The following is a 57,671-nucleotide window of genomic DNA, read 5'->3' on the forward strand; positions in this document are numbered from 1 at the left end:
TACGGAACGAATACCTCATCACGCGATGAACGATGTGCGGTGTCGGCTTGATAACGGGTGGTCGGGATCGGTCGAACAGCCGTTGACACGCCCATTGGTCTAGGCCAAGCTCCAGGCATCTGGTCTACACCACTAGGCCGGTCACTACGAATCCCCCCACCCGTTCGACGGGGCCCGCGGCGCCATTTCCCCCGCTTTGTGTGGGTCTGCCGCTGCCACCCGACGGGGGTAACCCAGGCATCCCTCAGGAGGATGGCGTGAAGCGTCAGCTCATCGCGGCGGTCGGCGTCGCAGCAATGGTCGTCGGTCTCGCGGCTTGTGGCTCGGACGGCAAGAAGAACGACAGCAGCTCGTCGTCGTCCTCGGCCGCCGACAAGTACAAGGGCAAGACGCTCAAGGTGTGGACGATGACCGGCTCGGCCCCCAAGGGCTGGACCGACGCGGTCAAGACCGAGTTCGAGACCACCTACCCGGGCTCGAAGGTCGACTTCCAGACCCAGGAGTGGACCGACATCGGCCCGAAGGTCACCGCGGCGCTGTCCGAGGGCTCGGTCGACGTTCTGGAGATCGGCAACACCCAGACCGCCGGCTACGCCTCCACCGGGGGCCTGCTCGACATCACCAAGGACAAGGCCGGGCTGGGCGGCGACGGTTGGGCCGCCAACCAGAACGAGGCCGCGATCCTGGACGGCAAGCAGTACGCCGCCCCGTGGTGGGTCTCCAACCGCGTGGTCGCCTACAACAAGGACCTGTGGACCAAGGCCGGCCTGACCGCCGCCCCGACGACCCTGGACGAGTTCTACGCCGACCTGGACAAGCTGAAGGCCACCGACGGCGTCGTCGACCCGATCTACCTGCCGGGCCAGGAGTGGTACACCTACTTCGGCCTGCTCACCGGTGAGGGCGGCAAGATCGCCAAGAAGGACGGCGACAAGTGGGTCGGCGGCCTGTCGTCCCCCGAGGCCCAGAAGGCCTTCGAGACGTACAAGAAGCTGCAGGGCTACTCGGCCACCGGTCCGAAGGACAAGGACGAGGCCACCCCGCAGCAGAAGGACGTCTTCGCCAAGGGCAACGTCGGCACCATGATCGCCCTCGGCTGGGAGCTGCCGGCCGAGAAGGACCTGCCGAAGGACAAGATCGGCTTCTTCCCGCTCCCCGGCAAGACCGCCGACAAGCCCTCCGGCGTCTTCCTCGGCGGTTCGAACCTCGCGATCGCCGCGCAGAGCAAGAACACCGACATGGCGAAGGACTTCCTGAAGATCGCCCTCAACGACAAGAACGAGGGCCTGGTCGCCGCGTCCGGCAACATCCCGAACAAGGCCGCGCTGAACAGCCAGCTCACCGGTGACTTCGCGAAGGCCGCCCAGACGGCCGCCGCGGTCGGCGGGATCACCCCGAACACCCCGAACTGGGCCAGCGTCGAGAACAAGCCGAACCCGATCAAGGACTTCCTGACCGCGGCCCTGCAGGGCGGCGACTACGCGGCCACCGCCAAGAAGTACGACGACGAGATCGCCAAGCGGCTCAACGAGAAGAACTAAGCACTTGAGCGGCGTCGCTCACCGGTCCCCGGCGGGGGGCCGGTGGGCGGCGCCTGTCCGTCGTGGCCGGGTTGTGAGGAAGTGAGAACGATGGCTGTGCATTCGGAGCGGGTGCAGACACAGTCCCCGGAGTCAGGGAAGGCTGTTGTGGCCGAGATTGACACCAGTGCCGCCGGCGGCGGGGCCAAGGGCGCCGCGCCGAAGCGCACCAGATCCGCGGGCGGCCCCGGCCTGGGCGCCCGCTTCGCCCCGTACCTGCTGCTGCTGCCGGCCATCGTGGCGACCATCGTCCTGCTGGGCTGGCCGCTGCTGAAGACCGTCCTGCTGTCGTTCCAGAACCTCAACCGGCGTCAGCTGGTGATGCACCTCACCGAGTGGACGGGGTTCGACAACTACAAGGAGCAGCTGACCGACCCGGAGTTCTGGTCGGTCACCGGGCGCACCGTCGCCTTCACCCTGGTCAACGTGGTGCTCATCATGCTCGGCGGCACCCTGATCGGCCTGCTGCTCAACAGCCTCGGCAAGAAGATGCGCCTGGCGCTGTCGATCGCGCTGCTGATGGCCTGGGCCATGCCGGTGGTCGCCGCGACCACCGTCTACACCTGGCTGTTCGACGACCAGTGGGGTGTCGTCAACTGGTTCCTGGACCAGCTGGGTTGGCACTCGATGGCCGACTACAACTGGATGAGCGACGAGTACTCGACCTTCTTCGTCGTCATCCTGCTGATCGTCTGGCAGTCGATCCCCTTCGTGGCGTTCAACATGTACGCCGGTCTGACCACCATCCCGAAGGAGCTCTACGAGGCGGCCCGGATGGACGGCGCCGGCTCCGGCAAGATCTTCAGCTCGGTGATCTTCCCCAACCTGAAGCCGTTCTTCCTGGCCACGACCTTCCTGGAGGTCATCTGGGTGTTCAAGTCCTTCACCCAGATCTACGCGATCAACGGCGGCGGCCCCGAGAAGCTCACCCGGACCCTTCCCGTGCACGCCTTCCTGGAGGGCCAGGGCAGCCAGCACTACGGCGTCGGCGCCGCGATCGCGGTGCTCACCATCCTGATGCTGGGCGTCCTGATGGCCTACTACTTCCGCATCATGATCAAGCAGGAGGACGAGCTGTGAGGCGCTCTCTCTTCGGACGTACCTGGCCGAACGTGATCGCGGTCGTCCTCATCGTCTTCTTCATCTTCCCCGTCTACTGGATGATCGCGACCGCGTTCAAGCAGGACCGCGACGTCATCAGCAAGACGCCGGTCTTCATTCCCTTCGACGGGACGTTCGACCACTTCACCACCGCGGTGAACGCGCCGGACTTCTGGACGTACGTCACCAACAGCGTCACCGTCACCGTCGGCGCGGTGCTGATCTCGCTGGTGATCGCGACCCTGGCGTCCTTCGCCATCGCCCGGATGAAGTTCCGCGGCCGCAAGACCTTCGTGCTGGTCATCATGCTCGCGCAGATGGCCCCCTGGGAGGTCATGACCATCGGCGCCTACATCATCTCCCGCGACAACGACATGCTGAACAGCCTGCTGCCGCTGACGCTCTTCTACATGATGATGATCCTGCCCTTCACCATCTGGACGCTGCGCGGATTCATCGCCGCGGTGCCGAAGGAGCTGGAGGAGTCGGCGATGGTGGACGGCTGCACCCGCACCCAGGCCTTCACGAAGGTGATCTTCCCGCTGCTGGCCCCGGGCCTGATGTCCACCTCGCTGTTCGGCTTCATCACGGCGTGGAACGAGTTCCCGCTCGTCCTGTGGCTGAACAAGGAGCAGGGCAAGACCCTCCCGCTGTGGCTGTCGTCCTTCAAGACCGCCTTCGGCAACGACTGGGGCGCCACCATGGCGGCCTCCACGATGTTCGCCGTCCCCGTGCTGATCCTGTTCGTCTTCCTGCAGCGCAAGGCGGTCGGCGGTCTGACCGACGGCGCCGTGAAGGGCTGAGCCACCGTGAGCATCCTCGTACCCACCGCCCCGGACAGCGACCAGCTGCACCGCGACGCCCTGACCGTCCTGCAGCCCGGCTTCGTCGGCGCCGAGCCGCCGCGGTGGCTGCTGCGCCACCTCGCCGCCGGGCTGGGCTCGGTCGCGCTGTTCGACCGCAACGTGGTCGACCTCGACCAGCTGTCCGCGCTCACCCGGACGCTGCGCGCCGAGAACCCCGACCTGCTGATCGCCATCGACGAGGAGAGCGGCGACGTCACCCGGCTGGAGGCGGGCTCCGGCTCGTCCTGGCCCGGCAACCTCGCGCTCGGCGCGATCGACGACCCGGCGCTGACCCGGGACGTCGCCCGCGAGCTCGGCCGGGCGCTGGCCGCGGCCGGCGTCAACTACAACTGGGCGCCCACCGCGGACGTCAACTCCAACCCGCGCAACCCGGTCATCGGCGTCCGCTCCTTCGGCGCCGACCCCGAGCTGTGCGCGCGGCACACCGCTGCCTGGGTCGAGGGCCTGCAGTCGGCCGGCGTGGCCGCCTGCTCCAAGCACTTCCCCGGCCACGGCGACACCGCGGTGGACTCGCACCACGGCCTGCCGGTCATCGACGTCGACCTGGACGTGCTGCGGGCCCGTGACCTGATCCCGTTCCAGGCGGCGATCGCGGCCGGCACCAAGGCCGTGATGACCGCCCACATCATGATCCCGGCGCTGGACCCGAAGCTGCCGGCCACCCTGAGCCCGACCGTGCTGCGCGACCTGCTGCGCGCCGCCCCGGCCGAGGGCGGCCTCGGCTACCAGGGCCTGATCGTCAGCGACGCGATCGAGATGGGCGCGATCGCCGACACCTTCGGGATGGGCGAGGGCACCGTGCTGGCCCTGGCGGCCGGTGCGGACGCGATCTGCGTCGGCGGCGGGCTGGCCGACGAGGAGACCGTGCTGATGCTGCGCGACGCCATCGTGGCGGGCGTGCGGGCCGGCAGGCTCGGTGAGGAGCGGCTGGCGGACGCCGCCGCGCGGGTCCGGGCGCTGGGCAGCTGGGGCCGGATCTCGGCCCAGGGCGAGCGGCCGGAGCCGGACCTGGCGGTCGGCCTGCGGGCCGCGCGCCGGGCGCTGAAGGTGGTCCGGGCGCCGGGCCTGGTGACGCCTCCGGTGAGCGAGCGCCCGTACGTGGCCTCGTTCTCGGACGAGCCGAACATCGCCGTCGGCGACGTCACCCCGTGGGGCGTGGCCGGCATGCTCGCCGACCGCTTCCCCGGCACCCGCACCCGCGCGGTGTCGGCCGCCGAGGCGACCCCGGAGCTGCTGGACGCCCTGGTCGACGAGCTGGTGGCCGGCGCCGAGGGGCGCCGCCTGGTGCTGGTGGTCCGGGACGCGCACCGCTACCCGTGGATGTCCGCCGTGCTGAGCCGCCTGGTGGCGGCCCGCCCGGACGCCGCCGTGGTCGAGATGGGGCTGCCGCAGTCCGAGCCGGTCGGCGCGCTCTACATCGCCACCCACGGCGCCGCCCGGGTCTGCGGGCTGGCGGCGGTGGAGGTCCTCACCGGGCAGCCGGGAGCGGTCGGCTGAACCGACCGGCAGGACGCCACCGGCCGGGTCCGGGAAGGCGTCAGCCGACGGGCCCGTCATGCGCATGTCGCATGGCGGGCCCGTTCCGTTTTCCCGGCGTCGACCTGCGGATTCGCGGGGTGACCGTGCTCCCTCAAGTGGGCCTTAAATCCACCTTAAGTCCCACCTAGGGTGATGGTGCTGCGACTGGGTGCCACAAGCTACAACGGCTCTGCAACGGCCGTGGTGACAAAGGCTTTTGGCCGTTGACACCACCAGTGGTCTAGGCCAGAGTCCAAGCATCCGGTTCGAGTTTCAACCTCGCCGGATGTGGTATCGGCCCACCCCCAAAGCACGTCGCCGCCCCCTGCCCGGACTCTCCGCTGCGGGCGCCCATCACGCTGCCGGCGGGCATCACTTGCTCTAGAACACCCTCGGAGGACGGCGTGAAGAAGCGTCAGCTCGTCTCGGCGCTCGGGACCATGGCACTGGCGGCGGGCCTGACGGCCTGTTCCTCGTCGGGCTCACCGTCGGGCGACGGCAGGAGCGCCGCCGCCGACCCGAAGGCGGCCACCGGCACCGTCACCGTCTGGCTGATGGACGACGCCCAGAAGAACTGGCCCGACCTCGTCCAGCGGGTCAACGACGAGTTCGCCGCGAAGTACCCGAAGGTCACCCTCAAGCTCGCGTACCAGGGCTGGGCGGACAAGGTCACCAAGCTGGACAAGGCCATCGCCGAGGGCAGCGCCCCCGACGTCGTCGAGCTGGGCAACACCGAGACCATGAAGTACGTGCTGTCCGGCGCACTGGCCCCGGTGGACCGGACCACCTTCGAGAACGCCGACAGCTGGATCAAGGCGCTCGCCAACACCTGCACCTACCAGGACAAGCTCTGGTGCGTGCCCTACTACGCCGGCTCCCGGGTCGCCATCTACAACTCCACGGCCTTCCAACAGGCCACCGGCAACCCCGAGTTCCCGAAGACCGAGCCCGAACTGCTGGCCGCCCTGGACAAGATCGCGGACAAGAACAAGGCGGACAGGACCTTCTCCCCGCTCTACCTGCCCGGCCCGTACTGGTACGCGGCGATGAGCTACGTGGCCGCGTCCGGCGGCAGCATCGCCAAGTTCGACAGCGCCGGCAACTGGCACGGCACCCTGCACGACCCCAAGTCCCAGGAGGGCATCGGCCACTTCGCCGACCTGGTGCGCCGGTACAACAAGGGCGACCTGACGGTGAACGAGCAGAACCAGTACGAGGCGATGGCCCGCGGACACGCCGCCTCCTTCTACGGCAACGGCTACGAGGCGGCCGGCGTCACCGCGCCGGTCACCGGCGACGCGAGCCTCAAGGACGCCGTCAAGGTGGCCACCATGCCCGGCCCGGACGGCAAGCCGCTGCCGACCTTCATCGGCGGCTCCGACCTCGCCGTCACCGCCAAGTCCCCGTCGGTGGCGCTGGCGACCGACTGGGTCCGGATGTTCACCAGCACCAAGTCCGAGCAGGCGCTGGCCGACAAGGACATCCTGCCGAACAACCTCACCCAGCTGAACCAGCTGAAGAACAAGCCGTCCACCGCCGCCGCGGCCAACGCCGTCCCGGACGCCTGGTTCACCCCGCTGGCCCCCGGCTGGGGCGCGGTCGAGAAGCAGAAGATCATCCCCGACATGCTGACCGCGATCCTCAAGGGCAAGTCGGTGGACCAGGCCACCAAGGAGGCCGACGCCGCGATCGACCAGCTGATCAACAAGGCGTCCTGACCCGCGTGCGCCGGGGCACCGGGAGGTGCCCCGGGACAGGCGCGCCCGTAGGATTGCGGGGCACGAAGAACCGCAGCGAGTGTGCGGACTCGCCGCCGTAGAGGTCCCCCGTCGGGCAGCCGCCCGGGCGGGGTCGAACCATCTCATCGGAGGCAGACCCAGATGTCCGACCCGCAGACTGTTTCCGTCCCCGGCCGGATCATGGCGGCGGAGATGGCCGAGCAGCCGGCCGTCCTCCAGCGCATCCTCGACGAGGGCGCCCCGAAGATCCGCGAGATCGCGGCCGAGATCGCCACCCGCAACCCGCGCTTCGTCCTGCTCACCGCGCGCGGCACGTCCGACAACGCCGCGCTGTACGCCAAGTACCTGGTCGAGATCCTGCTCGGCAAGCCGGCCGGCCTGACCTCGATGTCCACCACGACCGCGTACGGCGCCAAGCCCGACCTCACCGACGTTCTGGTGATCACCGTCAGCCAGTCCGGTGGTTCGCCGGACCTGGTGGCCTCCACCAAGGCCGCCCGCGAGGCCGGCGCCATCACCCTCGCGGTCACCAACAACGCCTCCTCGCCGCTGGCCGAGGTCTCCGAGTTCCACATCGACGTGCTGGCCGGCCCGGAGAAGGCACTGCCCGCCACCAAGACCTACACCGCCGAGCTGCTGTCGCTCTACCTGCTGGTCGAGGGCCTCGCGGAGGCCTGGGGACACCCCCGGCCGAACGCCGGGGGAGACTCGGCCGCCAAGGAACTGCCGGGCCTGGCCGCCGGGGTGCTGGCCCGGCGGGCCGAGGTGAAGGCGCTGGCCGAGCGCTACCGCTTCGCCCAGCGCCTGGTCATCACCTCGCGCGGCTACGGCTACCCGACCGCCCGCGAGGCCGCGCTGAAGCTGATGGAGACCACCTACATCCCGGCCAGCCCGTTCTCCGGCGCGGACCTGCTGCACGGCCCGCTGGCCATGGTGGACAACGTCTCGCCGGTCATCGCGATCGTCCCGGACGGCAAGGGCGGGGAGGCCCTCCAGCCCGTGCTGGACCGCCTGCGCGGCCGCGGCGCGGACCTGGTGGTGGTCGGCCAGCAGGCGCAGGTCGACGCCGCCTCGGCGGGCTTCGCGCTGCCGGCCGGCGTGCCCGAGGAGGTGCAGCCGATCCTGGAGATCCTGCCGCTGCAGCTGCTGGCCTACGAGGTCACCATCGCCCGCGGCCAGGACCCGGACGCCCCACGCGCCCTGGCCAAGGTCACCGAGACGCGGTAGCAGGGGGTTACTCGGCCGCTCGCCTCCGAGCCGAGGGGCTCGGGGCGGGCCCGAGCGCGACCGGCCCCCGTCCACAGGCTGTGGACGGGGGCCGGTCCGCTGAGCGGCGGAACATGGTTCGGGGGACGGCCGGCAGCCGGAAAGCACTACGGGCCACGGCGCCGACACGGGACCCTCAACCCATGCGGCACCGCAGCCCGGAGCTGTCGTCGGGCACCGGGGACGATCGAGGACTGTGCGGGGTCCTCGCTCGGCGGCGTCCGACCGAGGAAAGGCCGCGCGCGGTCAGGGCAGTTGCGCGGGGGCCTCTCCTTGGTGCTCTTTCATTGTGGACTAGACCAATCTCGGTTGTCCAGGCCGCTCAGTGAATTGGTCTAAACAACTCAGGCCGACCCGGCACGCCCCCCGACCGGGCTCCGGCGAGCCCCCGCCGGTCCGCCCCGCTGGTCCGCCCTGCCGGTCCGCCGCGCCCCGCCCGGACCGGCGGCGCTACCCTCGCCATGTGCCCTCGCTGAACGAACTCGTCCGCCGCCACACCACCCTCACCGGGGCCGACGTGGAATGGCTCCACATGCTGGTCTCGGAGTGGCAGCTGCTCTCTGACCTCTCCTTCGCCGACCTGGTGCTGTGGATCCCCACCTGGGACGGCATCCGCTACGTCTCGGTGGCGCAGATGCGGCCCAACACCGGGCCGACCTCCTACCAGGACGACATGGTCGGCCACCTCGTCCCGCGCGGCCGGCGCCCGCTGCTGGACGCGGCCTTCGACGAGGGCCGGATCGTGCGCGAGGGCGACCCGGAATGGCGCGAGGAGGTCCCGGTCCGGGTCGAGTCGATCCCGGTCCGGCGCGAGGGCAAGGTGCTCGGGGTGATCGCCCGCAACACCAACCTGCTGACCGTCCGCACCCCCAGCCGGCTGGAGCTCACCTACCTGCAGAGCGCCTCGGACCTGGCCCAGATGATCGCGGCCGGCAGCTTCCCCTTCCCGGGCATCGAGCAGGTCGACATGGACGCCGCCCCCCGTGTCGGCGACGGCCTGATCCGCCTGGACGCGGACGGCATCGTCACCTACGCCAGCCCCAACGCGCTCTCCGCCTACCACCGCCTCGGCCTCACCACCGACCTGGTCGGCAGCCACCTCGGCCGTACCACCGCCGAACTCGCCCCGCCGTCCCGGGGTGCCGTCCACGAGGCGCTGGTGAAGGTGGCCAGCGGCTGGGCGCCCCGGCAGACCGAGGTGGAGGCGCAGGGGGGAGTGGTGACGGTGCGGGCGATCCCGCTCAAGCCCAAGGGCATCCTGACCGGTTCGCTGGTGCTCTGCCGCGACGTCACCGAGCTGCGCCGCCGTGACCGCGAGCTGATGACCAAGGACGCCACCATCCGGGAGATCCACCACCGGGTGAAGAACAACCTGCAGACCGTCGCGGCCCTGTTGCGGCTGCAGTCCCGCCGGATGGAGTCGGAGTCCGGGCGGGCCGCGCTGGACGAGGCGGTGCGCCGGGTCGGTTCGATCGCGATCGTGCACGAGACGCTCTCCCAGGCGCTGGACGAGCAGGTGGCCTTCGACGAGATCGCCGACCGGGTGCTGGCGATGGCGATGGAGCTGTCCCAGGACGGCCGGGTGGCGACCCGCCGCACCGGCAGCTTCGGCATCCTGTCCGCCGAGGTGGCCACCCCGCTGTCGATGGTGCTGACCGAGTTGCTGCAGAACGCCCTGGAACACGCGTTCGGTCCGACGGCCTCCGGGAACCTGGAGATCAGCGCGCTGCGCGGCCGGGCCCCGGCGACCGGGATGGGCTGGTCGGACAGCTGGAACGGCGGCGCCCGCCCGGAGGAGTACCTGCTGATCACCGTGCAGGACGACGGTCGCGGCGTGCCGGAGGGGTTCGACCCGCAGACCGCGGGGAACCTCGGACTCCAGATCGTCCGGACGCTGGCCACCGGCGAGCTGGGCGGCACCTTCGACATGGTGGCCGGCCCGAACGGCGGTACGAAGGTGATCCTGGAGATCCCGGTCCGCTGAGGCCCCGGTCTGCCGAGGCTCTGGTCCGCTGAGATTCTGCTGAGAATCCCGTTGCGAAGGTGCGTGGCGGGGGCGCGCGTCCGGCGGGCACGCCGGGTATGTGCTCCGCGCGCCGGTGTGCAGCAACAGAGCGCCGGTGTGCAGCAACAGGGCGCCGGAGCGCAGCAACAGGGCGCCGGAGCGCGGAAGGAGTGCGGAAACAGAAACGAGGCCCTGTCGACCGGGGGGGGGGTGGGTCGACAGGGCCTCTCAACCCGTTCCGGCCGTCGGGGGGAGTCGGCCGGAACGGGGGCTCTGGGTAGTGCGACACCTCGCCGGTGCGTTGCACACGGTGAGCGCCATAGCTCCACAATATTGCTCTAAGTGAACAGTATCAAGTGCCTGGACAGGTCTGGTGTCGCCGGACCGAGTCGAGCAAGGTCCTTTGTGTGGAAGGCTTCACCAGGAGGTGCAGGGAAGCCTTTGATCATGTGTTGATCGGTACTGCGATCACTGCTGTGTCACTGCTGGTGCTACGCGGTGTGATCAGCGCGATCAGGCGGTGCGGGCGCGGTTGCGGGCGGCGCGGCGCTTCATCGCGCGACGCTCGTCCTCGCTCATGCCGCCCCAGACGCCGGCGTCCTGGCCGGTCTCGAGGGCCCACTGGAGACACTGCTCCATGACCGGACAGCGGCGGCACACGGCCTTGGCTTCCTCGATCTGCAGCAGAGCAGGACCGGTGTTCCCGATCGGGAAGAACAGCTCCGGGTCCTCTTCGCGGCAGACAGCGCGGTGGCGCCAGTCCATGGTCGTCCAACTCCTCCTGCCGACGGGGGTCACCCGACGACATAATCGATGGCTTGTGAATGTGAACGCTTTCACGAATCCCGCAACAGCAAAAGAGACCAAAGGCCTACCGGGCCCGGGTGGTCTGTGCTGGGGGGGATTCGGCGATTCGAGGGACACCCCGCGGTCGGCGCTCCGTGGTTCCGGAGTTGCCGTCGCTGCGATGTGTCCCGATCGCCATGTAGAGGTTCGCAAACCTCGGGCTCGGATACAACCCCCTTCGGGGAGGAATTTTTGATTCTTCGGTGTCGCCTAGCTCACAGCCAGTACTTCTATGGAGTGAAGGGGGCTTGTGCGTTCGAGAAGAAGGGCGAACCCCACTTCCGGTCACACAATCACACGCAGTGCCCGCCGTACGCCTGTGAAACTGACGCGACTCCTGTCCCCAAGATGGTCGCCGTCGACCTGGAACGGGGTCGGTTCCTCTGAAACCAAGGTGAAGTGTCGGACGTCGTGGTAGGAGACGACGTGCTTCCCGGACGGGCCGGCCGGCGGTGCGCCATCGCTCGAAGGGGCGTGCGACCGCAGGATCTGACGGATCGTTCGAGCTGTACCGAACGCCGTCATTCGGGTGATCCCGAAGACGTCGAGATCCGTGTCGAAGGAGGCGAGCGGTGAGGGATAGACCGGACGGTTGCCGAGGAACGTCCACGGCGAGGTGTTGCTGACTATCGACAGCACGAGCCCCGGAACGGCCTCGTGGCCCGGCAGCTCAAGGGAAACCGGGCCGGATCGGCGGTGCTCACGCTGGGTGAAGTAGTGCCGGATCGCCTGCTTGACGTAGAGGGCGTGGGTGGACCTGTGCCCGGCCCGGCGCTGCTCCTCGACCCGGCCGACCACACCGGCGTCGAAGCCGAGCCCGGCGGTGAAGGTGAACCAGCGGTCCGGCAGCCCGTCGCTCATCGCCTTGCCCAGCCCGATCGGGCGCTCCCGCTTGCCCTCCAGCGCGTGCAGCAGGGCGCCGGTGGCCTCCACCGGGTCGTTGGGCAGGCCCAGCGCGCGGGCGAACACATTGGTCGAACCGCCCGGCACCACGGCCAGTCGCGGGACCTTCTCGCCCGGGCCGTGCGCCAGCAGCCCGTTCACCACTTCGTTGACGGTGCCGTCGCCGCCCAGTGCCACCACCAGGTCGACCGTGCCGTCCTCCGCCGCCTCGCGGGCCAGGTCGCGCGCGTGCCCCCGGTACTGCGTCTCGGCCACCTCCAGCTTGAGGTCGCTGCGCAGCGCGTGGATCAGGACGTCCCTGGTCCGGCCACTGGTGGTGGTGGCCTTGTGGTTCACGACCAGGAGAGCGCGCATGGGGAAAGCCTACGGGTCGGTACGGACCAACCGGCGGCTACCCTGCTGGAGTGACCGCAGAAACCTCCGCACCCGTACCCGCGGCCGACTCCGGCCGTCCGGCGTCCCTGACCCTGGGCGCCGCCATCACCGCCCTGGAGGGCGCCGCGCTGGCCGTCGTCGGCGTCTGGGACATGGTGGCCGCACTGTCCGGCCAGTCCAAGCAGCTGGCCCTGAACGAGTTCGGCGGCGTGGTCATCGTGCTGCTCGGCGTGCTGCCGGTGCTGGCCGCCCGCGCGCTGCTGAAGGAGCGCCGCTGGGGCCGCAGCCCGGCGGTGCTGACCAACTCGATCTGCCTGCCGGTCGCCTACTACATGATCCAGAGCGGCGGCGCGATGATCGGCGTCGGCGTGCTGGTCGGCCTGCTCGGGCTGGTGGGCATCGGCTCGCTGCTGAGCCCGAAGTCGACGGCGGCCCTGTACGCCCCGTCCGAGGACTGAGCACGCAGGACCGCCGGGGGACCGGACGGCCGCGCAGCCGGAGCTGAGCGGCCGTCAGTCCTACTCCTCCACCAGGAGCTTCTCCCGCAGCTGGGCCAGCGTCCGGGCGAGCAGCCGGGAGACGTGCATCTGGGAGATCCCCACCTCGGCGGCGATCTGCGACTGGGTCATGTTCCGGAAGAACCGCAGCACCAGGATCTTCTGCTCCCGGGGCGGCAGTTGGGCCAGCAGCGGCTTGAGCGACTCGCGGTACTCGACGCCCTCCAGCGCCTCGTCGGTGGCGCCCAGGGTGTCCGCGACGGCCGGCGACTCGTCGTCGCTGTCCGGCACGTCCAGGGACAGCGTGGAGTACGCGTTGGCGGACTCCAGGCCCTCCAGGACGTCCTCCTCGGAGATCCCCAGGTGCTCGGCCAGCTCGTGCACCGTGGGGGAGCGGCCGTGCCGCTGGGAGAGCTCGCTGGTCGCCGTGGTGAGCGACAGCCGCAGCTCCTGCAGGCGGCGCGGGACGCGCACCGCCCAGCCCTTGTCGCGGAAGTGCCGCTTGATCTCCCCGACGATGGTCGGCGTCGCGTAGGTGGAGAACTCGACCCCGCGCTCGTGGTCGAAGCGGTCCACCGACTTGATCAGGCCGATGGTGGCGACCTGGGTGAGGTCGTCCAGCGGCTCGCCCCGGTTGCGGAAGCGCCGGGCCAGGTGCTCGACCAGCGGGATGTGCATCCGCACCAGCTGGTTGCGCAGCTCGACCCGCTCCGGCGAGCCTTCGGGCAGCCCGGACAGGCGGACGAACAGCGCGCGGGCGGCCTCCCGGTCCGGGGCGCCGCTGCGGTGCGCGCCCTGGGCGGGCACCGCAGGGGCGTGCGGCTCCGCCTCGGCCGTCTCCTCCGCCCGGTCCGCCGGATCCGGCGGGGGTACGGAGTCGGGCGTCGGCTCAGACGTCGGCTCGGTCGGGTGGCTCATCCGGTGGGCGTCCTTCGGGTGCGCTTCGTCGTTGGCGGCGAGGCCGGGAACGCTCGCCTGGGTCGGTACGGCAGGTCCCGCCGTCGCGAGGCCGGTACGGTCCAGATCACTCACGGCCATTCCCCCGTTCCGTTCCGGGAGCACCGGGGCCGAGGGCCCCGGAATCGTCTCGTTGGTCGTACCGCCCGGAGGCGGTACCGGGAGCCGCCCGCCGGGCCCCGGAGGGAGTGCGGTGGACGGCCCTTGCGCGGGTGCTGCTCGGTGCTGCTCGGTCTGCGCGGTGCGGTTCGGCGCCCGGTCAGTGGGCGGTGGACCCGCCGCGCTTCTTGTGCAGGCTGATGGACACGGTCTTGTCCTCGCCGACCGAGGAGTCGACCTCGCCGGCCAGCGCGGAGAGCACGGTCCAGGCGAAGGTGTCCCGCTCGGGGGCCTTGCCGTCGGTGGTCGGGGCGGCGACGGTCACCTTCAGCGAGTCGCCGACCAGTCGGAATTCGCAGGACAGTACGGAGCCGGGCACCGCCTGCTGGAGCAGGATGGCGCAGGCCTCGTCGACCGCGATCCGCAGATCCTCGATCTCGTCGAGGGTGAAGTCCAGCCGGGCCGCCAACCCGGCCGTCGCTGTTCGCAGCACGGAGAGGTAGGCCCCCGCCGCGGGGAGCCGGACCTCCACGAAATCCTGAACACCGAGATCGCTGTCGATCTTGGACACCCTTGCCTCCTGGGTGACGCACTGTGCTTGCTTGGTACCCGCTTGTTACCCCTGCCGGCCACCCCCTAAAGGGGCACCTTGCCACCCCTTGTCAGGGGGCACCGGTTCGCGGGTCCGCCATCGCTCTGTCCTACCGCACCCGGTTCGGGAGTTACTGATGGTAAGGCATTGCGACGCAGGGTGGCAGACCCTTTCCCGGACTGTTCCGGTCCGTTCAGCGGCGGCCGGCGGAGGCGAGCGCCTCGTCGGTGAGCCGGTACACGGTCCACTCGTCCATCGGTACCGCGCCGAGCGACTTGTAGAAGTCGATCGACGGCTGGTTCCAGTCCAGCACCGACCACTCCACCCGGGAGTAGCCGCGCTCCACGGCGATCCGGGCGAGCTCCAGCAGCAGGGCCTTGCCGTGGCCGCCGCCACGCGCCTCCGGGCGGACGTACAGGTCCTCCAGGTAGATCCCGTGGGTGCCGCGCCAGGTCGAGAAGTTGCGGAACCAGAGCGCGAAGCCCACCGGCTCGCCGGTGCCCTCGTCCTCCGCGACCAGGCCGAACACCGCCGGGTCGGCACCGAACAGCGCCTCGCGCAGCTGCTCCTCGGTGGCCACCGCCTCGTGCGCGGCCTTCTCGTACTCCGCGAGCTCACGGATCATGGCGTGGATGACGGGGACGTCGGTGGCGACAGCGGTGCGGATCATGCCTGCGAGCCTACTGCTCGGGCACCGTCTCGTCCCAGGCCTGGATCGAGGTCTGGTCGACGATCCGCCCGTCCCGCAGGTCGGCCATCGAGGACATCAGCACCCGGACGCCGTCCGGATAGCGGCAGGACTCCAGGAAGGCGACGTGGTCGTCCTGGACGACCACCTGCTCCAGCTTGTGGGTCATCTCGCGGCCGTAGATGTCGCCCAGCATGGCGCCGATCTCCTCCCGGCCGTGCATCACCAGGGGGTGGCTGGGCTGGGTCTTGCGGTCGACCATGCGCAGTTCGGCGTCCTCCGCGTAGAGCGCCAGGAGGGCCTCGGCGTCGCAGCGCTCGATGCCCTCGCGCAGGGCGCGGGTGTCGAAGGCGGCGGGGGCCGCCATGGTGGTCATGATCTCGCTCCTCCGGTCGGGGTCCGTCGGCTCGTATCTCGAGCGTACGCCCGGCGCCGCGGACCGGAGCGGGCCGGATCCGGGCCGGTCGGCGAACCGGTCGGCGGCCGGTCAGCGGGCCGGTACGGTGCGCAGGTAGTCGGCCAGGGTGGCGATCGCGGCGGGGTTGCGCGGGCTCTCCACCAGGTCGACGTAGTCCAGTACGAAGATCCGGCCGTTCCTGATCGCGGAGACGTCGGCCAGCGGCGGGAAGGACATGAGGAACTTCCGCTTCTCCTCGGCGCCCGGGGTCGCGTAGTCGTTGATCACGATCACCTCCGGGTCGCGCCGCACCACGCTCTCCCAGCCGGCGGTGACCCAGGTGTCGGCGAGGTCGCCCATGATGTTGGTCCCGCCGGCCTTGGCGATGATCTCGTCGGCGGCGGCGAACTTCCCGGCGGTGTACGGCTTGTCCTGCCCGCTGTCGTACAGGAAGACGGACGGGCGGTGCCCGGGCTGCGGGACGGCGGCGATCCGGGCCCTGGAGTCGGCGATCAGCCGGTCGGCGCGGTCCTTGACGTCGAAGATCTCGCCGAGGTTGGCCAGGTCGGTGTAGAGCGCCTCCAGCGGGTCCATCACGCCGCGCTCGGCGCCCTTGCCGCTGCGGCAGGACTCGCTGAGCACGTACGAGTCGATGCCGAGGGCCTTGAACGCCTGCGGGGTGACGCCGGTGCCCTCGTCGAAGCCGTAGTGCCAGCCGGCGAAGACGAGGTCGGCCCTGGCGTCCAGCGCGATCTCCTTGGTGAGCCGCTGCTTGGAGAGCCACGTGGTCTGCTGGTAGCCGTCCTTCCAGGGCACCTGGTCGATCTTGCCCTTGTCGTCGGGCATGACGTAGCCGGCCATCCGGTCGGCGAGGCCCAGGGAGAGCATCAGCTCGGTGATGTTGACGTCGTTGGTGACCACCCGGGCGGGCTTCTGCGGGAAGGTCAGCCGGTCGCCGCAGTTCTCCACGGTCACCGGGTAGTGGGCGGAGCCGACGGCGGCCTCCCTCGGGGCGATCTCCGCTCCGCAGGCGGTGAGCCCGAGGACGAGCAGGGCGGCGGTGGCAACGGCCTTGGTGCGCACGGTGGTTCCTTCGGTGGGTCAGGCTTCGGTGGTTAGGGCTTCGGGCTTCGGGGGTCCGGGCTTCGGTCGTTCAGGCGTCGGGGGAGCGGTCGAGGCGGTCGAACAGCAGCTGGAGGGCGCCGGTCTCCGGGTGCCGGACCGGGGTGGCCCGGACGCCGAACACCTCGGCCAGCAGGGCGGGCCGGAGCACCTCGCCGGGCGGTCCGGAGGCGACGATCCGGCCGGCCCGCAGGACGTACAGCAGGTCGCAGTGGCTCGCCGCCAGGTTGAGGTCGTGCAGCGCGGTGAGCACCGTCGGGCCGGCCTCCCGGGCCAGCGCCAGGACCTCCAACTGGTGGGCGATGTCGAGGTGGTTGGTGGGTTCGTCGAGCACCAGCAGCCGCGGCTCCTGGACCAGCGCGCGGGCGAACAGCACCCGCTGCTTCTCGCCCCCGGACAGGCTCAGGAAGCCCCGGTCGGCGAGGTGTCCGGCCCGGACCTTGCGCAGTGCCCCGGCGCAGCGCTCCCGGTCCCCGTCGGTCGGGCCGCCGAGGCCGCGCCGGTGCGGCAGCCGGCCCATGGCGACCACCTCGGCCACCGTGAAGTCGAACTCGGCGGAGTGCTCCTGGGTCAGCGCGGACACCCGCCGGGCCGTCTCGCGGGCGGAGAGCGCGTGCAGGTCGTCGCCGGCCAGCCGGACGGCCCCGCCGGCCGGCTTCAGCACCCGGTAGACGCAGCGCAGCAGGGTCGACTTGCCGCTGCCGTTGGGTCCGACCAGTCCGACCACCTGCCCGGCGGCGGCCGCCAGGTTCACCTCGTGGACCAGCCGGGTGCCGGCCAGCTCCACCGAGACGGTGTCGACGTCGAGGTCCTGGGCCGTCGTCAGGTCGGCCGCGTCGGCCCGGTCGGTCGTGCGGGCCGCGTCGGTCACCGTCGGCCTCCGAAGGCCTGGCCGCGGCGGCGCATCATCAGCAGGAAGGCGGGCACGCCGAGCACGGCGGTGAACACCCCGACGGGCAGTTCGGCGGGCGCCAGCAGGGTGCGGGAGGCGATGTCCACCCAGACCAGCAGCAGGGCCCCGGCGAGCGGCGCGACCAGCAGCACCCGGTGGTGCCCGGCGCCGACCAGCATCCGCGCGAGGTGCGGCACCAGCAGTCCGACGAAGCCGATCGCCCCGCTGACCGCGACCACCGTGCCGGTGACGGCGGCGGTCACCACGAACAGCTCGCGGCGCAGCCGGTCCGGGTCCACGCCGAGCGAGGCGGAGGTCTCGTCGCCCATGGCGAGCGCGTCCAGCCGGCCGGCGGTGCGGGCGAGGTAGGCCAGGCCGGCCAGCACGGTGCAGGCGGCGATCGGCACCGAGCCCCAGGTGGCGCCGCCGAGGCTGCCGAGCAGCCACATCATGGCGTCCCGGGCGGCTTCGCCGCGGTCGGCGGCGAAGACCATCAGGGTGGTGGCGGCGGAGAAGCCGTAGGACAGGGCGGTGCCGGTGAGCACCAGTCGCAGCGGGGTGAGCCCGTACGCGGTACGGGCGGCGAGGTAGACCAGCGTCATCGCGGCCAGCGCGGAGCCGAAGGCGGAGGCGGAGACCGCCCACACCCCGAGCGAGGCGAAGGCGCCGAACAGAAGGACGGCGTTGGCGCCGACGGCCGCGCCGGAGGAGATGCCGAGGACGAAGGGGTCGGCGAGCGCGTTGCGCACCAGGGCCTGGACGGTGACGCCGGTGGCGGCCAGCCCGGCGCCGACCACGGCGGCCAGGACGGTGCGCGGCAGCCGGATCTCCCAGACGATGGCGTACGCGGCCGCCTCGTCCGTGTCCAGCCGACCGCCCGTCAGCCCGGCGCCCAGCAGCCGCAGCACGTGGGGGAGTCCGATCCCGGAGGAGCCGAACGCGACTCCGCAGACCACGGAGAGCAGCAGGGCGGCGGCGAGGCCGACGGCGAGCGGGAGCGCGGGTATGCGGCGGACGGGCGGGCCGCCGGTTGCGCGGTTCACGGGTGGGCGGTTCACGGGTGCGCCTTGCCTCGGGCCGCGGGTGCGCCGGGGCGGGCGCCGGCCGGAGGCGTGCCCGGGCGCCGTTCCCCTCGCAGTCCGCGGCGAGTTGTCGGGAGGTCAGCGGCCGGGGGCGATCGGGCTGGCGCGGCCGTACCGCTGGTACGGGCCGCGCTCACCGTTGCGGGTCAGCGCCGGATTCACACCGGACTTCCCCCTCGGACGCCCCGGCAGCATAACAGGCACTCATGGTCAGCAACCCTTACCGAGGTCGGGTCGGACGTGAACGCACGACCGCCCCCGTCCGGCGGTGCGGACGGGGGCGGTCAGGTGGCGACGCGTCAGGCTCAGGCCTGCTTGGTCTCCCAGAAGATCTTGTCGACCTCGGCGATCAGGTCCAGCAGGGCCTGGCCGGTGGCCGGGTCGGTGGACGCCTTGGTGGCCGAGGCGGCCTTCAGGGTGTCGTTGATCAGCTTGTGCAGCTGCGGGTACTTCTCGAAGTGCGGGGCCTTGAAGTAGTCGCTCCACAGCACCGAGATGTGGTGCTTGACGGCCTCGGCGCGCTGCTCCTTGATGATGATGGCGCGGGCGCGGAAGTGCGGGTCCTCGTTGGCCTGGTACTTCTCCTGGGTGGCCTTCACCGACTCGGCCTCGAGCCGGGCCTGCGCCGGGTCGTACACGCCGCAGGGCAGGTCACAGTGGGCGTGAGCGGTGGCACGCGGTGCAAACAGACGAGAGAACATGGGAGTCCTTCCTTAGATCGTCTTCCCGCGCCCGAGATTACCCTTCCGCCCTCGCGGTTTCGCGATCGGGCGGTGGGCCTAGGGCAAAAGGCGGACCCGGAACCGGGGTAATCCGGACATCGAACAGGTGACGGTCCGTACGGCAGACTGGGGACGGTCGGCGCGGAGGAGGAGTCGTGGCACGGAGCACGGAACCGGAGGGCCGGGCCCGGGGCGGCGCGCTGCCGTTCGGACTGGTCGACGTGGTGGGCCGGTCGATGGTCCCGACCCTGCGCGAGGGCGACCGGCTGCTGGTCCGCTACGGCGCGCCGATCCGGCCGGGGGCGGTGGTGCTCTTCCGGCACCCCTTCCAGCAGGACCTGCTGGTGGTGAAGCGGGCCGCCGAGCGCCGGTCCGGGGGCTGGTGGCTGCTCTCCGACAACCGCCCGGTGGACAGCGACAGCCGCAGCTACGGCGCGGTCCCGGACGACCTGGTGCTCGGCCGGGTGCTGCTGCGGTTGCGCCCGCGCCCGGTCTGGCTGGCGCCGGGCCGCCGGCTGGAGCGGCTGCTGCTCGCCCCGCGGCTGGCCCGGGTGCCGGGCCTGGCCCGCCGCCTCGGCGTCTGGGTGGAGGAGGTCTAGCCGCGCGCCCCACCGCTGCGCCCCACCGTTGGGCCCCGGCTGTTACGCCCCGGTGCCCAGTGCGGCCTCCGCCTCCTGACGCTTGCGGGCCCGGTAGGCGGCGACGTTGGCCCGGGTCGCGCAGCGGTCCGAGCAGTAGCGGCGGGAGCGGTTGGTCGAGGTGTCCAGGTAGGCGTTGCGGCAGGGCGCGGCCTGGCAGATGCCCAGCCGGTCGGCGCCCAGTTCGGTCAGGTGGACGGCCAGGCCCATGCAGGCGACCGCGCTGAAGTGCGCGGTGGCGGTCGGCGAGTTGTCGGCCAGGTGCAGGTGCCAGCGCGGCCGTCCGGCGTCGTCCAGGTAGTCGTGCCCGGAGATCAGCGGGCTGACGGGGTACTCCATCAGCAGGCTGTTCAGCAGGTCGACGCCCCGGATCTCGTCCCCTTCGGCGGCGGCTTCGAAGACCCCGCGCAGCCGGGTCCGGACCGCCCGCAGCCGGGGCAGGTCGGATTCGTCGGCGAGCGCGGCGGCCCGGGAGGAGTCGGAGAACAGGGCGCGCACCGCCTCCACGGAGGTCAGCGTGTCGGTGCCGCGCTCCGGCTCCTCGGTGTTCACCAGCCGAACGGCGAGGTCGGCGTACGAGGCGAGCTCCACGGCGGTCCTTCCAGAAGATCGGTAACGGGCTGGCTGCTTCCAGCCTATTACCCGAAGGGGGAAAACGTCGGCGCCCGGCAGGAGCTGCCTGCCGGGCGCCGACGGGAGGGATTCAGAGCACCTTGGAGAGGAAGGCCCTGGTGCGCTCGTGCTGCGGGTTCGTGAGGACCTCACGGGGGTTGCCGGACTCGACCACCACACCGCCGTCCATGAACACCAGCGCGTCGCCGACCTCGCGGGCGAAGCCCATCTCGTGGGTGACGACCACCATCGTCATGCCCTCCTCGGCGAGGCCGCGCATGACGTCGAGGACGTCGCCCACCAGCTCCGGGTCGAGCGCCGAGGTGGGCTCGTCGAAGAGCATCAGCTTGGGCTTCATGGCCAGCGCGCGGGCGATCGCGACGCGCTGCTGCTGGCCGCCGGAGAGCTGGGAGGGGTAGTTCTTCGCCTTGTCGGCGAGGCCGACCCGCTCCAGCAGGGCCATCCCGCGCTCGCGGGCGTCCGCCTTGCTCTCGCCCTTGACCTGGACCGGCGCCTCGACGACGTTCTCCATGGCGGTCATGTGCGGGAACAGGTTGAAGCGCTGGAAGACCATGCCGATGTCGCGCCGCTTGAGGGCGACCTCGCGGTCCTTGAGCTCGTGGAGCTTGTCGCCCCGCTGCTGGTAGCCGACCAGCTCGCCGTCCACCCAGAGGCGGCCGCCGTTGATCTTCTCCAGGTGGTTGATGCACCGCAGGAAGGTCGACTTGCCGGAGCCGGACGGGCCGATCAGGCAGAACACCTCGCCCTGCTTGACCTCCAGGTCGATGCCCTTGAGCACCTCGACCAGGCCGTAGGACTTGTGCACGTTCTCGGCGCGGACCATGGGCTCGGCCGACCCGGCGCCGTCGGCGGGGGTCTTGGTCAGATCGGTCATACGTGACCACCTCCCTCGAGCCCCGGGACGACGTCGGCGTCCGTCTTCGGGGCGGGCTTCCCGGCGAACAGGCCCCGCAGTCGCTGCAGCGGGGTGGGCGGGAGGGTGCGGTTGGAGCCTCGGGCGTAGTGGCGCTCGATGTAGTACTGGCCGATGGTCAGCACCGAGGTGAAGAACAGGTACCAGAGGCTGACCACGATCAGCAGCGGGATGTTCTGGTAGTTCCGAGAGTAGATGACCTGGCCGGCCCGGAAGATCTCCTCCAGGGAGATCACCGAGACCAGCGAGGTGGTCTTCAGCATCGAGATGGTCTCGTTGCCGGTCGGCGGGATGATCACCCGCATGGCCTGCGGCAGGACGATCCGCCGCATGGTCTGGAACCGGCTCATGCCGAGCGCGTGCGCGGCCTCGCTCTGGCCCTCGTCCACCGACTGGATGCCGCCGCGGACGATCTCCGCCATGTAGGCGGCCTCGTTGAGGCCGAGGCCCAGCAGGGCGGCGACGAAGGTCGGGATCAGGACGTTGGTCTGCCCGGACCAGAACTCCGGTCCCCACGGGACGCCGATCGACAGCTTGGCCCAGATCAGGCCGAGGAAGTTCCAGAACACCAGCTGCACCAGCACCGGGGTGCCGCGGAAGATCCAGATGTAGACCCAGGCGGTGCCGGCAAGCAGCGGGTTCGGGGACAGGCGCATCACCGCGAGGATGACGCCGCCGACCACACCCATGAGCATGGAGAGCGCGGTCAGCTCCAGCGTCACGACCATGCCGTGCAGGATGCTGTCGTGGAACAGGTACTGACCGACGATGTCCCACTTGAAAGCGGGGTTGGTGAAGAGAGCGCTCAGCAGCATCGCCGCGAGCAGGGCGATGACGACGGCGCCCGCCCAGCGTCCGGGGTGACGGACCGGGACGGCCTTGATGGTCTCAGGCCGTCCCCGTCCCTCCGTCCCCTTGTCCAAAGAGTTCACGGTGTGGCCTCGGGGGAGAGATGAAGCGTACGAGGGGTCAGCTGACGGCGCCGTTGACGGTCGACTTGTCGATCGCACCGGCCTCGACGCCCCACTTGGTGAGGATCTGCTTGTAGGTGCCGTCGTCGATCAGCGACTGGACGGCACCCTGGATGGCCGGGCTGAGCTTGGAGCCCTTGGCCAGGGCGACACCGTAGGGGGCCACGCCGTAGGTGTCGCCGACCTTCTCCAGCTGCCCGCCGGACTGCTTGATCGCGTAGTCGACGACCTGGGAGTCGGCCATCATCGCCTGGTCGCGGCCGGAGACCACGGCGTTGGTGACGTCCGTCTGGAGGTCGAACTTGTCGCCGTCGTTCTGGACGCCCGGCTTGCCGGCCTTGGCGCAGTCCGGGTTGCGGGTGTCCTTGATCTCGTCGGCCTGGGTGGTGCCGGTCTGGACGGCGACCTTCTTGCCGCAGAGGTCCTTCGGGTCGATCTTCTCCGGGTTGCCCTTCTTCACCGCGACAGCGCTGCCGGAGTTGAAGTAGGTGACCATGTCGACGATCTGCTCGCGCTCCTTGTTGTCCGTGAAGGACGACATGCCGAGCTGGAACTTGTTCGACTGGATGCCGGGGATGATCGCGGTGAAGCCGGAGTCCTGGACCTCGGCCTTCAGACCGAGCTTGGTGGCGATGGCGTTGGCCAGGTCGACGTCCATGCCGATGATCTTGCCGCTGTCGTCCTTGAACTCGTCCGGCGCGTACGAGGCGTCCGCGCCCACCACGAGCTTGCCGGCCGCCTTGATGTCGTCCGGGACGAGCGCGGCGAGGTTGGGGTCGGCCTTGACCTCGTTGACGGTCGCGGAGGCGTTGGGGGCACCGCTGCCCTCGCTCTTGCTGCTGCTGCAACCGGTCAGCGCGAGGGAGACGGAGACGGCAGCCACACCGGCCGCGAAGAGCCGGTTGCGCTTGGTACGGGCGGTCATGAGGGGGATCTCCTCCTGGGAGAGAAGGTCGGGCGGACGCGCCGCGGGAGCGGCGCACCGGGGGTGCGAGCCGTACGGCGCTGTACGGGTGTGCGTCGTAGTCGTCGTACGTGCGGGCCGGGTTCTGCAGTGCCTGGACGCTGGGACCGCCCAGGGTTCTACGAGTACTGCTGCCGCCACCCTCCGCCGAGGTGGACGTGACCGAACCGCCTCGACCAGTGGTCGGCTCGATCCGAGATGGGGGGAATCCTGCCATCTGATGACGGTCAGGTGGCCCTCATCCAGATCAAAATCGGATAACGAGGGGTCGCACTGTCCGCTATTCGGACTTATTCCGAGCCCCTGTCACCCTGCGCATAAGTATGCAGATCCCTCTGTGCTCAGCCCCGGAGGCCCGCCGCCCTCCCGCTCAGATGCCCCCGTTGACCACGGCGTTCTGCGCCGCGCCGGCGCTGACGCCCCACTTGGTGAGGATCTTGTCGTACTCGCCGCCGCGGATCAGCTGGTCGACCGCCTTGGCCACCGCGTCGCGCAGGTCGGTGTCGCCCTTGCGCACCGCGATCCCGTACGGGTTGGAGGTGGACTGCCCGCCGGTCACCTCGAAGCGGCTGCCGCCGTCGGTGGTCTTCGCCGCGTAGGCGGCCACCGGGAAGTCGTTCAGCCCGGCCGCGGCGGCACCGGAGGCGACCTCGGCCAGCGCCTTGGCGTCGCTTTCCAGCCTGTGCGTGGTCAGCAGGCGGCCGGTGCGGGCGCAGACCGCCACCTGGCGGGTGACGATCTCGTCCTGCGTGGTGCCCTGCTGGAAGGCGATGGTCTTGCCGCACAGGTCGTCCAGGGTCTTGATCCCCTTGGGGTTGCCCTTCGGCACGACGATCGAGCTGCCGGCGATGAAGTAGTCCACGAAGTCCACGCCCGGGTTGACCTGCTTGCCGGTCTCGTCCAGGCCGTCGCGGCGCTGGCGGATGTCGCTGAGCGCCGACATCGCCACGTCGTACTGCTTGCCCTGCAGGTTCGGTATCAGCTTGTCGAACGTGGTGTCCACGAACTCGATCCGCACGTCGAGGATCTTGCCCAGGGCGGTGGCGAGGTCCGGGTCGAGGCCGGTCGGCTTGCCGTCCTGGCCGCGGAACTCCACCGGCGCGTAGTTGACGTCCATGCCGATGCGCAGCACCCCGGCCGAGCGCTGCGCCTTCGGCAGCTTGTCGCGGACGTCCTTGACCGGGTCGTCCGCGGCGGCCTGCCCGCCGCCTCCGCAACCGGTCAGCAGCAGGGCACCGGCGGTGGCCAGGACGGCGCCGGCCAGGACCGGACGACGGACGGGAAGGGGGTGAGGCATGAGGGCTGCTCCTGTGGGAGGGACGTGCGGTCGCCACGGTGTCGCGGTGGTGTACGCGAAATGGCGGACAAGCGATCCTGCCATCCCGGCCTGCCGGGCCCGGCGGCGGGTATGTCAGAATGCGGTACCGGGTGACCCCCGGACGCTCGAACCAGACCGCCGGGCCCTGACAGGCCCGGGGTGCTCGGGACCGGAAGTCCTCACGTGACTCCGTATCCGGAGTGCCGACTCCCCCTTGCGTCTGCGTTCACTCCTGCGGGTGCGCGTGTGCTCATGCCGTTGCCGCCGCCGGAGCCCGGCGCTTCCGAAACCGGGCCCCTGGGACGCGACAGCGCGGCGATGAACCGCACGTGACGAGGACGAAAAGGCATAGGTGCGATGCCTTCGTCCGACCTAGGCTCGGCCCGGTAGTACTGACGCCGACAAACACAAGACCCCATAAAAACCCTCATCCGAGGGCGCCGCCCGACGGCAGCGCCCCGACCCCGCCCCGGGTCCGCCTTCGCGCACCCGGTTTCCGGTTTTCGGCCGGGTCGCCCTGCCCGTCGGTCACGCGTCCTCGCCAGAACAATGACGAAGAGGTCATCGTGGCAGCGGAGATCATCAGCAGCACCCAGGACACCGACGATCCGGTCGACGCGGTTTTCGCGCTCCACCGCGGCGGCAAGATGGAGATCCGGGCGACCGTCCCGGTGCGCGACGCGGACGACCTGTCCCTCGCCTACACCCCCGGTGTCGCCCGCGTCTGCACGGCCATCGCCGAGCAGCCGGAGCTGGTCAACGACTACACCTGGAAGGCCAACACCGTCGCGGTGGTCACCGACGGCACCGCGGTGCTGGGCCTCGGCGACATCGGCCCGCAGGCCTCGCTGCCCGTGATGGAAGGCAAGGCCATCCTGTTCAAGCAGTTCGGCGGCGTGGACGCGGTGCCGATCGCGCTCGCCTGCACCGGGGTCGACGAGATCGTCGAGACCGTGGTCCGGCTGGCGCCCTCCTTCGGCGGCGTCAACCTGGAGGACATCTCCGCCCCCCGCTGCTTCGAGATCGAGCGCCGGCTCCAGGAGGCCCTGGACATCCCGGTCTTCCACGACGACCAGCACGGCACCGCGATCGTCACCACCGCCGCCCTGTGGAACGCGGCCAAGGTGACCGGCCGCGAGATCGGCTCGCTGCGGGCCGTCATCTCCGGCGCCGGCGCGGCCGGCATCGCCATCGCCAAGATGCTGGCGGCGGCCGGCATCGGCGACGTGGCGGTCTGCGACCGCAAGGGCGTGGTGTACGAGGGCCGCGGCGACCTCACCGACGTCAAGGCCGAGATCGCCGCGCGGACCAACCGCACCGGCCTCAAGGGCTCGCTGGCCGACGCGCTGGCCGGCGCCGACGTGTTCATCGGCGTCTCCGGCGGCACCGTGCCTGAGGAGGTCGTCGCCACCATGGCCGAGGGCGCGTTCGTCTTCGCGATGGCCAACCCCAACCCGGAGATCCACCCCGAGGTCGCGCACAAGTACGCGGCGGTCGTGGCCACCGGCCGCAGCGACTTCCCGAACCAGATCAACAACGTGCTGGCCTTCCCCGGCATCTTCGCCGGCGCCCTCCAGGTCCGGGCCAGCCGGATCACCGAGGGCATGAAGCTGGCCGCCGCCAAGGCGCTGGCCGGCGTGGTCGCCGACGAGCTGACGCCGCAGAAGGTCATCCCCTCGCCGTTCGACGAGCGGGTCGCGCCGGCGGTCACCAAGGCCGTCGCCGAGGCCGCCCGGGCGGAGGGCGTCGCCCGGATCTGAACCGGTGCCCGGGGGAGCGTGCCCGCCACGACGGCCGCTCCCCCGCGCCCCCGGGCCGGCCCCCCCGAGCCGAAGGGCGCGCCGCTGCCGAAAGCGAGGAGCGACAAGCGAGGAACGAGTGCCGGAGCGACGAGCGTCGGCAGCGGATCCGAGCGCCCCGGAGGCGAGCGGGGGGAGTGACAGCAGGGACACGCGTCACACCTACGCGTGGTTCCCGGCCCCGGCCGTCGCCGCTATCGTCCGGATCATGTTTGCTGCCTACGCCGCACGTATCGATGCCGACGACCCGCTCAGCGGACTGGAGTTGGGCGAGCGCCCCGAGCCGCAGGCCCGCCCCGGGTGGAGCGTGGTCACGGTCAAGGCCGCCAGCCTCAACCACCACGACCTGTGGTCGCTGCGCGGGGTCGGCCTGCCCGCCGAGAAGCTGCCGATGATCCTCGGGTGCGACGCGGCCGGCGTCGACGAGAACGGCGACGAGGTGGTCATCCACTCGGTCATCGGCCAGACCGGCCACGGGGTGGGCCCCGCCGAGCCGCGCTCCATCCTGACCGAGCGCTACCAGGGCACCTTCGCCCAGCAGGTGGCCGTCCCCACCTGGAACCTGCTGCCCAAGCCCGCCGAGCTGAGCTTCGAGGAGGCCGCCTGCCTGCCCACCGCCTGGCTGACGGCCTACCGGATGCTGTTCACCAACGCCGGGGTCAAGCCCGGTGACACCGTCCTGGTGCAGGGGGCGGGCGGCGGCGTCGCGACCGCGCTGATCGTCCTCGGCAAGGCGGCCGGCCTGCGGGTCTGGGTCACCGGCCGGGACGAGGCCAAGCGCCGCCGGGCGGTCGAACTCGGCGCCGACGCGGCCTTCGAGAGCGGCGCCCGGCTGCCCGCGCGGGTCGACGCGGTGATGGAGACCGTCGGCGCCGCGACCTGGTCGCACTCGGTGAAGTCGCTGCGCCCGGGTGGCACCATCGTCATCTCGGGTGCCACCTCGGGCCCCAACCCGAGCGCCACCGAGCTGAACCGGATCTTCTTCCTGGAGCTCAAGGTGGTCGGCTCGACCATGGGCACCAAGGAGGAGCTGGCCGGGCTGCTCGCGCTCTGCGCCACCACCGGCGTCCGCCCGGTGATCGACTCGGTGCTGCCGCTGAGCGAGGCCAGGGACGGCTTCGCCCGGCTTGCCAAGGGCGATGTCTTCGGCAAGATCGTCCTCAACCCCTGACGCGAGGAGCCCGGTGCTCCTCGCGGGAGCACCGGGCCCGGATCCTTCGCACGCCGGCCGTTGCGGCCGTCAGCCGAGCAGCCGCTTCAGCCGCTCGCCCGCGGCGCCCAGCACCGAGCGCGCCTCGGCGAGCTTGTCCGTGCTCACCCCGCCGTCCCGGGCCGCGTCGCGGACCTGGTCGCGGAAGCGGTCGAGCAGCCGCTCCAGCTCGCGGGCCGGGTCCTCGGCCGGGTCGGTGCGCGCCCACGAGGGCAGGTCGGCCGGGGCGGTGCGCTCGTCCGTGTCCGGGGCGTCCTTGTCCAGGTCGATCCGGGTCACGGAGATCCGTTCGTCCGACGGGGCGGGCCCGTCCGACGGGTGGCCCCAGCGGGCCGCGTCGGCCAGGCCGGACAGGCCCTTGGTCAGCTCGGCCAGGCCCTCGGCCAGCCCGGTCGGCCAGTCGCCCTTCGCGGCGTGCTCGCGCACCTGCTGCTCGACCCGGCGCTTGATCCGCAGCGCCTCCTGCTGCGCGGCGGTGCGTGAGGCCTTGGCCTGCTCGCGCAGCCGGCGGGCCTCCTCCTCGGCGGCCTTCGCCTTGGCCTTGGCGGCCTTCTCCTGCTCCCGGGCGCGCTTGGCCTGCTCCTTGGCGTGCCGCTTGAACTGGGCGAACTCCTCCTTGGCGCGCTGCCAGGACTCGTTGTCGCCCCAGGGGCCGGCCCACGGGTCGCCCGGGCTCTCGGCGCGGTCCGGCCGGGGCGCCTGCTTGGCGGCCTTCCACAGCTCCTCGCGCAGGTCCTTGGCGCTGTCCCGGACGTCCTCGCGGATCGCCCCGGCGAGCTGCGCCACGGAGTCCCGGATCTCCAGCTCCAGCTCTTCCAACTCGGTCTGCCGGGCTTCGAGTTCGGCGCGACCGGCGTCGGTGAGCCGGTAGACCTTGCGGCCGCCCTCGGTGCTGTGGCTGACCAGGCCCTCCTGTTCCAGCTTGGCCAGCCGCGGGTAGACCGTCCCGGCCGAGGGGGCGTACAGGCCCTGGAACCGCTCCTCCAGCAGGCGGATCACCTCGTAGCCGTGCCGCGGGGCTTCGTCCAGCAGCTTCAGCAGGTAGAGCCGGAGCCGGCCGTGGCCGAACACGGGGGTCATCTCATGCCTCCTTGGTGAGGTCGGGCTTGCCGGGGGCGGCCGGAAGCTCCTTCGCCGGGCCCTCGTCCTCGGGCTCGGGGCGGCTCAGCACGGTGACCGCGCCGGAGACGGTGGTGACGTTGACGCTGCCGCGGCCCTCGCCGAGCTGGCCGGACAGCTTCTTGGCGCCCCAGCTGCCGCTCAGCTTGAGCTGCTCGAAGCTGCTGGAGATGTCGCCGCTGGTGGAGCCGGCCTCGACCCTGGCGTCGGTGCGGGAGGGGATCCGGAGCACGACCGGGCCGCTGACGGTGGTGACCTTGACGTCGGCCTCGCCGTCGACGTCGAGGTCCAGGGTGACGGCGCCGGTGACGGCGTTGGCGTGGATCCGGTCGGCGGTGCCGGCGACCACGGTGAGCTGCCCGGAGACGCTGTTGACCCGGAGCCGGCCGCCGACCGCCTGGGCGTCGATGTCGCCGGTGACGGTGTTGGCGTCGGTGCGGCCGGTCAGCCCGACCAGCGTGGTGTCACCGTTGGCGCTCTGCACCGAGACGTGCCCGGCGATGCCGGAGACGGTGGCGTCGGCGGAGACGGTGCCGACCTTGACGTCGGCGTCGGCCGGGACGGTCAGGGTGATGCCGGCGACCCGCTTGCGCTTGAGGGTGCCGAAGAAGCTCTTGACCGAGCCGACCGACTTGAGCCAGTCGCCGAACTCGCCCCAGCTGTTGATGTCCTTGTAGGTGACCGTCAGGACGCCGTCCACCACGGTCACGTGCAGCGGGTCACCCTCCAGCTCGGTGACCTCCAGACGGGCGGGGCCCTCGGCGGCCACCACGTTCACCGTGCCCTCGATGATCCGTACGTGCAGCGCGCGGACCTCCTCGTCGAAGGTGGTCCGGCCCGGCCCCTCGATCGTCCACTGGCTCATCTCTGCCGCCTCCCGTTGCCGATCGCGATGTATCGCGTTCCCTGCAAAAGACGATATATCGCGTGCCGGGAGAGTCAAGTGTGCCGGACCCCGATCCCGACCCCGAACCGCCCCCGAGGCTTCCCCTACGGGACACCGGGGGAGGACACCCGCGAAGACCGCCCGGAGACACGCGAGAGGCCCGGGAGGCGGTTGCCTCCCGGGCCTCTCGACGGCCGTCACCGGGTCACTCGTCGTCCTCGTCGTCGAGCCGGGCCAGCCAGGTGGCCAGCCGCTCGACCGGGATCTCGAAGTCCGGGTTGAGGTCGACGAACTCGCGCAGGCGCTCGGCCAGCCACTCGAAGGTGACCTCCTCCTCGCCGCGCCGGTTCGCCAGCTCCTCGATGCCTCGGTCGGTGAAGTACACGGTTCGCTCCGGTCCGATGGGGATTGACCTGGTCAGGATAGACCGGTCAGCTGGCCCGCCAGGTGCTGACGGTGACCTTGGCGGCCCCGGTGGTCGGGTCGGCCTGTTCGATCGCCGCGATGGCGATGTTGTGGGTGACCCGGTCGCGGACGCAGAGCAGGCGGCCGGGTGCCACCCGGTTGTACGAGAGGTCGGTGTCCGGCCGGGAGTCGATCGCGGCCGCGCACTGCTCGGCGGTGACGGACAGCTCGGTGATCACCGCGAAGTCCGACTTGTTGTCGCCGTAGCTGGTGAAGGAGTTGGCCTTGCTGCCGCTGCCGCCGCCGGCGTTGACCACGCCCAGGCCCCACTTGATGTCGTTGGAGCGCGGCACCACGGTGCCCGCGTCCAGGTCGATCCGGTAGGAGTCGGAGGAGTAGTCGGCCCCGGGGATCGCCAGCGACTTCTTGTCCAGCATCAGGGAGTAGCCGTTCGGCCGGGCGGGGGCCGAGACGGTGCCCGGGGCGGACTTCGAGGGCGCGGCCGTCACCGGCGAGTTGGTGAACGTGCTGCTCGGGCTGGGGGAGGTGCCGTCGCTCTGGCTGGGCGCCGGCTTCGGGCCGGACTGGCTGGTCTGGCTGGACTGGCTGCTGCTGGTGTCCTTCTTCTTGCCGTCGTCCAGCTTCTTCATGAGCACCACGCCGCCCGCGGTGCCGCCGACCGCCATCACCAGGGCGACGGTGAGCAGCACCTTCCAGGACACCCCGCCCTTGCGCTTGGGCTCCGGCTCGGGCGCCGGGTCGGCGGTCACCACCGGGCCGGGCGGCGGGGTGTCGAAGGACGGCGGCTCCGGCTGCAGGTGGACGGTCGGCGGCGAGGTCAGCACCGGGGCGGTCGGCGACTCGGTGGGCGGCTGCGGGGCGCCGTACGAGCCGAGCGGCGGCGGCGCGAAGCCCGTCGGGGGCGTCGCGGGCTGCTGCGGCGGGTGCGCGGCGTTCGCCGGGTGGATCGGGACGGTGGCCGGGTGGGTCGGCGCGACGGGCGGCGGCGGGGGAGTGGCCGGGGCGGCGGGCATCGCGGGCACCGGCGTCGGCGGGGTGGCGGGCGCGGCCGGCAGCGGGGTCGGGGGAGTCTTGGGCAGGTCCGAGCGGCGGGTGATCTCGGTGTTGACCTGGCGCGGCAGCCAGTCGTCGCCGAACCGCAGCTGGCCGCCGACCTCCGGGTGGTTGCGGGCGACCTGGATGATCTCGGCGGGCTTCGGGCGGTCCTCCGGGCTCTTCGCCAGGCAGCGCTGGATCAGTTCGCGCAGGTCCGCGGGGACGGCCGACAGGTCGGCCTCCTCGTGCACCACCCGGTAGAGCACCGCGGTGTCCGGGCCGTCGCCGAACGGCGCGGTGCCGCCGGCCACGTACGCGGCAAGGGCGCCGAGCGCGAAGACGTCGGTGGCCGGGCTGACCGGGCGGCCCTGGGCCTGCTCGGGGGACATGAAGGCGGGGGAGCCGATCCGGTAGCCGGTGCCGGTCAGCGCGGTGGCGTCGGCGGCCCGGGCGATGCCGAAGTCGATGACCCGCGGGCCGTCGCCGGCGACCAGCACGTTGGCGGGCTTGAGGTCGCGGTGGACCACCTCGACGCTGTGGATCGCCTGCAGGGCCTCGGCGATGCCGCCCATCAGCAGCAGGACGGTGCGTACCGGCAGCGCGCCGTGCTCGCGCACCACCTGCTGCAGGGACGGGCCGGGGACGTACGCGGTGACCAGCCAGGGGGCGTCGGAGTCCAGGCCGCCGGAGTCGATCACCTGCGCGGTGTAGAGCCCGTGGATCCGCTGGGCGTTGCTGACCTCCTGGGCGAAGCGGCGGCGGAACTCGCCGTCCTCGGCGAACTCCGGGCGCACCACCTTGAGCGCGACCGGGCGCCCGCCCGGGGTGTACGACAGGTAGACCCGGCCCATGCCGCCGGCGCCGAGCCGGGCGAACAGCCGGTAGCCGCCGACCTCCTTGGGGTCGTCCGGGAGGAGCGGCTGGAAGACCGGCGGGAGCTTTTCGGCGTCCCGAGGCGTGTCGGCGGTCATGTGGTGATCCCCCTGGGAGAGCGGTGAGGCGGTACGGCCGAGTCGGCGGGGCGCGATGACGGGCGTCCGGCGTCCTACTGGCGAGGCATAACCTATCGATCCGTCAGGATCCCGTGCACCGGGGCTCTGGTTTGGTTGCAGAGCTGGGACCTTGGCATGGCCCGGCGGTGAAACGGTTCTCCCCGAAACGACGCGGCCCCCGCTCTCCCGGGTGGGAGAGTGGGGGCCGCGTCGTTTCGGTGCGTCAGGGCACCGGAGCCTCAGGGCGTCAGAGCGAGAAGACCTCTTCGATCAGCGCCTGCTGCTCGGCGATGTGCCGCTTGGCCGAGCCGACCGCCGGGGACGAGGCCGTCGTGCGGGCGACGCGGCGCAGGCGGGAGCCGCCGGCGCTGCGGCCGATGGCGACCTGCAGGTGGTCGACCAGGTTCATCGCGATGAACGGCCAGGCACCCTGGTTGTCCGGCTCCTCCTGCGCCCAGACGAACTGGACGTTGTCGCCGTAGCGGGCCAGCTCCTCCTGGAGCTCGGCCACCGGCAGCGGGTAGAGCCGCTCGACCCGGACGATCGCGGTGTCGGTGACGCCGCGCTCGGTGCGGGCCGCCTCCAGGTCGTAGTAGAACTTGCCGGCGGTGATGACCACCTTGCGGACCTGCGCCGGGTCGACGGTGGTGTCGCCGATGACCGGGCGGAACGAGCCGGACAGGAACTCCTCGGTCGCACTCGCCGCGGCCTTCAGACGCAGCATCGACTTCGGGGTGAAGACGACCAGCGGCTTGTGGTGCGGGTTGTGCGCCTGCCAGCGCAGCAGGTGGAAGTAGTTCGACGGCAGGGTCGGCATGGCGACCGTCATGTTGTCCTGCGCGCACATCTGCAGGAAGCGCTCCGGGCGGGCGGACGAGTGGTCCGGGCCCTGGCCCTCGTAGCCGTGCGGCAGCAGCAGGGTGACGCCGGAGTGCTGGCCCCACTTCTGCTCGGCGGAGGCGATGTACTCGTCCACCATGGTCTGCGCGCCGTTGACGAAGTCGCCGAACTGCGCCTCCCACATGACCAGCGCGTTCGGGCGGGTCAGCGAGTAGCCGTACTCGAAGCCCATGGCCGCGTACTCCGACAGCAGGCTGTCGTAGACGGTGTAGCGGGCCTGGTCCTCGGTGAGGTACTGCAGCGGGGTGTAGTCCTCGCCGGTCTTGCGGTCGATCAGGACGGCGTGCCGCTGGCCGAAGGTGCCACGGCGGCTGTCCTGGCCGGCCAGGCGGACCGGGTGGCCCTCCATGAGCAGCGAGCCGATGGCGAGGGTCTCGCCCATCGCCCAGTCGATGGTGTTGTCCTCGACCGAGCCGGCGCGGCGCTGCAGCTGCGGCAGCAGACGCGGGTGGACCGTCAGCCAGTCCGGGTGGTTGACCTGGGAGGCGGCGATCCGCTTGACCATCTCCTGGGAGATGCCGGTCTGGATGGAGACCGGGAAGTCGGCGACCGGCTTGCCGGCGGTGGCGTCGGCCGGCGCCTGGGCCGCGTCGCGGACCTCGGCGAAGACCTTCTCCAGCTGGCCCTGGAAGTCCTGGAGCGCCTGCTCCGCCTCTTCCATGGTGATGTCGCCGCGACCGATCAGGCCCTCGGTGTACAGCTTGCGCACCGAGCGCTTCTTGTCGATCAGGTCGTACATCAGCGGCTGGGTGAACGACGGGTTGTCGGCCTCGTTGTGACCGCGGCGGCGGTAGCAGATGAGGTCGATCACCACGTCCTTGTGGAACTCCTGGCGGAACTCGAAGGCGAGCCGCGCGACGCGGACCACGGCCTCCGGGTCGTCGCCGTTCACGTGGAAGATCGGGGCCTCGATCATGCGGGCCACGTCGGTGCAGTACATCGAGGAGCGCGAGGACGCCGGGGCGGCGGTGAAGCCGACCTGGTTGTTCACCACGACGTGCACGGTGCCGCCGGTGCGGTAGCCGCGCAGCTGCGACATGTTCAGGGTCTCCGCGACGACGCCCTGGCCGGCGAAGGCCGCGTCGCCGTGGATCTGGATCGGCAGCACCGGGAAGGTGGTGCCGCCCTGGTCCAGGATGTCCTGCTTGGCGCGGGCGATGCCCTCGACGACCGGGTCCACGGCCTCCAGGTGGGAGGGGTTCGCGGCGAGCGAGACCTTGATGGTCTCGCCGTCCAGGCCGGTGAAGGTGCCCTCGGCGCCCAGGTGGTACTTGACGTCGCCGGAGCCGTGCATCGACTTCGGGTCGAGGTTGCCCTCGAACTCGCCGAAGATCTTGCCGTACGGCTTGCCGACGATGTTGGCCAGCACGTTCAGGCGGCCGCGGTGGGCCATCCCGATGACGGCCTCGTCGATGCGGTGCTCGGCGGCGGCGTCGATGGTCGCGTCCAGCAGCGCGATCAGCGACTCACCGCCCTCCAGCGAGAAGCGCTTCTGCCCGACGTACTTGGTCTGCAGGAAGGTCTCGAACGCCTCGGCCGAGTTCAGCCGGCGCAGGATCCGCAGCTGCTCCTCGCGCTCGGGCTTCGAGTACGGCTTCTCCAGGCGGTCCTGCAGCCACTTGCGCTGCTTCGGGTCCTGGATGTGCATGTACTCGATGCCGACCGTGCGGCAGTACGTGTTGCGCAGCAGGCCGAGGATGTCGCGGAGCTTCATCATCTTCTGGCCGCCGAAGCCGCCGACCGCGAACTCGCGCTCCAGGTCCCACAGGGTGAGGCCGTGCGTGGTGACGTCCAGGTCGGGGTGCTTGCGCTGCTTGTACTCCAGCGGGTCGGTGTCGGCCATCAGGTGACCGCGGACCCGGTAGGAGTGGATCAGCTCCATGACGCGCGCGGTCTTGTTGACCTCGTCGTCGTGGGTGGTGGCGACGTCGGTGGCCCAGCGGACCGGCTCGTACGGGATCCGCAGCGACTCGAAGATCTCGTCGTAGAAGCCGTTCTCGCCGAGCAGCAGACGGTGGATCTCGCGCAGGAACTCGCCGGACGCCGCGCCCTGGATGACGCGGTGGTCGTAGGTCGAGGTCAGCGTCATGATCTTGGAGACGCCCAGGCGGGACAGGGTCTCCGGGGCGGAGCCCTGGAACTCGGCCGGGTACTCCATGGCGCCGACGCCGACGATGGTGCCCTGGTTCTGCATCAGGCGCGGCACGGAGTGCACGGTGCCGATGCCGCCGGGGTTGGTCAGCGAGACCGTGACGCCGGTGAAGTCGTCCATGGTCAGCTTGTTGGCGCGGGCCCGGCGGACGATGTCCTCGTAGGCCTGCCAGAAGCCGAAGAAGTCGAGCGTCTCGGCCTTCTTGATGGCCGCGACGACGAGCTGGCGGTCGCCGTTCGGCTTGACCAGGTCGATGGCCAGGCCGAGGTTGACGTGCTCCGGCTTGACCAGGAAGGCCTTGCCGTCCTCCACCTTGTAGCTGTGGTTCATGCCCGGGGCGGCCTTGATGGCCTGGACCAGGGCGTAACCGATCAGGTGGGTGAAGGAGACCTTGCCACCGCGGGCGCGCTGCAGGTGGTTGTTGATGACGATGCGGTTGTCGATCAACAGCTTCGCCGGCACGGCGCGGACCGAGGTGGCGGTCGGCACCTCCAGCGAGGCGTCCATGTTGGTGGCGACGGCCTTCGCCGGGCCGCGCAGCTGGACCAGTTCGGGTCCGGCGGTGGCGGCGGGCGCGGCCGCGGCCGGGGCGGCGGCCTTCGGAGCCGGGGGCGCGGCGGGCGCGGCGGCGAGCGGGGCGGCAGCCGGCGCCGGAGCGGCCTGGGCGGCCGGTGCGGCGGGGGCGGTCGCGGCCGGAGCAGCGGCGGCGGGCGCGGGGGCAGCGGCAGGGGTCGGCGTGGGGCCGGCCTGGGTCGCGGCCTGGGTCACTGGGGTCACCTCGGTACCGGGCTTGTAGTCGGCGAAAAAGTCCCACCAGGCTCGGTCGACCGAGTTCGGGTCCTGGAGGTACTGCTGGTAGATCTCGTCGACGAGCCACTCATTGGGGCCGAAGCCTGTGGAGCTAGCCGAGCTGTTGGGGGTTTCAGGGGACTGTGGCGACACGGCGGCAACCGCCCTCTTCCGCTTCCTTTTGGGATGTTTGGACAGCGGGGATTAAGGCTACGCCCCTGACCGGTGATCGCGCAGTCCCCGGGGGCCAGGCGTCGTCCAGATCACAGTCCTGACCTGCACTTTGGCTGAAAAAGTGCGTTAGAAAGCCGTATCTGCAGGGAAGCGATCGGCCCCGAACTGCGTCTATATCCGGATGAAACCGGACAAAGACCTGCGGAAATCCTCTAACGATCTTCGTATGCGTCTGTGTCGGATCTGTGACAAATGTCCCGGCCGTCGTCCTGACGCTGCCCGGGCAGGCGGACCTCGATCCGGCAGCCGCTCGGCGACTCGGCCACCGCGATCCGTCCGCCGTGCAGCTCCACCGCCCAGCGGGCGATGGCCAGGCCCAGGCCGGTGCCGCCGTCCGCGCCCGCTCCGGACGCGGTCGCGGTGCCGCTGCGGCTGAACCGCTCGAAGACCCGGGTGCGGTCGGCCAGGGGGATGCCCGGGCCCTCGTCCTGGACCTCCAGCAGCAGGGCGCCGTCCTCGCCGCCGGGGCGCGCGCGCACCGTCACGGTGCCGCCGGGCGGCGAGTGCTTGCAGGCGTTGTCGACCAGGTTGGCGACCACCTGGTGGAGCCGTTCCGGGTCCGCCACGCCGGTCAGGCCGGCCGGACTGACCTCCAGGGCCAGCCGGACGTCCCCGCGCCGGGAGAAGGCCCCGCCCGCCGTCGCGCCGTCCACGGTGACCCCGCGCAGCACGCCGTCCAGGAACTCGCGCACCTCGAAGGGGCGGGCGTCCAGGTCGACCACGCCGCCGTCGATCTTGGAGAGGTCGAGCAGGTGGGTGACCAGGCGGCCGAGCCGCTCGGTCTGCTCCAGCGCGGCCCCCAGGGTCGCCGGATTGGGCTGGACGACGCCGTCGACCACGTTCTCCAGGACGGCGCGCAGCGCGGCGATCGGCGTGCGCAGCTCGTGCGAGACGTTGGCGACCAGCTCGCGGCGGTGCTGGTCGGCGGCCTCCAGGTCGGCGGCCATCCCGTTGAAGGCGGCCGCCAGTTCGCCGATCTCGTCGCGCGAGCTCACCTCGACCCGGCGGCTGTAGTCGCCGGAGGCCATCGCGCGGGCGGCGTCCGTCATCTCGCGCAGGGGGGCGGTCAGCCCGTGCGCGAGGAACTGCATGAAGAGCAGCGAGGCGATCATGGAGAAGACCATGATGATCCGGATCTGGGTCTCGGACCTGATCGCCACGACCACCATCCCGGTGGCCAGGAACACGGAGACGATCACGAGCAGGGCGAGTTTGCCCTTGATCGAGCGGACCGGGTCGAGCGGCCGGATGTCGGCCCAGACCCGGCGGGCGGCACGGACGGCCAGCGGCTGCGGCCGCGCGCCGTCGGATTCCCCGTTGCGTTGCTGTGGAAAGGTCATTGGTCCCTGTGGTCCCGCGTGTGTCCCCCGCGTGGTGGCACGGCGTCGATCGGGACACGGGCCCCCCGGTGGCCCGTCGCCCGAGGCTCGCCGTCAGGAGAGCGGGGCCTCCAGTGCGTACCCGACACCGTGCACGGTGCGGATCCAGCTGGCGCCGATCTTCCGGCGCAGTGCCTTGACGTGGCTGTCCACGGTGCGGGTGCCGGACGCGTCGGTCCAGTCCCAGACCTCGGCCAGCAGCTGCTCGCGGGTGAGCACCGCGCGCGGCTGGGCGGCCAGGCAGGCGAGCAGGTCGAACTCGGTCGGCGTCAGGTGGACGTCGCCCGAGGCCAGCCGGACCCGGCGCTGCACGTGGTCGATCTCCAGTTCACCGAAGCGCAGGCTGCCGAGCGCGGGTGTCCGGGCGGCCTGCTGGGCGCGCTCGACGCGGCGCAGCAGCACGTTGACCCGGGCGGCCAGTTCGCGCATCGAGAACGGCTTGGTCATGTAGTCGTCCGCACCGACGCCGAGGCCGACCAGCAGGTCCGTCTCGTCGTCGCGCGCGGTCAGCATCAGTACCGGGACCGGGCGTTGGGCCTGGATCCGGCGGCACACCTCCAGGCCGTCGAAGCCGGGCAGCATGATGTCGAGGACGACAAGGTCCGGCTGCCAGGTGTGGAAGCCGTCGACCGCGCCGGGGCCGTCGTGGGCCACGGCGACCTTGAAGCCCTCCGCACCCAGTCGGGCCGCGATCGACTCGGCGATCGTCGGCTCGTCCTCCACCACCAGCACTCTGCGTTGGCTGCTCACCGTGCCGCCGGTGTGGTTGTCCTGCTGAATTTCTGTCACGGTCACGCCACCGCCCCCAGGGCTGCGGGCCGGCCACCTGTGGGGATGGCGGGGCTCCGCTCGTAGTCTTGTTCCGTCGTGGACTGTGCCGGGTCCGCCGTCCCGTTGCGTGATCGGGAGGCGAGGACGGATTTGTCGGCCGCCCACTTCTCCCGCGCACTTCGCAGCGTACGGACAGCGGATGCTTTCCGGCAGGTGGACCGGACGTTTCCGGCCCGTGGGCCGGCCGTTCCGGCCGCCCGCGGACCCACTGCACGAGTGGGCACGGGCCGATACCTTACCCGGCGATTTTTCACTGCGTAACGGTACGTATGCAGTCGAGTTGACATCAAGTCGCCGGTCAGAGGCCCTACTGACGCGTTAATCGGGAGAAGGTCTGGACCAATGCCTGGAATCCGGCACTCCGCTGCGGCGACGGTCTTCACCGGCTTTTCCCAGGTGCCTCCCAGAACCTCGACGTACCGTGGGCACGACAACACCCGACCGGGCGGAATCCGTGGTGCGCGCCGGTACGTTGGGCACCGGGCGGGAGCCGGTGGCTGCGGGTGTGGAGCGGAGGCGGCATGGCGGGACTGCGGCAGGGTGCCGACGGGCGCGTGCCCGCGGGAGCGCCGTACGGAATGCTCCGGCACGGCCTGCGCGCCGGCGCCGTCCAATGGCTGCTGGACCGCGTTCCCACGCCCCGGCGCAACCCCTTCACGCTCGGATACCTCGCGGTCGTGGGCGCCACCACGACCTTCGCGAAATTCGCCGATCCGGAACTCGTGCAGCGACTGCAGGAAGCTTCCAGCTCGGACGGCCACAACCTGCTGCAGCACCCTTTGCGTGCCCTGGTCCTGAGTGGTTTCTGGGTGGCCGGCGAGGTGTGGATGCCCTATCTCTGGGGATTCGCGTTCACCCTCGCGCCACTGGAGCGCAAGGTCGGGTCCGCCCGGGCGGCGGCGGTCTTCGCGGTCGGCCACGTCGCGGCCACCCTGCTCTCCCAGGGCGTGGTGATCATCGCGGTGGAGACCGGGCGGATGGCGCCCGAGGTGATGGACCACCTGGACATCGGGGTCAGCTACGGCGTGCTCGCCTGCCTGGGCGCGGTGGCCGGGCTGCTCTCCTGGCGCGGGCGGCTGCTCGCGCTGGGCGGCGCCGGGCTGATGATCGCCGAGCAGATCGCCTCCGACAAGGACGTCGTCACCGCGGTGGGGCACCCGGCGGCGGTACTCACCGGGGTGGCGCTGTGGCGCTGGCTGCGCCGCACCGAGCGGCGCCCGCCCCGGCTCCGTCCGGCCGCGGCGACGGTCGGCGGCGCCGTGCCCGCGCCCGCGCGCGGCGGGGCCCCCGTGCGGGCCGTGCGCTGAGGTCCGCGCGCCGAAGTCCACTCCGGGCTCCGCGGGCTCCGCGGGTTTCTCCGGGCTCTCCGTGCTTGACGCTCCCTTCGCGTGCCGAGGGTTTCCCAGGAATCACTCAGCGCTCTTTTCACGTTCTTTTGACGGCCCGCCCGCGGCCCCGTCCGCGGGCCTTCCCGGCCGGATCGTGTTCGCTCACGGCGAACGAAGTCCGGGGAACATCCGGCGCCCGCCAGGCCTTAGTCAGGTCGACTCAACTTCACTGACTGGGGAGAGATCATGGCATCGACGTCCACTCCGCTCACCCTGCCCGTGCTGCCGCTGGACGACGAGGTCGTCCTGCCGGGCATGGTCGTCCCGCTGGACCTGAAGGACACCGAGGTCCGCGCAGCGGTCGAGGCCGCCCGGGCCGCGGCCGCCGGCGGCACCAAGCCACAGGTCCTGCTGGTCCCGCGGGTGGACGGCTCGTACGCGGCGGTCGGCACGCTGGCCACCGTGGAACAGGTCGGCCGGCTGGCCGATGGCCCGGGCACGATCGGGCAGCCTGCCGCGCTGGTGCGCGCCGTGCGCCGGGTCCGGATCGGCGTCGGCACCACCGGCCCCGGCGCCGCCCTCTGGGTGGAGACCACGCCGTTCCGGGAGTCCTCGGTGGGCACCCCGGTGGCCGGCCGGGCCGCCGAGCTGGTCAAGGAGTACAAGGCGCTGTCCACCCAGTGGCTGCGCAAGCGCGGCGCCTGGCAGATCGTGGACCGGGTGGCGCAGATCGAGGGCGTCGGCGAACTCGCCGACAACATCGGCTACGCGTCCTTCGCCACCGCCGAGCAGAAGCTCAAGGTGCTGCTGGAGGCCGACCAGGTCGCCCGCCTGGAGTACGCGCTGACCCTGCTGCGCGACCACCTCGCCGAGGAGGAGGTCAACGACACCATCCGCAAGGACGTCGAGGAGGGCGTGGCCAAGCAGCAGAAGGAGTTCCTGCTCCGCCGCCAGCTGGACGCCGTCCGCAAGGAGCTGGCCGAGCTGAACGGCGAAGCGGCCGACGAGGAGGGCGACTACCGCGCCCGGGTCGAGGCCGCCGACCTGCCCGAGAAGGTCCGCGAGGCCGCGCTCAAGGAGGTCGACAAGCTGGAGCGCGCGTCCGACCAGTCCCCCGAGGGCTCCTGGATCCGCACCTGGCTGGACACCGTCCTGGAGCTGCCCTGGAACGAGCGCACCGAGGACGCGTACGACATCGCCGGCGCCCGCGCCGTGCTCGACGCCGACCACGCCGGCCTGGCCGACGTGAAGGAGCGCATCGTCGAGTACCTGGCCGTCCGCAAGCGGCGGTCCGACCAGGGGCTCGGCCTGATCGGCGGCCGGCGAGGGGGCGCGGTGCTGGCCCTGGTCGGCCCGCCCGGCGTCGGCAAGACCTCGCTCGGTGAGAGCGTGGCCCGGGCCATGGGCCGGAAGTTCGTCCGGGTGGCGCTCGGCGGCGTCCGGGACGAGGCCGAGATCCGCGGCCACCGGCGCACCTACGTCGGCGCCCTGCCCGGCCGCCTGGTGCGGGCGATCAAGGAGGCCGGCTCGATGAACCCGGTCGTCCTGCTCGACGAGATCGACAAGGTCGGCTCCGACTACCGCGGCGACCCGGCCGCCGCCCTGCTGGAGGTGCTGGACCCGGCGCAGAACCACACCTTCCGGGACCACTACCTGGAGGTCGAGCTCGACCTCTCCGACGTCGTCTTCCTCGCCACCGCCAACGTGCTGGAAGCCATCCCCGAGCCGCTGCTCGACCGGATGGAGCTGGTCCGGCTGGACGGCTACACCGAGGACGAGAAGGTCGTCATCGCCCGCGACCACCTGCTCCCGCGCCAGCTGGAGAAGGCCGGCCTCGGCGGCGAGCAGGTCAGCGTGGACGAGACCGCGCTGCGCAAGCTCGCCGGGGAGTACACCCGCGAGGCCGGCGTCCGGACCCTGGAGCGCTCGATCGCCCGGGTGCTGCGCAAGATCGCCGCACAGGCCGAGCTGGGCGAGCGCGAGCTGCCCGCCACGGTCGGCGCCGCGGACCTGCGCGCCCTGATCGGACGCCCGCACCACGTGCCGGAGTCCGCCCAGGAACCGGCCGAGCGCCGCACCGCCGTCCCCGGCGTGGCCACCGGCCTCGCGGTGACCGGCGCCGGCGGCGACGTCCTCTATATCGAGGCCTCGCTGGCCGACGCCGAGACCGGCGGCACCGGGCTGACCCTCACCGGGCAGCTGGGCGACGTGATGAAGGAGTCCGCGCACATCGCGCTCTCCTTCCTGCGCTCGCGCGGAGCCGAGCTGGAACTGCCGGTCACCTCGCTGCGCGACCGCGGCGTGCACCTGCACGTCCCGGCCGGAGCCGTCCCCAAGGACGGGCCGAGCGCCGGCATCACCATGACCACGGCGCTGGCCTCGCTGCTCTCCGGCCGCAAGGTGCGCACCGACGTGGCGATGACCGGCGAGGTGTCGCTGACCGGGCGGGTTCTGCCGATCGGCGGGGTGAAGCAGAAGCTGCTCGCCGCCGACCGAGCCGGGGTCACCACGGTGATCATCCCCAAGCGCAACGAGGCCGACCTGGACGACGTCCCGGCCGAGGTGCTGGAGCGGCTCACCGTCCACCCGGTGGCGGACGTCCGCGAGGTGCTGAAGCTGGCGCTGGAGCCGGCCGAGGTGCTGGTCGCCGTCTGATCGGCGAACCGCTGGTCCGAGGGGCCGACGGCATCTCCGCGTGCGAGACTGCGGAGATGCCGTCCCCCACGCAGCGCGCGCTGGCCCGGGTGCCGGACCGGCTGCGCCCCTTCCTGGTGCGGCACCGCCGGCTGGTGAAGTTCCTGCTGGTCGGGGGCTCCTGCTTCGTGCTCACCATGGCGATCAACCTCCAGCTCAAGTTCACCGTGCTGCAGCACAAGCCGGTGATCGCGCTGACCATCGCGACCGTGATCGCCACCGTCGTCTCGTACGTGCTGAACCGCAGCTGGGCCTTCCGGGCCGGCGGCCGGCAGCGTGAGGCCCTGCTGTTCTTCCTGGTCAGCGTGGTGGCGATCGGCGTCAACGACGTACCGCTGGCGATCTCCCGCTACGTCCTGGACCTGCGCGAGCCGTACATCAGCTCCTTCGCCCAGGAGGTCGCGGACTTCCTCAGCGGCATGGTCGTCGGCACCTTCGTCGCGATGCTGTTCCGCTTCTGGGCGATGCAGCGGTGGGTCTTCACCCGGCTCGCCGAGCACCCCGCCGAGCACCCCGGGGCCGAGGCCGCTCTGGTGAGGGCGGTGCCCCCGGAAGCCGGTTACGCTGCACCCGAGATGCCACGGGATGTGCCGTAAGGGGCGAGGTGAGCCTGATGCACGAACCGGACGGTGTCCGGACCGGGCCCGCCAGCCAGCAGGGCATGCGCCGGGCCAACCTGGCCCTGGTGCTCGGAGTGATCGCGAGCGGCCCGCGCTCGCGCGCCGAAGTGGCCGCCGAGACCGGACTGACCAGGGCCGCGGTCTCCTCGCTCGCCGAACAGCTGATCGCCGGCGGCCTGGTGGTCGAGGAGGGCCCCGCCGCACCCAGCGGCAAGGTCGGCCGCCCCGGCACCGCGCTCGGACTCAACCCGCTCGGGCCCGGCGGCCTCGGCGCCGAGATCGGTGTCCGGCACCTGGGCGCCTGCGTGGTCGACCTGCGCGGGGAGGTCCGCGCCGTTCGGCGTCAGGAGATCTCCAACCACGGCCGGGCACCCGCCGCCGTCATGGCCGACCTCGCCCGGCTGCTGCGCTCGGCCGTCACCGAGGCGGGCCTGCGCCCGGCCGGACTCACCCTGGCCGTCCCCGGCCTGGTCGGCGAATCCGGCGCGGTGCTGCAGCGGGCCGCCAACCTGGGCTGGCAGGACGTCCCGCTGGCCGCCGAACTGCGCGCCGTGCTGCGACCGGCCGCCGACGGCCTGGCCGAGCTGCCGGTCGAGGCCGACAACGAGGCCAACCTCGGCGGACTGGCCGAGCACTGGCTGGGCGACGGGGCGGAGGACTTCCTGTACGTCTCCGCCGAGGCCGGGGTCGGCGCGGCGATCATCGTCGGCGGGCGCCTGCTGCGCGGCGCGCGCGGCCACGCGGGCGAGTTCGGCCATGTGCCGGTCCACCCCGCGGGCCGCCGCTGCGCCTGCGGGGCGCACGGCTGCCTGGAGCAGTACGCGGGCGAGGCGGCGGTGCTGCGGGCGGCCGGCCTGACCGGCGCCCGGGGCGACTGGGTGACGCTGCTCGCCGACCGCGCCGAGGCCGGCGAGGAACCGGCCCGCGCGGCCCTGGCCGGCGCCGGGTCGGCGCTCGGCATCGCGGCCGCCGGCGCGGTCAACCTGCTGGACCCGGCCGAGGTCGTGCTGGGCGGCGGCTACGCCCGGCTGGCACCCTGGCTGCTCCCCGCCATGCGCGCCGAACTGGCCGCCCGGGTCACCGTCCGGCCGTGGGCCGAGGACCGGCTGACCGTCTCCCGGCTGGGCCGCCGCGGCCCGCTGCTGGGCGCGGCGGTGCGCGTCGTCCGCGCCATCGTCGCCGACCCGGGGCTGCTCGCGGGCGGCTGACCCCCGGCTGGGACCACCCCGCCCGGAACGGGCCGCGCCCCGGTGCCCGGTGCCCGGAGCCCCGGTGCCGGAACGGGCCGAGCCCCCGGCCGGTGGGGCCGGGGGCTCGGTGCGGTGGGGGAGGACCGGGCCTCGGTGGCGTCAGGCCTCCGCGGCGGCGGGCTCGCGCTGCTCGGCGCGGGGGCCGCGCAGGACGGCCAGGAAGGCGATGCCGATGCCGACCAGCGCCCAGAGCACCAGGACCAGGATCGGCATCCCCAGGTTGGTCGAGCCGAAGTAGGCGATCGACTTGGTGGCGCCGGTGCCGGCGCCGTTCGGGATCACCGAGCCGATGGCCCGCCAGAACGGCGGCATCATCGGTGCCGGGTAGACGCCGCCCGCGCTCGGGTTGCCCAGGACGACGAAGACCAGCACCGCGAGGCCGATGCCGATGATCCCGAACAGGCACTGCAGCGCCATGGTGAAGGCGCCGACCGAGAAGACCACCAGGGCGCCGATGGCGGACAGGGAGAGGATCGAGCCGGGCAGCGCGTCCAGCACCGGTCCGGCGATGACCGTGCCGCCGATGCCGGCCGCGATCGAGTAGAGCGCCAGGACGCCCAGGCGGATCAGCAGGCGGTTCGCGTTGGCCGGCTTGGAGCCGGCGCTGATGCCGAGGATCGAGGCGACCAGGTAGCCGCCGACGCACCAGCCGATCACCAGGTAGAAGGAGGAGAGGCCGTTGGTGTCGCCCTTGGCGAGCGGCACGACGTCCTGGACCTTGACCGTACGGCCCTGGGTCTGGTCGATCGCGGTGGTGATGCTCTCGGCGGCCTTGGCCGCGGACGGACCGCGGGCGCCGCCGACCAGCAGGGTGTCCTCGGTGCCGTTCGGGTTCACGACCCACGCGGCGTAGATCTTCTGGTCCTTGATCTGCGCGGTCGCGGTCTCGGCGTCCGGCGCGGTGACGGCCTTGACGGCGTCGTTCGGGACCCCCTCCAGTGCCCCGATCAGCTTGGGGGCGACCTGCGGCGGGGCGACCACCGCGATGGAGAGGTTGTGCGGGGCGGGCTTGTGCAGCGCCCCGATGTAGGAGGTGATGAAGCCGAGCTGGAGCAGCAGCACTCCGATCACGAGCAGTGCCGCGCGCGGGGTGACCGCGCTCTTCAGTTCGGCGACGAAACCCTGCCCTGGGGCTGCCATCCACATCTCCTTGCGTATCGGGGAAAAACGGATCTTCCAGAACCAATACTTCATACCATGAAGTAGTTGGGTTGTCGTACCTCCCGTGTCGGATTCCGGCCGGTGCCGCTGGGCGATACTGGCGCGGTGAGCGACGAGGAAGCCCTGGTGGCGGTGGAGCGCGAGGTCGCGCTGATGTTCCGGCGGGGCCGGGCCGGAGTGGCCGAACTCTCACGCCGGGTGCACCCCGGACTGGAGGGCATGGCGTACAGCATGCTCGGCTACATCGAGCAGGCCGGCCGGGTCCGGGTGACCGACGTCGGCGTGCACTTCGCGGTGGGCAAGGCGACGGTGAGCCGGCAGATCCGCGCGTTGGAGGAACTCGGCCTGGTGGCCCGGGAGGCGGACCCGCTGGACCGCCGGGCCGCGCTGGTGTCGCTGACCGAGGACGGGCGACGGCGCTTCCTGGCCGCCCGGGACGTCCGGATGCGACGGGTGCGCGAGGTGATGGGCGGCTGGTCGCCGGAGGACGTGGTCCGCTTCGGGGAACTGCTGCACCGCTTCAACGACGTCCTGGGGGAGCCGGCGGCCGATTGAGCCGGGTGCCCGCTGAGCCGGGTGCCCGCTGAGTCGGGCGGCTGCGAGGGTGTGACCGGGGCCCGCGGTGCGGGCCTTTACTCGACCTTGAAGAAAGTTGCCTAATTCAACCATTTAGGCCTATGGTTGCTTAAGGCAACGAAGTTTCATGATGCGCGTATCCCGCACGCCTGCGCCGAAGGACCCAGATGACCGTGACCACCGAGGCCGCGAGCGGCACCGCCGCCGCCGCCGACAACCAACAGATGACCCACCGGCAGGTGATGGAGGCGCTCTCCGGCCTGCTGCTCGGCCTCTTCGTGGCCGTGCTCTCCTCGACCGTCGTCTCCAACGCCCTGCCGCACATCCTGGCCGACCTGCACGGCGGCCAGTCCGCCTACACCTGGGTGATCACCGCGGCCCTGCTCACCCTCACCGCCTCCACCCCGATCTGGGGCAAGCTCTCCGACCTCGCCAGCAAGAAGCTGCTGCTGCAGATCGCCCTGCTGATCTACATCGCGACCTCCGCGCTGGCCGGGCTCTCGCAGAACACCGGTGAACTGATCGCCTGCCGCGCGCTGCAGGGCGTCGGCGCGGGCGGTGTCGTCGCGCTGGGCCAGATCTGCCTGGCCGCGATGGTCCCGCCGCGCGAGCGCGGCCGGTACAGCGGCTACTTCGGCGCGGTCTTCGCGCTCGCCACCATCGGCGGCCCGCTGATCGGCGGCGTCATCGTGGACACCTCCTGGCTGGGCTGGCGCTGGTGCTTCTACGTCGGCATCCCGTTCGCGCTGGCCGCGATCCTGGTGGTCCAGCGCACCCTCAAGCTGCCGGTGGTCAAGCGCAAGGCGAAGATCGACTACCTCGGCGCGCTGGTCATCACCGCCGCGGTCAGCCTCCTGATGATCTGGATCACGCTGGCCGGCAAGAACTACGCCTGGCTGTCCTGGCAGACCGCGGCCATGGTCGGCGGCGGCCTGCTGCTGGGCGCGCTGGCCATCGTGGTCGAGCGCCGCGCCGCCGAGCCGATCATCCCGCCGGACCTCTTCAGGTACCGCACCGTCACCCTGGCCGCCATCGCCAGCGTGCTGGTCGGCGTCGGGATGTACGGCGCGACCACTTTCCTCAGCCAGTACTTCCAGCTGGCCCGCGCCAAGTCCCCGACCATGGCCGGCCTGATGACCCTGCCGATGATCCTCGGCCTGGCCGTCTCCTCCGCCGTGGCCGGCCGGCTCATCACCAAGTACGGCAAGTGGAAGGCCTACCTGGTCGCCGGCACCGCGCTGCTCGCGGTCGGCTTCGGCCTGCTCGGCACCGCCCGGGCCGACACCGACTACGTGCTGCTCTCCGTCTACATGGCGATCACCGGCGTCGGCCTCGGCCTGACCAGCCAGAACCTGGTGCTCGCGGTGCAGAACACGGTGCCCCGGCACGAACTCGGCGCGGCCAGCTCGGTGGTCACCTTCTTCCGCACCATGGGCGGCGCGATGGGCGTCTCCGCGCTGGGCGCGCTGATGACGAACAAGGTCGGCCACTACCTGGCGGAGAACCTGGCCGCCGCGCACATCCCTGCCGGACACGCGGCGGCCGGTGGCGGCATCCCGGACCTGCACAAGCTGCCGGCTCCGATCGTCCCGCTGGTCACGGACGCCTTCGGCCACGGCGTCGGAACCGTCTTCCTGTGGGCCGCCCCCTTCGCGGCACTGGCCTTCGTCACCGTGCTGTTCATCCGGGAGACCGTGCTGAAGACCACCCAGGAGAACTGACCGGCCAGGAGGACCTGCGGCGGGACAGCCGACCGGCAGTCGGGATACGCGAACGGGCCGGGGAGTGCGCAGGCACTCCCCGGCCCGTTGCGTCGGGCTTCGTACGGCCGCTAGTGGCCGGCGATCAGCATCAGTCCGTAGCCGACGGCCGCGGCGCAGACCGCGAAGCAGGCGTACGCGCCGGCCAGGGCCAGCTTGCCGCCGCCCGAGGCCGGGGCGCCGCCGTCACGGGCGGTGCTCAGCGCGGCCTCGCGGCGGGACAGCGCCAGGATGCCGAGCGCGAAGACGGCGACCACGGCGACGGTGATGCCGAAGCTGAAACCGGCGGTCTGGGCCAGGGCGTTCCACTTGATGTGCATGGTGAGTGCTCCTCAGCCGGCGGCGCTCAGGCCGCGACCGTGGTCGAGGCGGGGGTGGGGACGTTCGTGGTCGCCACGGTGGGGACCTCGACCGGCGTGACGTCGTTGACGTTGTCCGCGCCGACCGGCTGGCGGCGGGAGAGCAGCCACATCGCGCCCGAGCCGGCCACCAGCGCGGCGCCGACCACGGCGACGCCCCAGCTGCCCTGACGGGCCAGCAGGGCCGCGCCGCCGGAGACCAGGCCGGCGGCCGGCAGGGTCAGGCCCCAGGTGTAGACCATGCGGCGGACCATGCTCCAGCGCAGCTCGCCCTTCGGGCCGCCGAGGCCGGCGCCCATGATGCCGCCGGAGCAGACCTGGGTGGTGGAGAGGCCGAAGCCCATGTGCGAGGACGTCAGGATGACGGTCGCGGCGGCCGACTCGGAGGCGAAGCCCTGCGGCGGCCGGATGTCGGCCAGGCCCTTGCCCATCGAGCGGATGATCCGCCAGCCGCCCATGTAGGTGCCGAGCGCGATCGCGGCACCCGCGGAGACGATCACCCAGGTCGGGGGCAGCGCGCCGTGCGGCAGGGCGCCGACCGAGACCAGGGTCAGGGTGATGATGCCCATCGTCTTCTGGGCGTCATTGGTGCCGTGCGCCAGCGAGATCAGCGAGGACGAGAAGATCTGGCCGGTCTTGAAGCCCTTCTCGGTGGCCGCGGCGTTGCCCTTGCGGGTGATCGCGTAGGCCAGCTTGGTGGCGCCCCAGGAGGCCAGGCCGGCGACGAACGGGGAGGCGACCGCCGGGATGATGATCTTGGTGACCACGGTGTCGAAGTTGACGCCGTTCATGCCGACGCCGACGATCGTGGCGCCGATCAGGCCGCCGTACAACGCGTGCGAGGAACTGGACGGCAGGCCGCGCAGCCAGGTCAGCAGGTTCCACAGGATCGCTCCGGCCAGTGCGGCGAAGATGATCTCGGGGTGGACCCCGGCCTTCTCGTTGACGATGCCGCCGGAGATGGTGGTGGCGACCTTCACGGACAGGAACGCGCCCGCGAAGTTGAGCACGGCCGCGATGGTGACCGCGACCTTCGGACGAAGGGCCCCGGTCGCGATCGCGGTGGCGGCCGCGTTGGCGGTGTCGTGGAACCCGTTGGTGAAGTCGAAGGCGAGCGCCGTGATGATCACAACGGCTACCAGGAACGAGATGTGTTCCATACCCAAACAATCGTCGTAGTTGTCGCACGGACGTTGGTGACGTTCGCGACCGTAGGTCTACTTGGTAAACGGAAGGTTAACTGAGCCGGGACTCGTGGTTCCGATGGTTGACTGATGGTGATCAGAAGCTTTCTACAGGGTGACTTCGGCCCCGCTGAACTGGGCATTGGCGAAGAACACCCCGGTTCGACCGGGTTTGCTGAGAGCTGTCTCACACATCAATCGAGAATTAACCTCCCAGTCCGCGTGCGCCCTGTTTCCGACGAGTAACCCGTGGGAGGATCTGCGGGATCCGGGAGGCCGGGACAGGGCGCGGGGCGGGGAGGACCAACCCATGGGCGGGGCTGTACAGCGAACGGAGACGGCAGGCGTACGCCCCTGGGTGCGGGCGGCCCTGCGCTGCGGAGCCGTCCTCGCGGCAGCCGCACTCGCCCTGCCCGCCGCCGCCGGCGCCGCCTGGGCGGCACCCGACCCGGGGAGCGGCACGGTCGTCGCCGGCTCCGACCCGCTCGCCGCCGCCAAGGCCACCCTCGGCCCGCTGCTCGACCAGCTGCACACGCTCTACCAGAGCGCCGAGGCCGCCACCGAGCAGTACAACGGCACGGTGGCCAAGATCGCCGAACAGCAGGCCGCGCTCACCGACCTGCAGGGCCGGCTGGACCGCCAGCAGACCCAGGTCGACGCCGGCACCGACCTCGCCTCCCAGCTCGCCGCCGCGCAGTACCGCAACGGCGCCAGCTCCGCGTACGCCGAACTGCTGCTCGCCAAGGACCCGTACGAGGCCGTCACCATCGCCGAGTTGCTCGCCACCGCCAGCCGCTCGCAGTCGGAGTTCCTGGACCGGCTCAAGAGCGACCGGGACGCGCTCGACGGGCTGAAGAAGCAGACCGAGGAAGCGCTCAAGACCTCCCAGACCCTGGTCGCCCAGCAGGACGCCGCCAAGGCCAAGGTGGCCGCCGACCTCGCCTCGGTCGAGCAGGTGGTCTCCTCGCTGACCGGCGCGCAGCGGACCGAGCTGGAGCAGCTGGAGAAGGCGAAGGCCGACGAAGCGCAGCTCGCCTTCCTCGCCTCCGGAGCCCTCGGCAAGGGAGAGCGCACCCCCTCGCAGCAAGGGCGCGCAGCGGTGGCCTTCGCGCTGGCGCAGGTCGGCAAGCCGTACCTGTGGGGCGGCATCGGACCGGACTCCTTCGACTGCTCCGGCCTCACCTCGCAGGCCTGGCTGCACGCCGGGAAGCCGATCCCGCGCACCAGCCAGGAGCAGTGGGCGCAGCTGCCGCACGTGCCGCTGAACCAGCTGCGGCCCGGTGACCTGGTGGTCTACTTCCAGGACGCCTCGCACGTCGGGATGTACATCGGCGGCGGGCTGATCGTGCAGGCGCCGCGGCCGGGGGCGTTCATCAAGGTGTCGCCGATCGGCTCGATGGCGATCCTCGGGGCCGTCCGGCCGGACCCGTCCGGTGCCGCGGACGACGCGGGCGGCGTCTGGAAGGTGCCCGACCTGCCGGCCGGCTGGGACTCCGTGACGCCGATCGCGCCGAGCCCGGCCAAGCCCGCGCCGACTCCGCCGCCGACCGGCGGCCCGACCCCGCCGCCGGTCACCCCGGGCGAGCCCACCGGCACGCCCACCACACCGACCACGCCGACCACCCCGGGCGGGACCGGCGCCCCGACCGACCCGGGGACGCCGTCGGGCACCGGCACGCCGACTCCGACGCAGACCCCCACCGGCACCCCGACCGGGACGCCGACCGGCACCCCGGCCACGCCCACCCCGACCGGAACGGGCACCCCGACCGGCACCCCGAGCAAGACGGGCTCGGCCACCGCCTCCGCCCCGGGCAGCGCCACCGCGACGCTGCCGCTCGGCACGCCGACGCACTGACCCGGCTGCCCGACAGGCCCGACAGGCCCGACAGGCCCGACAGGCCCGACAGGCCCGACAGGCCCGACAGGAAGGCCGCCCGACGTCCGATGACGTGGGGCGGCCTTCCTGTCGTTCGGCGGGGTTACTCGCCGGTGTCGGGGGCGAAGCGGATGACGACGGCCTTGGAGGTCGGGGTGTTGCTGATGTCGGCGGTGGAGTCCAGCGGGACCAGGACGTTGGTCTCCGGGTAGTAGGCCGCCGCTCCGCCACGGGCGACGGGGTAGTGGACGACACGGAAGTGCGGGGCGCGGCGTTCGACGCCGTCCTTCCACTCGCTGACCAGGTCGACGTATCGGCCTTCGGTGAGGCCCAGTTCGGCGGCGTCGGCGGGGTTGACCAGGACCACGCGGCGACCGCCCTTGATGCCGCGGTAGCGGTCGTCGAGGCCGTAGATGGTGGTGTTGTACTGGTCGTGGGAGCGCAGGGTCTGCAGGAGGAGACGGCCCGGCGGGACCTCGGGGGCGGTCAGCGGGTTGACGGTGAAGTTGGCCTTGCCGGTCGCGGTGGGGAAGGTGCGCGAGTCGCGGGGGCCGTGCGGGAGGGTGAAGCCGCCGGGGCGGCGGACCTTCTCGTTGTAGTCCGTGAAGCCCGGGACGACGCGGGCGATCCGGGCGCGCAGGGTGTCGTAGTCGGTGGCGAAGTCCTCCCACGGCACGGTGTCCCGCGGGCCGAGGACGGTGCGGGCGAGGCGGCAGACGATCGCGGTCTCGGAGAGCAGGCCGGGCGCGGGCGGGCGCAGGCCGCCGCGGGAGGCGTGGACCTGGCCCATCGAGTCCTCGACGCTGACGAACTGGGCGCCGGCGCCGGTGACGTCCCGGTCGGTGCGGCCGAGGGTGGGCAGGATCAGGGCGCGGGCGCCGGTGACCACGTGCGAGCGGTTGAGCTTGGTGGAGACGTGGACGGTCAGCCGGCAGCGGCGCATCGCGGCCTCGGTGACCTCGGTGTCCGGGGTGGCCGCGACGAAGTTGCCGCCCATCGCGAAGAAGACCTTGACCTTGCCGTCGCGCATCGCGCGGATGGTGTCCACCGAGTCGAGACCGTGCTCGCGCGGCGGCTCGAAGCCGAACTCGTTCTCCAGCGCGTCGAGGAAGGCCTTGCTCGGGCGCTCGAAGATGCCCATCGTCCGGTCGCCCTGGACGTTGCTGTGCCCGCGCACCGGGCAGACCCCGGCGCCGGGACGGCCGACGTTGCCGCGCAGCAGCAGGAAGTTGACCACCTCGCGGATGGTGGGGACGGCGTGCTTGTGCTGGGTGAGGCCCATCGCCCAGCAGACGATGATCTTCTTCGAGCTCAGCACCAGGCGGCCGAGCTCCTCGATCTGCTCCCAGGGCAGGCCGGTCGCGGCGAGCACCTCGTCCCGGTCGGTCTTCCGGGCCTGGGCCTCGAACTCCTCGAAGCCGTGGCAGTGTTCGGCGACGAAGGCCTCGTCGACGCCGTCCTGCTCCACGACGATCCGGTTGAGCGCGCGGAACAGCGCGAGGTCGCCGCCGAGGCGGATCTGCAGGAAGAGGTCGGTCAGCTTGGTGCCGTGGCCGACCAGGCCCCGGGCGTTCTGCGGGTTCTTGAACCGCTCCAGGCCCGCCTCCGGCAGCGGGTTCACGCTGACGATGGTGGCGCCGGCCCGCTTGGCGCGCTCCAGGGCGGAGAGCATCCGGGGGTGGTTGGTGCCCGGGTTCTGGCCGGCCACGATGATCAGGTCGGCCTGGTAGAGGTCCTTGAGGCTGACGCTGCCCTTGCCGACGCCGAGCGTCTCGGTGAGCGCCGAGCCGGAGGACTCGTGGCACATGTTGGAGCAGTCCGGCAGGTTGTTGGTGCCGAGCCGGCGGGCGAACAGCTGGTACGCGAACGCGGCCTCGTTGCTGGTGCGGCCGGAGGTGTAGAAGGCGGCGCCGTCCGGGGTGTCCAGGGCGCGCAGCTCCTCGGCGATCAGCGCGAAGGCGTCGTCCCAGGAGACCGGCGTGTAGTGGGTGGCGCCCTCGTCGAGCAGCATCGGCTGGGTGAGCCGGCCCTGCTGGCCGAGCCAGTAGCCGGAGCGCTCGGCCAGGTCGGCGACCGGGTGGGCGGCGAAGAACTCGGCGCGGATCCGGCGCTCGGTGGCCTCCTCGGCGACGGCCTTGGCACCGTTCTCGCAGAACTCGGCGGTGTGCGTCTTGTCCGGCTCCGGCCAGGCGCAGCCCGGGCAGTCGAAGCCGTTCGGCTGGTTGACCTTGAGCAGGGTGGCGAGGGTGCGGCGGGCGCCCATCTGCTCGGCGGCCATCCGCAGGCTGTGGCCGACGGCGGGCAGCCCGGCGGCCGCGTGCTGGGGCGCGGACACCTCGGGGGCGTCCTGCGCCGGGTCGCTCTGCGGGGCCTGCTTGGCCATGACCGGTCTCCTCGGCTCTGCTGGATCCGGCCGTACCGCCGGGGCCGCCGCTCCGTCGCGGGGCTCGGTGTCCATCCTTCCACCTGGCCGTGGGCGGGGGGAGGGGCGGTGGACGGCGTCGGTAGAGTCCTGTCCGTCATGGCGGATGGGGGAGGGGCGCGTGCGCGTGGGTGACGTCCTGGACGGCCGGTACGAGCTGGTGGAGAAGCTCGGTCAGGGCGGGTTCGGAGTGGTGTGGCGGGCCCAGGACACCCGGATGCGGCGGCCGGTGGCGGTCAAGGTCATCGGGCACCACGGCGGGGACCAGGCGAAGGCGGCCCTGCGGTTCGTACGGGAGGCCTGCGCGGCCGGCAACCTGTCGCACCCGCACATCGTCACCGTGCACGACCTCGGCCAGTGCGAGGTCGGCGACCGGGAGGTCACCTTCCTGGTGATGGAGCTGCTCACCGGCCGCACCCTGACCGAGGTGCTGCGCGAGGGGCTGCCCGAACCCGCGCTCAGCCTGCGTTGGGGGCGGCAGATCAGCGGCGCGCTGGCGGCCGCGCACGACGCGGGCATGGTGCACCGGGACATCAAGCCGGACAACGTGATGATCACCGACGCCGGGCACCTCAAGGTGCTGGACTTCGGCATCGCCCAGCTGGACGCCGGCGCCGGCGGGCTGACCACCACCGGGACGATCGTCGGCAGCCCGGCGTACATGGCGCCCGAGCGGTGGACCGGCGGCCGGGTGGACGGCCGGGCGGACCTGTACGCGCTCGGCTGCGTACTGGTCGAACTCTTCACCGGGGCACGGCCGTTCGGCGGGGACTCGACGCCGGTGCTGATGTACCAGCACCTCAACGAGGCGCCCCCGGCGCTGGACCCGGCGCAGTTCGGGCTGCCGCCGCAGGTGGCCGGGCTGGTCGCGGAGCTGCTGGCGAAGGACCCGGCGGACCGGCCGGCGGACGCCCGGACCGTCGAGCGGCGGCTGGCGGAACTGGCCGCGGCGCCGGGTGGCGGGGCGGGCGCGGTGGTGGCGGTGCCGACGGTGGTGGACCGGGCCGTGGCCGCGGCTGCGCCTGTGGCTGAGCCGGTTGGGCCGGTCGCCGTGGTGCCGCCCGTGCCGGTCGCGGTGGGGCCGGTGGTGCCGCCCGTGCCGACCGCTCCGCCCGTCGTGCCCCCGGTTGCGCCGCCCGCCGCACCGCCCGTCGTGCCGGGCGCGGCCCCGTCGGTGCTGTCGCCGCTGACCACGCCGCCGGTGCTCGCCGCGCCGCCGCCCGACGCCGTACGGGCCGCGCTGCGCGAGCGGCGGTCGGCCGCGTACCGGGCGGCGACGGCCGGGGAGTCGGCGATGCAGCTGCAGGCGGTCGCCCAGGAGTGCGTGACCGCGCTCGGCGCGAGCGACCGGGACACCCTGTGCACCTGGCGGGACTTCACCTGGTACCTCAGCCGGGCCGGGGACCTGGACGGCGCGATCCGGCTGCTGACCAGCGTGGTGGACGACATGCGCTCGGCGCTCGGCCCGCTCGACCCCGACACCCTCGGCGCCCGCTACCACCTGGTGTGGTGCGTCGGCGAGAGCGGCGCGGCGGTCACCGCGATCCGGCTGCTGAGCGGGCTGCTGCCCGATTTGCACGCCGTCTGGGGCCCGCACGACACCCGCGTCCTGAAGGCCCGGCACGACCTCGCGGTGCACCGGGCCAACCGGGACGACCTGCAGGGCGCCGTGCTCGAGCTGCACGGGCTGCTGCCCGACCTCGCCCGGGTGCTGGGCGAGCACCACCCGAGCACCGTCCAGGCCTGGCAGGACCTGGCCGGCTACCAGCAGCGGCTCGCCGGTGCGGGCCGCAGGGCCGCGGGCAGCCCGCACCGGCGCCGGGCGCCGAGGATCAGCCCGATGGAGGCGCTGGCCCTGGTGCGGCGGCTGCGGGTCTGGGACTTCGCCACCGACGAGGAGGCCCGGGCCTGCATGGACGCGCTGGACCGCGGGATCGGCCTGAAGGGCGTCGCGGACGTGGTGTTCGACGCGCCGGACCACGTCTCGGACGAGGACCTGGTGGAGGAGATCTTCGGGCCGTGACCCGTCGGCGCACGCTCGCTCACGCCGCCGCCCGGGGCCGGGTCGAGCAGCCGGCCGTCGGCGGGGCGACGGTGAGCGTACGGGCAGCTGCTCAGGCGCCGGAGCCCGGACAACGAGGCCGTGCGGTCCTCCGGGATCACCTCGCCCGGCCCGCCCGGGCCCGAGCCGTAGCGAGATCCGGAAGATCCGGCCCGGGCTCGTTCACCCGTTCGTCCCCGCCCGCCGCTATGGTGACCCCTCCGACGGTGAACGCCGAGCGGGCGCGGTCGAGTTGGGGGAGGACATGGACAAGGGCGAGGTGCTCGGCGATCGCTTCCGACTGGAGGAGCGGCTGGGCCGGGGCGGCTTCGGCGTGGTCTGGCGGGCGACCGACACGACCATCAACCGGCAGGTCGCGGTCAAGGTGCTGCTCGCCGAGCACGCCGCCGACCGGGAGGCGGTCAGCCGGTTCGTCCGCGAGGCCAAGACGGCGGGCGGCCTCAACAACCCGCACATCGTCACCGTGTACGACTACGGGTGGACCGCGGCCGGCTCCGGGAAGATCCCGTACCTGGTGATGGAGCTGGTCCGCGGCCGGGCATTGTCCGAGGTGCTCAAGGACGGCCTGCCGGACCACGCGAAGGCGCTGCGCTGGATGCGGCACGTCTGCAAGGCGCTGGACGCCGCGCACCGCTCGGGCATCGTCCACCGGGACATCAAGCCCGAGAACGTGATGATCGTGACGGAGGGGGAGCGGGCCAAGGTCCTGGACTTCGGCATCGCCCGACTGGTCACCCAGACCGTCCGGCTCACCTCCACCGGCAACGTGATCGGCACCGTCCCGTACCTCGCGCCCGAGTGCTGGTCCGGCGGCACCGTGGACGGCCGGGCCGACCTCTACGCACTCGGCGTCATGCTGTACGAGATCTGCACCGGCGGGCGGCCGTTCCGCGCCACCTCCGCCGCCGAGTACATGTACAAGCACCTGGAGGAGGTCCCGCCCCGGGTGCGCAGCAAGGACCCGGCGGTGGCCGAACTGGTCGCCCAACTGCTCGCCAAGCGGCCCGAGGACCGGCCCTCCGGCGCCGCCGAGGTGCTGGAGCGGCTGCGCGCGGTCCGGCCGGGGGTGCTGCGCCCGGACGACCCCAGCCCGGAGCAGCTGCGCCGGCGGGCCGACCGGGCCTGGCAGCACGGCGCGGCGGGCGAGCCGGCCGAGGCGGTGGAAATCCTCACCGGTCTCGTCCCGGACTTCGCCCGGATCTGCGGCCCGACCGACCCGCGCACCCTGCGCACCTGCCACGACCTGGCCCTCTGGCTGGCCCGGGACGGCAGCCCGGGCACGGCCGTCGCCCTGCTGGACGAGCTGACGCAGGTGCCGGGCGCCGCCCCGCAGGCCCGGGCCGACGCGCTGCGCGACCTCGCGCACTGGCAGCGGGAGGTCACCCGGCTCGGCCCGGGCCTGCCGCGCGCGCTAAGCCTGGGGGTGCTGCTCGGCGGCGACGCGCAGGGCGGCTGAGGCGCCCTCGGCGATCGGGTCGCCGTGCCCGAACACGACCGTCTCCACCGGCAGTGCGGCCAGCCGGTGGAAGGAGGCCAGCGCCCGGGCCGGGTCGGTGTGGAACACGCCGGGCCGCAGATTGCCCTGGACGTTGGACACCAGGTCCCCGGTGAACAGCACGCCGGGCCCGGGCAGGTGGAGGGCGATGCTGCCGTCGGTGTGGCCCGGCACGTGCAGGACCACCGCGCCGCCGCCGGTGTCCAGCACGTCCCCGTCCTCGACCTCGCGGTGCACCGGGCAGGGCTCGGCGGGCGGGATCGGCGGCAGGCCGTCCCACAACTGCTGCTCGAACGGACTCAGCACCGGCGGCGCGGCCGGCTGCTCGCGCCGGATCACCGGCGCCTCGATCCGGTGCGCCACCACTTCGGCGCCCCACCGGCGGGCGAGTTCGGCGGCCGAGCCGGTGTGGTCCTCGTGGTGGTGGGTGAGCACGATCCGGCGC

Annotated in this window: 47 protein-coding genes (1 of these 47 only partly in view); 20 read left to right on the top strand and 27 right to left on the bottom strand. The window is 71.8% G+C overall.

Translation table 11 applies throughout. The annotated features are described in order from the left end of the window. The first annotated feature begins 257 nt into the window (after positions 1 to 257). The 7 genes from ACZ52J_RS10815 (at position 258) to ACZ52J_RS10845 (ending at position 10,054) form a co-directional block, all read left to right on the top strand. Positions 258 to 1,541 carry an extracellular solute-binding protein gene (locus tag ACZ52J_RS10815; protein ID WP_360505712.1) on the top strand — a complete coding sequence of 428 codons (1,284 nt, stop codon included), beginning with the start codon at positions 258 to 260 and terminating at the stop codon, positions 1,539 to 1,541. A 90-nt stretch (positions 1,542 to 1,631) separates the two neighbouring features. Then, positions 1,632 to 2,660, top strand: coding sequence for a carbohydrate ABC transporter permease (locus tag ACZ52J_RS10820; RefSeq protein WP_396287749.1), 1,029 nt, complete (start codon positions 1,632 to 1,634; stop codon positions 2,658 to 2,660). Beyond that, positions 2,657 to 3,484, top strand: coding sequence for a carbohydrate ABC transporter permease (locus ACZ52J_RS10825; protein WP_360505718.1), 828 nt, complete (start codon positions 2,657 to 2,659; stop codon positions 3,482 to 3,484). Before ACZ52J_RS10820 ends, ACZ52J_RS10825 begins: the two co-directional genes overlap by 4 nt. 6 nt (positions 3,485 to 3,490) lie before the next feature. Further along, a complete protein-coding gene (locus ACZ52J_RS10830) occupies positions 3,491 to 5,044 on the top strand; it encodes a glycoside hydrolase family 3 protein (protein WP_465617563.1) in 1,554 nt (517 codons plus the stop codon). 461 nt (positions 5,045 to 5,505) lie between these two features. Next, on the top strand, positions 5,506 to 6,783 hold the full coding sequence (locus ACZ52J_RS10835; protein ID WP_465617776.1) for an extracellular solute-binding protein: 1,278 nt from the start codon (positions 5,506 to 5,508) through the stop codon (positions 6,781 to 6,783). A gap of 162 nt (positions 6,784 to 6,945) precedes the next feature. Next, on the top strand, positions 6,946 to 8,031 hold the full coding sequence (locus tag ACZ52J_RS10840; RefSeq protein WP_360505727.1) for an SIS domain-containing protein: 1,086 nt from the start codon (positions 6,946 to 6,948) through the stop codon (positions 8,029 to 8,031). A gap of 502 nt (positions 8,032 to 8,533) precedes the next feature. Then, positions 8,534 to 10,054: a sensor histidine kinase gene (locus ACZ52J_RS10845; RefSeq protein ID WP_360505730.1), complete on the top strand. Its 1,521-nt coding sequence runs from the start codon at positions 8,534 to 8,536 to the stop codon at positions 10,052 to 10,054. Between the two features lie 534 nt (positions 10,055 to 10,588). Here ACZ52J_RS10845 and ACZ52J_RS10850 read toward each other — a convergent pair. Both ACZ52J_RS10850 and ACZ52J_RS10855 read right to left on the bottom strand, forming a co-directional pair. Next, a complete protein-coding gene (locus ACZ52J_RS10850) occupies positions 10,589 to 10,840 on the bottom strand; it encodes a WhiB family transcriptional regulator (RefSeq protein ID WP_014138019.1) in 252 nt (83 codons plus the stop codon). Between the two features lie 366 nt (positions 10,841 to 11,206). Then, positions 11,207 to 12,178, bottom strand: coding sequence for a diacylglycerol/lipid kinase family protein (locus ACZ52J_RS10855; protein ID WP_360505733.1), 972 nt, complete (start codon positions 12,176 to 12,178; stop codon positions 11,207 to 11,209). Positions 12,179 to 12,228: 50 nt separating this feature from the next. Here ACZ52J_RS10855 and ACZ52J_RS10860 point away from each other — a divergent pair, with 50 nt between their 5' ends. Next, on the top strand, positions 12,229 to 12,657 hold the full coding sequence (locus ACZ52J_RS10860; protein ID WP_360505736.1) for a hypothetical protein: 429 nt from the start codon (positions 12,229 to 12,231) through the stop codon (positions 12,655 to 12,657). Between the two features lie 60 nt (positions 12,658 to 12,717). Here the strand turns inward: ACZ52J_RS10860 and ACZ52J_RS10865 are convergent, their stop codons facing one another. The 8 genes from ACZ52J_RS10865 to sodN form a co-directional block, all read right to left on the bottom strand. Then, the gene (locus ACZ52J_RS10865; RefSeq protein ID WP_465617566.1) at positions 12,718 to 13,728 is read right to left on the bottom strand and encodes an RNA polymerase sigma factor SigF; all 1,011 of its coding nucleotides are present in this window, start codon (positions 13,726 to 13,728) and stop codon (positions 12,718 to 12,720) included. 184 nt (positions 13,729 to 13,912) lie between these two features. Further along, positions 13,913 to 14,323 carry an ATP-binding protein gene (locus ACZ52J_RS10870; protein ID WP_360505742.1) on the bottom strand — a complete coding sequence of 137 codons (411 nt, stop codon included), beginning with the start codon at positions 14,321 to 14,323 and terminating at the stop codon, positions 13,913 to 13,915. Positions 14,324 to 14,537: 214 nt separating this feature from the next. After that, positions 14,538 to 15,014, bottom strand: a complete 477-nt coding sequence (locus ACZ52J_RS10875; protein ID WP_360505745.1) for a GNAT family N-acetyltransferase — start codon at positions 15,012 to 15,014, stop codon at positions 14,538 to 14,540. A 10-nt stretch (positions 15,015 to 15,024) separates the two neighbouring features. After that, complete coding sequence (locus tag ACZ52J_RS10880) at positions 15,025 to 15,408, bottom strand: nuclear transport factor 2 family protein (protein ID WP_465617568.1); 384 nt, start codon at positions 15,406 to 15,408, stop codon at positions 15,025 to 15,027. Positions 15,409 to 15,519: 111 nt separating this feature from the next. After that, positions 15,520 to 16,512, bottom strand: coding sequence for an ABC transporter substrate-binding protein (locus ACZ52J_RS10885; RefSeq protein WP_465617570.1), 993 nt, complete (start codon positions 16,510 to 16,512; stop codon positions 15,520 to 15,522). A 70-nt stretch (positions 16,513 to 16,582) separates the two neighbouring features. Continuing rightward, positions 16,583 to 17,377, bottom strand: coding sequence for an ABC transporter ATP-binding protein (locus ACZ52J_RS10890; RefSeq protein ID WP_465617778.1), 795 nt, complete (start codon positions 17,375 to 17,377; stop codon positions 16,583 to 16,585). A gap of 41 nt (positions 17,378 to 17,418) precedes the next feature. Next, complete coding sequence (locus ACZ52J_RS10895) at positions 17,419 to 18,486, bottom strand: FecCD family ABC transporter permease (RefSeq protein WP_465617572.1); 1,068 nt, start codon at positions 18,484 to 18,486, stop codon at positions 17,419 to 17,421. Positions 18,487 to 18,830: 344 nt separating this feature from the next. After that, positions 18,831 to 19,226, bottom strand: coding sequence for a superoxide dismutase, Ni (sodN, locus tag ACZ52J_RS10900; protein ID WP_218203467.1), 396 nt, complete (start codon positions 19,224 to 19,226; stop codon positions 18,831 to 18,833). Positions 19,227 to 19,483: 257 nt separating this feature from the next. On the opposite strand from sodN, the gene sodX reads away from it, so the two are divergent. Further along, a complete protein-coding gene (sodX, locus tag ACZ52J_RS10905; protein ID WP_396287770.1) occupies positions 19,484 to 19,846 on the top strand; it encodes a nickel-type superoxide dismutase maturation protease in 363 nt (120 codons plus the stop codon). Positions 19,847 to 19,888: 42 nt separating this feature from the next. On the opposite strand, the gene ACZ52J_RS10910 is transcribed toward sodX, so the two are convergent. The 5 genes from ACZ52J_RS10910 to ACZ52J_RS10930 form a co-directional block, all read right to left on the bottom strand. Continuing rightward, entirely contained in the window at positions 19,889 to 20,476 is a 588-nt protein-coding gene (locus tag ACZ52J_RS10910; RefSeq protein ID WP_360505761.1) for a CGNR zinc finger domain-containing protein, read from the bottom strand. A 112-nt stretch (positions 20,477 to 20,588) separates the two neighbouring features. Beyond that, positions 20,589 to 21,392 carry an amino acid ABC transporter ATP-binding protein gene (locus tag ACZ52J_RS10915; RefSeq protein ID WP_360510034.1) on the bottom strand — a complete coding sequence of 268 codons (804 nt, stop codon included), beginning with the start codon at positions 21,390 to 21,392 and terminating at the stop codon, positions 20,589 to 20,591. Then, on the bottom strand, positions 21,389 to 22,363 hold the full coding sequence (locus ACZ52J_RS10920; RefSeq protein WP_465617575.1) for an amino acid ABC transporter permease: 975 nt from the start codon (positions 22,361 to 22,363) through the stop codon (positions 21,389 to 21,391). The genes ACZ52J_RS10915 and ACZ52J_RS10920 overlap by 4 nt, the downstream gene beginning before the upstream one ends. Positions 22,364 to 22,400: 37 nt before the next feature. Beyond that, positions 22,401 to 23,327 carry an ABC transporter substrate-binding protein gene (locus tag ACZ52J_RS10925; protein WP_465617577.1) on the bottom strand — a complete coding sequence of 309 codons (927 nt, stop codon included), beginning with the start codon at positions 23,325 to 23,327 and terminating at the stop codon, positions 22,401 to 22,403. A 409-nt stretch (positions 23,328 to 23,736) separates the two neighbouring features. Further along, positions 23,737 to 24,663, bottom strand: a complete 927-nt coding sequence (locus ACZ52J_RS10930; protein ID WP_465617579.1) for an ABC transporter substrate-binding protein — start codon at positions 24,661 to 24,663, stop codon at positions 23,737 to 23,739. A 587-nt stretch (positions 24,664 to 25,250) separates the two neighbouring features. On the opposite strand from ACZ52J_RS10930, the gene ACZ52J_RS10935 reads away from it, so the two are divergent. Together ACZ52J_RS10935 and ACZ52J_RS10940 are read left to right on the top strand one after the other, a co-directional pair. Next, positions 25,251 to 26,444 (top strand): NAD(P)-dependent malic enzyme, encoded by a 1,194-nt coding sequence (locus tag ACZ52J_RS10935; protein ID WP_360510030.1) that lies wholly within the window; start codon positions 25,251 to 25,253, stop codon positions 26,442 to 26,444. Between the two features lie 247 nt (positions 26,445 to 26,691). Next, complete coding sequence (locus ACZ52J_RS10940; RefSeq protein ID WP_465617581.1) at positions 26,692 to 27,654, top strand: zinc-binding dehydrogenase; 963 nt, start codon at positions 26,692 to 26,694, stop codon at positions 27,652 to 27,654. Positions 27,655 to 27,723: 69 nt separating this feature from the next. Here the strand turns inward: ACZ52J_RS10940 and ACZ52J_RS10945 are convergent, their stop codons facing one another. From ACZ52J_RS10945 to ACZ52J_RS10975, 7 genes are all read right to left on the bottom strand, one after another. Beyond that, a complete protein-coding gene (locus ACZ52J_RS10945; protein WP_465617583.1) occupies positions 27,724 to 28,773 on the bottom strand; it encodes a PadR family transcriptional regulator in 1,050 nt (349 codons plus the stop codon). 1 nt (position 28,774) lies between these two features. Further along, entirely contained in the window at positions 28,775 to 29,677 is a 903-nt protein-coding gene (locus ACZ52J_RS10950; protein ID WP_465617585.1) for a DUF4097 family beta strand repeat-containing protein, read from the bottom strand. Between the two features lie 226 nt (positions 29,678 to 29,903). Further along, a complete protein-coding gene (locus ACZ52J_RS10955) occupies positions 29,904 to 30,083 on the bottom strand; it encodes a DUF6104 family protein (RefSeq protein WP_360253909.1) in 180 nt (59 codons plus the stop codon). Between the two features lie 46 nt (positions 30,084 to 30,129). Beyond that, a complete protein-coding gene (locus tag ACZ52J_RS10960) occupies positions 30,130 to 32,130 on the bottom strand; it encodes a serine/threonine-protein kinase (protein WP_360510026.1) in 2,001 nt (666 codons plus the stop codon). Positions 32,131 to 32,398: 268 nt separating this feature from the next. Then, positions 32,399 to 36,145, bottom strand: coding sequence for a multifunctional oxoglutarate decarboxylase/oxoglutarate dehydrogenase thiamine pyrophosphate-binding subunit/dihydrolipoyllysine-residue succinyltransferase subunit (locus ACZ52J_RS10965; RefSeq protein WP_465617588.1), 3,747 nt, complete (start codon positions 36,143 to 36,145; stop codon positions 32,399 to 32,401). Between the two features lie 233 nt (positions 36,146 to 36,378). After that, positions 36,379 to 37,566, bottom strand: a complete 1,188-nt coding sequence (locus ACZ52J_RS10970; RefSeq protein ID WP_360498556.1) for a sensor histidine kinase — start codon at positions 37,564 to 37,566, stop codon at positions 36,379 to 36,381. A gap of 93 nt (positions 37,567 to 37,659) precedes the next feature. After that, entirely contained in the window at positions 37,660 to 38,394 is a 735-nt protein-coding gene (locus tag ACZ52J_RS10975; RefSeq protein WP_360498557.1) for a response regulator transcription factor, read from the bottom strand. A gap of 563 nt (positions 38,395 to 38,957) precedes the next feature. Between ACZ52J_RS10975 and ACZ52J_RS10980 the strand changes: the two genes are divergently transcribed. From ACZ52J_RS10980 to ACZ52J_RS10995, 4 genes are all read left to right on the top strand, one after another. Then, positions 38,958 to 39,743: a rhomboid-like protein gene (locus ACZ52J_RS10980; RefSeq protein ID WP_465617590.1), complete on the top strand. Its 786-nt coding sequence runs from the start codon at positions 38,958 to 38,960 to the stop codon at positions 39,741 to 39,743. Between the two features lie 267 nt (positions 39,744 to 40,010). Then, positions 40,011 to 42,419: an endopeptidase La gene (gene lon, locus ACZ52J_RS10985; RefSeq protein WP_465617592.1), complete on the top strand. Its 2,409-nt coding sequence runs from the start codon at positions 40,011 to 40,013 to the stop codon at positions 42,417 to 42,419. Between the two features lie 56 nt (positions 42,420 to 42,475). After that, positions 42,476 to 43,054, top strand: a complete 579-nt coding sequence (locus ACZ52J_RS10990) for a GtrA family protein (protein ID WP_465617594.1) — start codon at positions 42,476 to 42,478, stop codon at positions 43,052 to 43,054. Positions 43,055 to 43,071: 17 nt separating this feature from the next. Further along, complete coding sequence (locus tag ACZ52J_RS10995; RefSeq protein WP_465617596.1) at positions 43,072 to 44,286, top strand: ROK family transcriptional regulator; 1,215 nt, start codon at positions 43,072 to 43,074, stop codon at positions 44,284 to 44,286. 141 nt (positions 44,287 to 44,427) lie between these two features. Here ACZ52J_RS10995 and ACZ52J_RS11000 read toward each other — a convergent pair whose 3' ends face one another. Then, positions 44,428 to 45,468 carry an ABC transporter permease gene (locus ACZ52J_RS11000; RefSeq protein ID WP_465617598.1) on the bottom strand — a complete coding sequence of 347 codons (1,041 nt, stop codon included), beginning with the start codon at positions 45,466 to 45,468 and terminating at the stop codon, positions 44,428 to 44,430. A 126-nt stretch (positions 45,469 to 45,594) separates the two neighbouring features. Here ACZ52J_RS11000 and ACZ52J_RS11005 point away from each other — a divergent pair, with 126 nt between their 5' ends. Then, positions 45,595 to 46,044, top strand: coding sequence for a MarR family winged helix-turn-helix transcriptional regulator (locus ACZ52J_RS11005; RefSeq protein ID WP_465617599.1), 450 nt, complete (start codon positions 45,595 to 45,597; stop codon positions 46,042 to 46,044). Positions 46,045 to 46,289: 245 nt separating this feature from the next. Further along, positions 46,290 to 47,786, top strand: coding sequence for an MDR family MFS transporter (locus ACZ52J_RS11010; RefSeq protein WP_465617780.1), 1,497 nt, complete (start codon positions 46,290 to 46,292; stop codon positions 47,784 to 47,786). 110 nt (positions 47,787 to 47,896) lie between these two features. On the opposite strand, the gene ACZ52J_RS11015 is transcribed toward ACZ52J_RS11010, so the two are convergent. Next, on the bottom strand, positions 47,897 to 48,145 hold the full coding sequence (locus ACZ52J_RS11015; protein ID WP_360498572.1) for a hypothetical protein: 249 nt from the start codon (positions 48,143 to 48,145) through the stop codon (positions 47,897 to 47,899). 26 nt (positions 48,146 to 48,171) lie between these two features. Then, positions 48,172 to 49,344 (bottom strand): inorganic phosphate transporter, encoded by a 1,173-nt coding sequence (locus ACZ52J_RS11020; RefSeq protein WP_360498574.1) that lies wholly within the window; start codon positions 49,342 to 49,344, stop codon positions 48,172 to 48,174. Positions 49,345 to 49,678: 334 nt separating this feature from the next. On the opposite strand from ACZ52J_RS11020, the gene ACZ52J_RS11025 reads away from it, so the two are divergent. Beyond that, positions 49,679 to 51,226: a C40 family peptidase gene (locus ACZ52J_RS11025; protein WP_465617601.1), complete on the top strand. Its 1,548-nt coding sequence runs from the start codon at positions 49,679 to 49,681 to the stop codon at positions 51,224 to 51,226. Between the two features lie 124 nt (positions 51,227 to 51,350). Here ACZ52J_RS11025 and ACZ52J_RS11030 read toward each other — a convergent pair whose 3' ends face one another. Then, positions 51,351 to 53,630 (bottom strand): FdhF/YdeP family oxidoreductase, encoded by a 2,280-nt coding sequence (locus ACZ52J_RS11030; RefSeq protein ID WP_465617603.1) that lies wholly within the window; start codon positions 53,628 to 53,630, stop codon positions 51,351 to 51,353. Between the two features lie 160 nt (positions 53,631 to 53,790). Between ACZ52J_RS11030 and ACZ52J_RS11035 the strand changes: the two genes are divergently transcribed. Further along, positions 53,791 to 55,692, top strand: a complete 1,902-nt coding sequence (locus tag ACZ52J_RS11035; RefSeq protein WP_465617605.1) for a serine/threonine-protein kinase — start codon at positions 53,791 to 53,793, stop codon at positions 55,690 to 55,692. 283 nt (positions 55,693 to 55,975) lie between these two features. Then, positions 55,976 to 57,187, top strand: coding sequence for a serine/threonine-protein kinase (locus ACZ52J_RS11040; protein WP_465617607.1), 1,212 nt, complete (start codon positions 55,976 to 55,978; stop codon positions 57,185 to 57,187). On the opposite strand, the gene ACZ52J_RS11045 is transcribed toward ACZ52J_RS11040, so the two are convergent. Continuing rightward, a protein-coding gene (locus ACZ52J_RS11045; RefSeq protein ID WP_465617609.1) for an MBL fold metallo-hydrolase crosses the window boundary here: on the bottom strand, positions 57,143 to 57,671 show its 3' portion. The gene runs 170 nt beyond the window's last position; 529 of the gene's 699 nt are visible here — the last part of the coding sequence; its start codon lies beyond the right edge, outside the window — the gene reads right to left on this strand; its stop codon occupies positions 57,143 to 57,145. The two genes, ACZ52J_RS11040 and ACZ52J_RS11045, sit on opposite strands and share 45 nt — an antisense overlap.

It is taken from the genome of Kitasatospora sp. NPDC034035 (assembly GCF_055575755.1).

Coding starts and splice junctions, on each gene's coding strand:
- ACZ52J_RS10820 (WP_396287749.1), top strand. CDS start 1,632: ATGGCTGTGCATTCGGAGCGGGTGCAGACACAGTCCCCGGAGTCAGGG.
- ACZ52J_RS10835 (WP_465617776.1), top strand. CDS start 5,506: ATGGCACTGGCGGCGGGCCTGACGGCCTGTTCCTCGTCGGGCTCACCG.
- ACZ52J_RS10840 (WP_360505727.1), top strand. CDS start 6,946: ATGTCCGACCCGCAGACTGTTTCCGTCCCCGGCCGGATCATGGCGGCG.
- ACZ52J_RS10850 (WP_014138019.1), bottom strand. CDS start 10,840: ATGGACTGGCGCCACCGCGCTGTCTGCCGCGAAGAGGACCCGGAGCTG.
- ACZ52J_RS10855 (WP_360505733.1), bottom strand. CDS start 12,178: ATGCGCGCTCTCCTGGTCGTGAACCACAAGGCCACCACCACCAGTGGC.
- ACZ52J_RS10875 (WP_360505745.1), bottom strand. CDS start 15,014: ATGATCCGCACCGCTGTCGCCACCGACGTCCCCGTCATCCACGCCATG.
- ACZ52J_RS10880 (WP_465617568.1), bottom strand. CDS start 15,408: ATGACCACCATGGCGGCCCCCGCCGCCTTCGACACCCGCGCCCTGCGC.
- sodN (WP_218203467.1), bottom strand. CDS start 19,226: ATGTTCTCTCGTCTGTTTGCACCGCGTGCCACCGCTCACGCCCACTGT.
- sodX (WP_396287770.1), top strand. CDS start 19,484: ATGGTCCCGACCCTGCGCGAGGGCGACCGGCTGCTGGTCCGCTACGGC.
- ACZ52J_RS10915 (WP_360510034.1), bottom strand. CDS start 21,392: ATGACCGATCTGACCAAGACCCCCGCCGACGGCGCCGGGTCGGCCGAG.
- ACZ52J_RS10925 (WP_465617577.1), bottom strand. CDS start 23,327: ATGACCGCCCGTACCAAGCGCAACCGGCTCTTCGCGGCCGGTGTGGCT.
- ACZ52J_RS10930 (WP_465617579.1), bottom strand. CDS start 24,663: ATGCCTCACCCCCTTCCCGTCCGTCGTCCGGTCCTGGCCGGCGCCGTC.
- ACZ52J_RS10940 (WP_465617581.1), top strand. CDS start 26,692: ATGTTTGCTGCCTACGCCGCACGTATCGATGCCGACGACCCGCTCAGC.
- ACZ52J_RS10945 (WP_465617583.1), bottom strand. CDS start 28,773: ATGACCCCCGTGTTCGGCCACGGCCGGCTCCGGCTCTACCTGCTGAAG.
- ACZ52J_RS10950 (WP_465617585.1), bottom strand. CDS start 29,677: ATGAGCCAGTGGACGATCGAGGGGCCGGGCCGGACCACCTTCGACGAG.
- ACZ52J_RS10960 (WP_360510026.1), bottom strand. CDS start 32,130: ATGACCGCCGACACGCCTCGGGACGCCGAAAAGCTCCCGCCGGTCTTC.
- ACZ52J_RS10970 (WP_360498556.1), bottom strand. CDS start 37,566: ATGACCTTTCCACAGCAACGCAACGGGGAATCCGACGGCGCGCGGCCG.
- ACZ52J_RS10980 (WP_465617590.1), top strand. CDS start 38,958: ATGGCGGGACTGCGGCAGGGTGCCGACGGGCGCGTGCCCGCGGGAGCG.
- lon (WP_465617592.1), top strand. CDS start 40,011: ATGGCATCGACGTCCACTCCGCTCACCCTGCCCGTGCTGCCGCTGGAC.
- ACZ52J_RS10990 (WP_465617594.1), top strand. CDS start 42,476: ATGCCGTCCCCCACGCAGCGCGCGCTGGCCCGGGTGCCGGACCGGCTG.
- ACZ52J_RS10995 (WP_465617596.1), top strand. CDS start 43,072: ATGCACGAACCGGACGGTGTCCGGACCGGGCCCGCCAGCCAGCAGGGC.
- ACZ52J_RS11000 (WP_465617598.1), bottom strand. CDS start 45,468: ATGGCAGCCCCAGGGCAGGGTTTCGTCGCCGAACTGAAGAGCGCGGTC.
- ACZ52J_RS11010 (WP_465617780.1), top strand. CDS start 46,290: ATGACCCACCGGCAGGTGATGGAGGCGCTCTCCGGCCTGCTGCTCGGC.
- ACZ52J_RS11015 (WP_360498572.1), bottom strand. CDS start 48,145: ATGCACATCAAGTGGAACGCCCTGGCCCAGACCGCCGGTTTCAGCTTC.
- ACZ52J_RS11020 (WP_360498574.1), bottom strand. CDS start 49,344: ATGGAACACATCTCGTTCCTGGTAGCCGTTGTGATCATCACGGCGCTC.
- ACZ52J_RS11025 (WP_465617601.1), top strand. CDS start 49,679: ATGGGCGGGGCTGTACAGCGAACGGAGACGGCAGGCGTACGCCCCTGG.
- ACZ52J_RS11030 (WP_465617603.1), bottom strand. CDS start 53,630: ATGGCCAAGCAGGCCCCGCAGAGCGACCCGGCGCAGGACGCCCCCGAG.
- ACZ52J_RS11040 (WP_465617607.1), top strand. CDS start 55,976: ATGGACAAGGGCGAGGTGCTCGGCGATCGCTTCCGACTGGAGGAGCGG.